The sequence below is a fragment of the Streptomyces sp. NPDC014861 genome, from assembly GCF_043081625.1.
Lineage (GTDB): Bacteria > Actinomycetota > Actinomycetes > Streptomycetales > Streptomycetaceae > Streptomyces.
This window is the reverse complement of sequence record NZ_JBIBWV010000021.1, coordinates 1-56,112: the sequence shown is the minus strand read 5'-3', so window position 1 is coordinate 56,112 and position 56,112 is coordinate 1. Positions and strand designations below refer to the sequence as shown.

Below are 56,112 nucleotides of genomic sequence, written 5' to 3'. Positions count from 1 at the left end.
CACCTCTTTCGGGTCGGTGATCAGGCGGCCGTTCTGCTGTCCCTCGGAGTATCCGAGCCGTCGTCCGTCCGGGGTTTCGATCAGCTGCACCGATCCGTCCAGACAGCCGTGGAACTCCGCCTCCAGCGGCACCACTTGCAGCGTCACATTGCGCGCGTTGCTCAGTTCCAGGACCAGGTCCAGCATGCTCCGCTGCACCTCGGCCCCGCCCAGCCCGCGCCGGAAGACGTGTTCCTCCACGATGAAGCCGAACGGCACGGTCGGGCGCTCCCACAGCATCCTCTGACGCTTCAGCCGTGCCGCGAGCTGAGTGTCCAACTGCCCTTCCGTCAGCAGCGGGACGCTGTTGTCGAACACCGCTCTCGCATACGCCTCCGACTGCAACAGCCCAGGCACCAGGCGGCACTCGTACGTGCACAGGCTCACCGCCACCTTCTCCAGCCGCGCCCAGCGCCGGAACCACACGGCGAGTCCCGCCTCGGAGCGGGAGAGGAAGCGCGCGGACCTCCGCAGCGCCCCGGTGTTCCCCAGCACCGCGTCGCCCCGGTCGACGAACGCCTCGTCCGGCATCCTCCGGCCCAACTCCACCGACTCCACCGTGTGTCGGGAGAAGCGGACCAGCTCCGCGAACTCGGCCCGGCTGAGTCCGGCGTGCTCGCGCAAGGCCTGGACGACGGCACCGAAGGTCCGCAGACTGTCCGAAGGGTCGGGCTCCCGCTCGTCGTCCTCGGTCTCCCACTCGTCGTCGCCCTCGGCCTCGACGATGCTCATACGCCGCCACCTCCACGTGCACCCGCGGCAGCTCCCGCGGTCGGCCTACTCAGCGTGACGGCTCACGGCTCGTACTGTCCACCGTGGGTGCCCGTACGCTGACTCCGCGTACGGGGTGCGGCGCTCGCGAGGCGTGGCCCGCCGCCGCCACTGTGGCCCCATGAACCAGACCTCACCTCAACCGACTTCCCCCGTACGTGTGTTCAGCCAGCTGATCTCGTCGACGCGGAGCGGTGCGCGCCTGGCCAGACTCCTCACCTTGACGGAACTTCATTTCTGGGGCGCGCCGCAGGACCTCACGGAGCGTGCCGAGCAGGTCGTGGCCGAGCTCGCCGCGAACGCCGTGCTCCATGGCGGGCTGCGGGGCCGTGACTTCCGGCTCGGGCTGGCGCTGGACACGACGGCAGGCGTCCTCCGCGTCGAGGTCACCGACGCGCGCGGCGACAGGTGGCCCGCCGTGCCCGCCCAGGTGGGCGCGGGAGAATGCCGGCGCGACACGGGCAGGGGTCTGTCGCTGGTCGACGCGCTCGCCGACGGCTGGGGAGTCGTCCCGTACCACCCCGGAGGCAAGACCGTCTGGGCGGTTCTCGGTGTCGGACCCCGGGTGTAGCTCAGCCCGTCGACGGCCAGGCGTTCCGGTGCGCGAGGTCCAGGATCAGTGCGGCGATGTTCCAGGCGTCGTCCTCGCCGCTGTGGTGGCGGCCCTCCAGGGGGAGGCCGGCGTGGACGAGGGCCTGGGCCATGCCGGGGCGGCGGGGGAGGGCGTGCGCCTCGGTGAAGACCGCTTTCGCGTTGGTGTGGCGGCGGCCGAAGGGGTACGGGGCGCGGGCCGCCTCGCACTGGCGGGTGAACTGCTTGCGGTCGTAGTCGCCCCAGCTGGCCCAGGGGCGTACGCCGGCGGCGTGGTCCCGGGCGAGGACCCGGCAGGCGGACGCGAAGTCGAGGCCGGTGTCCACCTCCGCCTGGGTGAGGCCGGTCAGTCCGGTGCAGAAGGCGCTGACGCGGGAGCGGGCGGGCCGGACCAGGATCCGGTGGCGGCCGACCCGTTCGCCCGCGGCCAGGTCCACCACGGTCAGCCCGATCTCGATGATCTCGTTGACCTGCCCGGGCGGTGGGGCCGTGTCCCAGCAGGTGGCCTCGACGTCGACGACGTTGAGGAGGTGGCGGGGGTCGCGGGATTCCATGCGGGGAGCGTAGGAGGCGGGCCGGGGGCGCGGCACCTGGATTTCGGGAGGGGCGCCTCAGTCCTCTTCCTCGGCCGTCTCCGGGGCCAGCACCTCGCGCAGGGCCGCGACCGCGTGGGCGCGGTGGTCGTCGAGCCAGCGGACGGCGGCGTCCTTGTCGCACTCGCGGAGGGCGGAGAGGACCGCGCGGTGCTCGTGGACGGCCTGGGCGCGGTGGGCGGGGTCGGTGTAGTAGAGGGAGCGGTAGGCGTCCGTGGAGTCCCACAGGGTGGTGATCATGCGGACGAGGCGGGGCATGCCGCAGGCGTCGATCAGGGTGAAGTGGAAGCGGCGGTTGGCCTCGGCCATGGCTGTCACGTCGCCGGCCCGGGCGGCGCGCTCGACCTCGCGGTGGATGGCCGCCAGGGTGTCCGTCAGCCCCTCCGGACCGACGTCCATGGCGCGCAGGACGGCCTCGGTCTCCAGGAGGGCGCGGATGCGGTAGATCTCCTCCAGGTCGGCGAGGGACAGCTCGGCGACGAAGTAGCCGCGGTGGACGTGGTGGACGACGAGGCCCTCGGCCTCCAGCGCCTTGAGGGCCTCCCGGAGCGGGACCCGGCTCACCTCCAGGCGGGCGGCGAGCGCGTCCTGCCGGATCGGCGCGCCCGGCCGGAGCTCGCCGCCGGTGATGGCGCTCCGCAGCTCCTCCAGGACGAACTGCTGGGCCGTCTGGGGACGTCGCCTCTCCGCCGTGCCGCTCATGATCCGGTCTTCCCTCCGTGTCGCCTGCGCACCGGCGGTCCTCGTTGCCGTCGGTGACCGTCATCTTCCTACGGATCAGAGGTCCGCAACCGAGTTGTCCACAGGTGGGATTTCGGCCAGTACCTCGTCGGTGTGCTCGCCGAGCCGCGGGGGAGCGGAGCGGTAGGCGGGCGGGGTGGCGCCGAAGCGGACCGGGTGCGCGACCTGGCCGGGACCGGCGGCCCCGTCCGGGAGCCGGACGCCGAGCCCCAGCCGGTCGGCCAGCGCGAAGGCGCCCGCGAGGTCGTTGATCGGGCCGCAGGGCACGCCGGCGGCGGTCAGCTCCTCGAACCAGGCGTCGGCCGTGCGCGAGGCGAGCGGTCCGGCGAGCGCCTTCGTCAGCTCCTCGCGGTGGGCGACGCGGGCCGTGTTGGTGGCGAACCGCTCGTCCTCGGCCAGTGCGGGCCTGCCGATCCGCTCGCACAGGGCTCCGAACTGCCGGTCGTTGCCGACCGCGAGGACCAGGGGGCGGTCCCGGGCCTCGAAGACCTCGTACGGGGTGATGCTGGGGTGACGGTTGCCCATGGCGCGCGGGACGACTCCGGCGCCGAGGTGGGCGGCGGCCTGGTTGGTGAGGGCGGAGAGCAGCGAACCCAGGAGCGAGACCTCGACGCGCTGGCCCTCGCCGGTCCGCTCCCGGTGCCGGAGGGCCGCGAGGACCCCGAGGCCGGCGTGCAGGCCGGTGATGACGTCGACGAGCGCGACGCCCGCCTTCGTCCCCTGTCCGTCCGGCTCGCCGGTGACGCTCATCAGCCCGCCCATGGCCTGGACGAGCAGGTCGTAGCCGGGCAGCGCGGCGCCGCCGTCCGTGCCGAACCCCGTCACCGAGCAGTAGACGAGTCCCGGGTTGGTGCGGCGGACCTCCTCGAACCCGAGGCCCAGCTTCTCCATCGTTCCGGGACGGAAGTTCTCCACCAGGACGTCCGCCCGTTCGACGATCGCCCGTGCCGCGGCCAGTCCCTCCGGATCGGTGAGGTCGAGGGCCACGGACCGCTTGTTCCGGTTGACCCCGAGGAAGTACGTCGCCTGCCCCTCCGCGAACGGCGGGCCCCACGCGCGGGTGTCGTCACCGCCGTCCGGCCGCTCGATCTTGATCACGTCGGCGCCGAGGTCGGCCAGGAGCATCGTCATGTACGGGCCGGCGAGGACACGGCCGAAGTCGGCGACGACGATGCCGGACAGGGCGCCGGGGCCGGCCTCGTGGGGGTGGTCCGAGTGCATTCCGCGCTCCCTGGGTGGGTGGGCCGTCGGATGGTGGATCGCGCGCGTCGCATGGTGGATCCGATACGGCGGATCGTGGATCCAGTACATCGGATCGTGGATCCAGAGCATCGGATCTTGGATCTTGGATCCAACGGATTGGAGATTGGATCCAATCGGACCGTAGGGGGCGCGGAGGGGATTTTCAATACTGGATCCAAAATCCAATCTGCGGCTACGCTCGGCACGCCACGCCGAGCACGCACCCTCGTCACAGCCGCCCAGGAGGCCGCCCGTGAAGTCCTCGCCGTCCACCCCCGCGTCCGCCGCCGTCCACCCCCTCGCCCTCCTCGCCGTCGACGGCCTGCTCAGCGACGAGGAGCGGGAGATCCGCGCCACCGTCCGGGCCGTCGCGGACCGCGAACTGCGCCCGCACGTCGCCGGATGGTTCGAGAAGGGGGAGGTCCCGGCACGCGAACTCGCCCGTACGCTCGGCGAACTGGGTGTGCTCGGCATGCACCTGGACGGCTACGGCTGCGCGGGGACCAGCGCGGTGGCGTACGGCCTGGCCTGCATGGAACTGGAGGCGGTCGACTCGGGTCTGCGCTCCCTCGTCTCCGTGCAGGGCTCGCTCGCGATGTACGCGATCTGGAAGCACGGCTCGGAGGAACAGAAGCAGCGGTGGCTGCCGAAGATGGCGGCGGGCGAGTACATCGGCTGCTTCGGCCTGACGGAGCCCGACGCAGGCTCCGACCCGGGCGCGATGCGGACGAACGCCAAGCGGGACGGGTCGGACTGGATCCTCAACGGCACCAAGATGTGGATCACCAACGGCTCCGTCGCCGACGTCGCCGTGGTGTGGGCCCGCACCGAGGAGGGCGTCCGCGGCTTCCTCGTCCCGGCCGGCACCCCCGGCTTCAGCGCCCCTGAGATCAAGATGAAGCTGTCGCTGCGGGCGAGCGTCACCGCCGAACTGGTCCTGGACGACGTCCGGCTGCCCGCCGACGCGATGCTGCCGGGAGCCCGCGGCCTCTCAGGACCGCTCGGCTGTCTCAACGAGGCCCGCTTCGGCATCGTGTTCGGGGCCCTCGGCGCCGCCCGCGACTGCCTGGAGACCGCGATCTCCTACGCGAAGGACCGCACCGTCTTCGACCGCTCCCTCGCCTCGTACCAGCTCACCCAGCAGAAGCTCGCGGACATGGCCGTCGAACTCGGCAAGGGCATGCTGCTCGCCCTCCACCTCGGCCGCCTCAAGGACGCCGGCGAGATCACGCCCGAGCAGATCAGCGTCGGCAAGCTCAACAACGTCCGCGAGGCCATCGCCATCGCCCGCGAGTGCCGGACCATCCTCGGAGCCAACGGCATCACCCTGGAGTACCCGGTGCTCCGGCACGCCAACAACCTGGAGTCCGTCCTCACCTACGAGGGCACCAGCGAGGTGCACTCCCTCGTCATCGGCAAGGCGCTCACCGGCGAGCAGGCCTTCCGCTGACCCTCCCGAGGTGCCCGCGAGGGGCGGCCCGACAGGGCCGCCCCGGGCCTCAGCCCGCGGTCACACGCGCGAGGAACCCGTCCAGGTTCTCCATGGCGCGTGCCACCCGCTCCGGCACCGAGAGCGTCTCCTCGTGGCGCAGGCCGCGCAGCTTGGGGACGCGCTTGCCGCGCACGTAGAGGGAGCACGCCAGGTCGGCGCAGACGTACACGCCGACCGTGTTCCCCTCCCGGCCGCGCGGCCCCGCCAGCGGGGCCGCGAGCAGCGTCACACCCGAGGAGGCGTGCGGGGTCAGGCAGATCTGGCACATGCTCGTCTTCACGGCGCTGGTCCTGCCCGCGGCCGGCACCCGCAGGGACACGCCCAGCGGACCGTCCTCCCGGCGGACCACCAGATGGGCGCGCAGCGGCGCCCCCGGATCCACCCACCCCAGGAAGTCCAGGTCCTCCCACGGCGTCTCGGCGAAGTCCAGCGGCAGCTTCAGCCGCGCGGCGTCGCCCTTCGTCGCGTTCACGAACGACGAACGGATCTCTTTCTCAGTCAACGGTTCCACTCGTTGGACCGTACAGGTATGTCCGCCGCCCCGGCATCCGGATATTCCGCGCCCACGCACGGCGCCTCTCAAACCCCCGCCCACGCACAACACCCTCAAACCCCGTCCACGCGCGCGCCGCCCCTCAGGCCACCCACTCCGGCAGCGCCGGATCCGAGAAACGCCCCGGTGCCCCCTCCAGGGCCGCCGCCAGCCGCTCCGCCGCCTTCTCGTACACCTCCTCCGGCAGCGTGTACGGGATCCGCAGCCGGTGCTCGTGCGTGCCGGGATCCACCCCGAACCGCGCACCGCCCTCCACCCGCACCCCGTGCCGCAGCGCCCGCGCCGCCAACTGCGTCGCCACCGGCCGGCCCAGGTCGATCCACAGGCACATCCCGCCCGGCGGCACCGACCACCGCCACTCCGGCAGGTGCCGGGCCAGTGCCAGGCCCAGGGCCTCACGCCGCCGCCGCAGCTCCTCCACGCGCGCGTGGAGGATCGGCTCCAGCCTCCGCATCAGCGCCACCGCCACCAGCTGGTCGAGCACCGATCCCGACAGATCGGCCGTGACCCGGGTCCGGGTCAGCTCCGTGACCACCCGCGCCGACGCCCGCACCCAGCCGACCCGCAGGCCGCCCCAGCAGCTCTTGCTCAGCGAACCCACCGACACGATCTGCTCCCCGGCGCCCGCCCCGGCCGCCGCCGCGAACGGCGCGGGCGGCGGCACGTCGAGGGCCATCTCGGTGAGCGTCTCGTCGACCACCAGCCAGGTCCCCGTCGCCCGTGCCGCCCGCGCCAGCTCCCGGCCCTGCTCGCGCGGCATCAGCCGCCCCGTCGGGTTGTGGAAGTCCGGGATGAGGTACGCCAGCCGCGGCGCGGTCTGCCGCAGCGCCGCGTCCACGAGCCCGGTGTCCCAGCCGCTCTCGGTGACCGGCACCGGCGTCACCCGCATCCCCCGGCCCCGCATCGCGTCGAGGGCGTTGGTGTACGAGGGGTTCTCGGCGAGCACCCGGTCGCCCGGCCGGCCGAACTGCGCGAGGACCAGTGACAGCGCCTGCTGGGCCCCCGTCGTCACCAGGATCTGCTCCGGCCGGGTCGGCAGCCCCCGGGCGGTGTAACGCTCCGCCACCGCGGCCCGCAGCTCCGGCAGTCCGTACGGGTGGTAGCCCGGCGCGCCCGCGAAGCGCGGCAGCTCCGCCGCGGCCTCCGCCAGCGCCTCGGCCAGTTCGCGGGGCGCCTGCGGCGAGGCCAGCGCCAGATCGATCACCTCGTCCGTCGCCTCCGGGTAGAGGCCCAGCGCGGTCGGCGCCTGCCCGTCCGGCAGCGCCGTCCACGTGCCCGCGCCGCGCCGGCTGTGCGCGTACCCGCTCTCCCGCAGCAGGTCGTACGCCCCCGTCACCGTCGTCCGGCTGACCTCTAGGACCTGTGCGAGCTCCCGCTCGGCGGGCAGCCGCAGCCGGAGCGCGACCCGCCCGTCGAGCAGCGCCTCCCGTACCGCGCGCGCCAGCTCGCGGTAGCCGAACCGCCCCTCGGGCGGCGGGGTGAGCAGCGAGGCGAGCTGGCGGCCCGACAAGGTCCTGTCCGCGGTGTGGACCACACGACCCTCTGCCATGCCAATCACTCCTTATTGGCTCTGCTGTCCAGGCCAATAAGGCTACAGACTCCGGTCAGTGGCCTGGTGCGCTTCTCCGGAAGCGCTCCACGGCCCTCTTTCCGACGGTGGACCGAGAGGGGTACGAGGATGAGCACGCACACGCACTTCACCGACCGCGACGAGCGGCTGTGGCAGCGGAACGCCGAGGAGGCGGCCGCGCGGCCGCTGCCGGTGGGGACCTGGCTGCGTACGCTGCGCGCCACGCTCAGGACCCACCGGCCCGCCGCCCGGACGACGGAGGACACCGGTCTGCTCCTCCGTGCCCGGCGGGGGAGTCAGGCCACGGGCTGACGCCCGGGTCCGGGCCCCATGTCCGTCGCGTCCGTCGTGCCGGCCGTGCCGTCGCCCGTGCCGCCGGTCGTCGTGTCCGCCGGGGTGTCCGTCGCGCCGCCGGTGGTGGTCCCGGGGCTGTCCGGCGGCGGGTCGGACGGCGAGTCCGACGGCGAGTCGGACGGCGGTTCCGGCGGGGTCTCGCCGGAGGGCGACGAGGTGTCCGTCGGAGGGTTCGACGGGGTCGACGGGGTCGGTGTGGGCGTCGTCGCCGTCGGCGACAGCGTGGACGGGCACGGCGACGGCGTCACGCCGTCACGCGGAGCCGGGGTCTCGTCGCCGGTCACCGTCACGCACGGCGCCGGCGAGGTCGTGCTCGGGGTGACCGAAGGCGAGGTCGACGAGGTCGAAGGCGACGCGGACGTGGTGGTCGGCGTCGGCCGGGGCGGCGGCGGGGTCGGCTTGTCCTGCCGCCCCGTGTCGCCGTGCTTCCGCGCGAACCAGGCGTCGTCCTCGGGGTCGTACACGACGAACACGTTCACCACCGTCACGGACGGGGCCACCACGACGACCTGCGAGGCGTTGTAACCCGGCCACGGGGTGCCGGTCGTACGCGGCTCCTGCTGGGCGACCGGCTCGGTCAGCGGGTTGCCGCAGGCGCACCGCACCCGGGGCACGCCCCGGCCGTCGACGAGGACCGCGGTCCCCGCCTGGAGCACCGCCTGGTACGAGGTGGCGGCGCCGTCCTTGTAGCCGTGGTTCGTCACCCGGGTGTCCACGCGGAGCTGGAGCGGCGTCAGGGAGCGGAGGTAGCCGGGGACGGCGTTCGGCTCCAGGTCGAGCACCCCGGCGAAGGCGGCGTTCTTGGCGGGCTCGGCGGACAGGTGGCGGACCTGCTGCTCGACGTCGCAGCTCGCCGTCGCGCGGGTGCCGCCGTACAGGCCCGGGGTGGAGCCGGAGACCCGTGGTGTCGCCGTCTCCGCCGCGCCGGTCCGCGGCGGCAGCGACGCCGTCCCGGAGGCGTTGTCGGTGCGGGCCGTGGAGGCGGTGAAGGGGTCGGGGCCGGAGGCGGAGGTGTTCTGCAGGAAGACCTCCCCGCTGCCGCCGGTCCCGGCGGTGTCGCCCTTGTCGTCCGACCGGCTGACGAGCACCACGGTGAGCGCGACCGCCGCGACGACGACGGCGGCGAGCGACGCCACCTTCGGTACGGAGCGCCACCAGGGCGCCCCGCCGCCGGGACCCCCTCCGGACCCGCCGCCCTGACCGCCGCCGCCCCCTCCGCCCGAACCGTCCCCGCCCCCTCCGCCCCCGCCTCCGCTCCCGCCGGCGCCGTCGTGCGGTGGCGCGGAAGGGGGACCGGAGACCCCGGGGCGCGTGGCCGCGCCGGACAGCGGACCCGAGGGGGGACCGGTCGGCGGGCCGGTGGGAGGGACTGACGGAGGGCCGGACGGCGGTGGTGAGGACGTCACGTTTTTCCCTTTCTTCCGTTCGGCGTCATTCTGGGCGCCGAACGGAAGGCCCGCACCTCGTCCGTCTCGTGGAGCGCGGTCCGCGAGACCGCCGGGACGGGGGCGGCGCCGTCACCTGATCGATCGGAGGAACGTCCGCGTCCGCTCGTGCTCGGGAGCGTCGAGGAGTTCCGCCGGCGGGCCGGTCTCCAGGACGCGGCCCTCGTCGAACATCAGGATCCGGTCGGAGACGTCCCGGGCGAAGCCCATCTCGTGGGTGACGCAGAGCATCGTGATGTCGGTGCCCGCGGCGACGTCCCGGAGCACGTCCAGGACCTCCGCGACCAGTTCGGGGTCGAGCGCCGAGGTCACCTCGTCGAGGAGGAGCAGGTCCGGCCGCATGGCCAGGGCCCGCGCGATGGCGACGCGCTGCTGCTGGCCGCCGGAGAGCCGCGTGGGGTGGGCGTCCTCCATCCCGTCGAGGCCGACCATGCCGAGGAGTTCCCGGGCGCGGGCGGTGGCCTCGTCGGCGTCGAGGCCCAGGACGTGGCGGGGGGCCTCCGTGACGTTGGCGAGGACGCTCATGTGGGGGAACAGGTTGAACTGCTGGAACACCATGCCGATGCGACGCCGCCGCGGGGCCAGATAGCGCTCGTCCGCCGGGACGAGCGCGCCCTTCGGCCCGGACGGCATGTGCGAGAACGGCTCCCCGTCCAGGTGCACGACGCCGTCCGTGACCCGCTCCAGGGTCATCAGGAGCCGCAGGATGGTGGTCTTGCCGGAACCGCTCGGGCCGATCAAAGTGACGCGCTCGCCCGGTGCGACCGCGAGGTCGAGGCCGTCGAGGACGGTGTGGTCCCCGAACCGTTTCGTCACCCCGGCGAACCGGACCTTCTCCGGTGTCCGCGCCTGCCCGGCGTCGGGGATGGTCTCAGTGGGCAAGGCGGGCCTCCAGTCGGCGGACGAGCAGGGACGTGGGCCAGCTCGCGAGCAGGAAGACGGCGGCGGCCAGGGTGAAGCTCTCCAGATAGGCGAAGTGGGTGGAACCGAAGGTGCTCGCCTCGCGGACCATCTCGTCCACGGTGATCACCGAGAGGAACGGCGTCTCCTTGAACATGGAGATGGCGTAGTTGCCGAGGGACGGCAGCACCTTCCGCACGGCCTGCGGCAGGATCACCGCCCGCCACACCCGCCGCCGGGGCAGGGACAGCGCGGTGCACGCCTCCCACTGCCCCTTCGGCACGGCGTCGATGCCGGCGCGGTACACCTCGGACAGGTACGTGGCGTAGTGCAGGCCGAGCACCAGAACGCCGAGGGTGAGCGCGTTCAGGCCCGGCACCAGCACCCAGGCGGCGAACAGCTGCACCATGACCGGGGTCGAGCGGACGAACGAGGCGGCCGCGCCGACCGGCAGGGCGATCCACCGCACGCCCGAGCGCTGGAGCAGGGCGAGGCCGAGGCCGGCGACCGCCGCGACCGCGAAGCCGAGCACGGTGGCGAGCAGGGTCACGCCGAAGCCGGACAGCACGACGGGCAGCGCTTCACGCGCCGCGTCCATGTCCCACATCAGGCACCCCCTCCCGCCACGCCGAGGCGCGCCTTGGCCCGTCGCTCCAGTGCGTTCATCCCGGCGCCCAGGAGCGCGGCGACGCCGAAGTACAGCAGGAGCAGCAGCAGGTAGGCCGCCGCCGTGCCGCCCGTCGCCGAGCGCAACTGGTCGATCCTGAAGGTGAGATCGGCGACCGTCACCAGGGACAGCAGCGGCGTCGCCTTCAGAAGCTGGATGAGCAGGTTCTTGAACGGCGGGATCATCAGGGCGTACGCCTGCGGCAGCAGGATCCGCCGCAGGCGCAGCCCCGGCCCCATGCCCAGGGCGATCGCGGCCTCCGTCTGGGCGGCGGGCACGGCGGCGAGCGAGCCCCGGACCACCTCCGCGCCGTACGCGCCGTAGTTGAGGCCGAAGGCGAGCACGCCGCAGGCCATCGGCTCCAGCCGGAAGCCGAGCATCGGCAGCGCGAAGAAGAGCCAGAACAGCTGCACGTACAGCGAGGTGCCGCGCAGGAACTCCACGACGAACCGGGCCCCGCCGCGCACCACGACGGCGCGCGAGCGGGAGGCCAGGCCGAGGGCGAAGGCGACGAGCAGCGCGAGGGCCGCGCCGAGCAGGGTGGCCTCCAGGGTCACCAGGAGCCCTTCGCCGATCGACGGGAGCGCCCGGCCCAGCTCGGAGAGGAACATGGCCGTACCGTCCTCCGTCATGCCGCGCACAGACTGGCGGTGCGCAGGGTGCGCGGCGGCACCTCGCGCTCGGTGAAGCCGTACTTCCCGATCAGGCGTACGTACCGGGCCGGGTCGCCGGTGATCCGCGCGAGCTGGTCGTCGAAGGCCTTCCGCAGGGAGTCGGCGCCCTTGCGGAAGACGGCGCCACCGGGGCTGTACTGGCTCACGCCGTCGATCACCGGCACGAACGGGTCCAGCACCTGCACGGCCGCGTCCCCGTTGGTGCGGGCGAGCCAGCGCAGCGAGATGCCGGTGAGGGCGAAGGCGTCGATCCGCCCGGCGAGGAGGGCGTCGAGGCCGTCCTGCTGCTTGCCCACCTGGAGCACGGAGCCGTCCGGGACGCCCGCCTCCTTGGCGTACGAGGCCTCGACGGCGGCCGTCAGGACGCCGACGCGCACCCGCTTCTCCGCGCACGAGGCCAGGTCGCTCAGACCCTTCGGGTTCCCCTTGCGGACCATGAGCGCGGTCGGGGAGACGAACTCCGGCTCGGAGAAGGCGACTTTGTCGCAGCGCTCGGGCGTGATGGCCATGCCGGCGCTCACCACGTCGAACCGCCCGGCGAGCAGTCCGGGGATCAGGGCGCCGAACTCGGTGAGCGTGGGCTTGAGTTCGGGGATGCCGAGGGCGGTGAAGATCTCGCGGTGCAGGGTGGGCGCCTCGCCGGCGAGCTCGTCCCCGTCCTGGAAGCCGTACGGGGCCTCGCCGGCGAAGCCCACCCGGACGTGGCCCTGCTTCCGCAGCTTCTCCAGCAGGTCGGCGTCGCCGGCGGGGGCGCCGGTGCCCACCTCGGTCCGGCTGCACGCGCCGAGGAATCCCGGAGCGGCGATCAGGGTGCCGATGCCCAGCGAGCGGGTCAGGAAGCGGCGGCGGTCCAGTGACAGGGATCGGTTCATGGCGTCCTTTCCTCCTTGCGGGGAGGTCTCGGGCGGAAGGGGTGGTCAGCCGGTCGGGGTGGTCAGCCGATCGGGGTGGTGTCCCGGGAGGCGACGAAGGAGGGGCGGCGGACGGGTGCGGCGAAGGGCAGCTCGGGGGCGTTCTCCACGCTGTTGAAGACGAGGAAGACGTTGCTGCGCGGGAAGGGGGTGATGTTGTCGCCGGAGCCGTGCAGCGCGTTGCAGTCGAACCAGACGGCGGACCCGGCCTCGCCGGTGAAGTGCTCGATGCCGCACGCCTCGGCGAAGGTGGTGAGCGCCTTGTGCGAGGGGGTGCCGGCGTCCTGCATCCGCAGCGACTGCTTGTAGTTGTCCTTCGGGGTCTCGCCGGCGCAGCCGAGGAAGGTGCGGTGCGAGCCCGGCATGATCATGAGGCTGCCGTTGGTGGTGAAGTTCGGGGTCAGCGCGATCGACACCGACACGGCCCGCATCAGGGGCAGTCCGTCCTCGGCGTGCCAGGTCTCGAAGTCGGAGTGCCAGTAGAAGCCGCTGGCGCCGAAGCCGGGCTTGACGTTGATCCGCGACTGGTGGACGTAGACGTCGGAGCCGAGGATCTGCCGGGCGCGGTCGACGAGCCGCGGGTCGGCGGCGAGCTTGGCGAACACCTCGCTGATCCGGTGCACCTCGAAGACGGAGCGGATCTCCTGGGAGCGGGGTTCGACGATCGACCGCTCGTCCTCCCGGATCCGGGGGTCGGTGACGAGCCGGTCGAGCTCCGCCTGGAGTTCGGCGACCTCGTCGGGGGTGACCAGGGCCTTGTCCGCGAAGAAGCCGTTGCGGTCGTACTCCTCCAGCTCGCGCGGCCAGAAGGGACCGGGCGTGCCGGGCTCGGACCAGACGACGGGCTCCTTCCGGAAGACGAGGGCCTCCTCGGCGCCGCGGGTGGGGTACGGGTCGACGGGGCGGGCGGGAGCGGTGGTCATCGTGATGCCGTCCTTTCGCGTGGGTACGGGGGTGTCGGTCGTCGGGGGTCAGGCGGGGTCCGGCTCGGTGAGCAGCGGGTAGACGCCGTTCGCGTCGTGGTCCTCGCGGCCGGTGACCGGCGGGTTGAAGACGCACAGGCAGCGGAAGTCCTCCTTGACCCGGAGGGTGTGCCGCTCGTGGCCGTCGAGGAGGTACATGGTCCCGGGGACGATCGTGTGCGTCGCCCCGGTCTCGTGGTCGGTGAGTTCGGCCTCGCCGGCGGTGCAGACGACGGCCTCGACGTGGTTCGCGTACCACATGGAGGTCTCGGTCCCGGCGTACAGGACGGTCTCGTGGAGGGAGAAGCCGACCCGCTCGCGGGCGAGGACGATGCGCTTGCTCTCCCAGGTGCCCGAGGCGGCCCTGACGTGCCGCTCGGTGTTCTCCAGCTCGTCGAAGCTGCGGACGATCATGTGGTGGCCTTTCTGCGGGGGAGGGTGTCGAGGGGTTCCGGGGAGTGCCTCAGGCGGTGTGGCGGACGGCGCGCGCGAGGATGCCGAGACCCTCGTCCAGCTCGTCGTCGGTGACGGTCAGCGGGGGCAGCAGCTTCACCACCTCGTCGCCGGGGCCGGACGTCTCGACGAGGAGGCCGAGTTCGAAGGCGCGCCGGCAGACGGCCCGGGCCCGCTCCCCGTCCGGGAACTCCAGCCCCCACACCAGTCCGCGCCCCCGCGGCGCGGTCCCGGCGCCGAGCTCGCCCAGGGCGGCCTCGACGGTGGCGGCCCGCCTCAGGGTGCGGTCGCGGAGCGTGTTGTCGCGCCAGTACGTGTCGAGGGCGGCGGTCGCCGTGACGAAGGCGGGGTTGTTGCCGCGGAAGGTGCCGTTGTGCTCGCCGGGCTCCCACACGTCGAGCTCGTCGCGGAACAGGCAGAGCGACATGGGCAGTCCGTAGCCGCTGATGGACTTGGACAGGGTGACGATGTCGGGGGTGATGCCGGCCTCCTCGAAGGAGAAGAACTCGCCGGTGCGGCCGCAGCCCATCTGGATGTCGTCGACGATCAAAAGCATGTCCCGGCGGCGGCACAGGTCGGCGAGGCCGCGCAGCCACTCGGCGCGGGCGGCGTTGATGCCACCCTCGCCCTGGATCGTCTCGACGATCACGGCCGCCGGGTGGTCGAGGCCGGAACCGGTGTCCTCCAGGAGCCGCTCGAACCAGAGGAAGTCCGGCACCTGGCCGCCGAGGTAGTTGTCGAACGGCATCTGCGCCGTGTGGTTCAGCGGCACGCCCGCCCCCGCGCGCTTGCCGGCGTTGCCGGTGAGGGCGAGGGAGCCCAGGGACATGCCGTGGAAGGCGTTGGTGAAGGAGACGACGGTCGTCCGGCCGGTGACCTTGCGCGCCAGCTTCAGGGCGGCCTCGACCGCGTTGGTGCCCGTCGGGCCCGGGAACATCACCTTGTAGGGGAGGCCGCGGGGGGCGAGGACGGTCTCGCGGAAGGTTTCCAGGAAGTCCCGTTTGGCCGTCGTCGACATGTCGAGGCCGTGGGTGATGCCGTCGCTGCCCAGGTAGTCGAGGAGGGGGCGCTTGAGCGCGGGGTTGTTGTGGCCGTAGTTGAGCGAGCCGGCGCCGGCGAAGAAGTCGAGGAAGGGGCGCCCGTGCTCGTCGAACAGGCGGCTGCCCGAGGCGCGTTCGAAGACGGTGGGCCAGGCGCGGCAGTAGCTGCGCACCTCCGACTCGACGGTCTCGAAGACGGTCGGGGCGGTTCCTGCGATGAGCGTCATGCGGACTCCTGTACGTGGGGAGTGGCGTGGAGGACGGGGGACCTGCGGGCGCGGTGGGGCGCCGGGGCGGGTCTCAGAAGGCCAGGGGCGCGATGCGGTGCAGCACCTCGGCCTCGTGACCGGGTGCGGGGAACGCGGCGGACGGGAAGAGGACCGTCCGGCGGACGCGGGCACCGTGCCTGCGCGCGTAGGAGCTGAAAAGGCGCTCGGAGGCCTGGTTGTCCGGGGTGATGGTCGTCTCGACGGCGTCCAGCGGGTGGGCGTGGGCGACCCGCTCCGAGAGGTGGTCGAGGAGGGCCCCGGCGACGCCGAGGCCCCGGTAGGAGGCGTCGACGGCGACCTGCCAGACCAGGAGGGTCCTGGGGGCGTCGGGGCGGAGGTAGCCCGTGACGAAGGCGAAGGGCCGCCCGGCCGCGTCGCGTGCGACGGCGGAGGTGTCGGCGAAGTCGCGGCACCACAGGAGGTAGCTGTAGGACGAGTTGACGTCCAGTTCGCCGGACTCCTGCGCGAGCCGCCAGAGTTGGGCGCCGTCGCCGACCCGCGGCCGTCCGATGGTCCATCCCCGGGCAGAGACCGGCGCTTCGTCCCGGACGTGTTCCGGTGTTGTGTGAGCTGTGGTCATGGGCGCCGAAGTTACCCAGAGCAGCCAAGAACTTCTTGGTCCTGAGGGGTTACGTGTGAGCTGCTTCCATGGTATGGCGAACTGGCGACGTCTCAGTGTTTGGACGATCCTCCGAGGGATTGCGGGGGTGTGTAGCGGCAGAAATGCGGACAAAACTTCTGTTTATAACGACGACGTAACGACTTCACCTCTCGCCAGAGCGTGATCAGAGCGTTACCAGAAAGCTGATCCGAAGCCCGTTTGCCGACGCCGGAAGCGGTTAGGTGTCCCTCGTACCACGTCATCCTCACGGAGGGTCACCGATGTCGTGGGCGTCGTCGCCCGACGGACCGCATCCGCAGGCGGAGCCGCCCGCGCCGGACTAGCGTGGGCAGGGTGAGCAGTCGGCTCCCGAGCACCCCGCCCCCCGCCACCGGCCCCGGCGCACCCGGCACTTCCGGCGGCGCCCCCGCCCGGGCGGGGCTCCGCATCGTCGTCCAGGCCCTCGCCGCGGTCGTCGCCGGCTACGTCGCCATGGGCGTCACCGCCGGCCTCGGCCTCTGGGCCGCCGGAGCGGCTGACCTCCCCGGAGGCTTCGCCGCCGTCCTCGCCGCCGTCGTGGTGATGGCCGCCGGCGGGCAGGTCGAGGTCGCCGGCTCGGCCGGCTCCTTCGCCGGCACCCAGGGCGAGATCACGGCGATGCCCCTCACCGTCACCCTGGTCGGCGCCCTCGTCACGGGGGCGGTCTTCCTCCTCCCGCTCCGCCACCACGCCGCGGCCAGATCCGGAGAACTCGCCGCGCGGGCCACGGCCGTCGTCGTGCTCTGGCTCGCCGGGCTCGCCGCACTCTGCGCCGTCGCCCGCCACGACTTCCCCCTCACCCTCGGCGTCGGCGATCCGCAGGAACCCCTCGCCGACCTCTTCGGCGAACTCCTCGACGCGGCCGAGCCCACCGTCGGTTTCCGTACCGTCGTCGGAGCCACCCTCGGCTACGGCCTCCTGTGGATCCTCGGCGTCCTCCTGGTCGCCCTCCTCGTCTCCCGCCGCAGCGCACTCCCCGCGCGCGTGCTCCGCCACCAGGAGGCCGTGCGCCCCGCCGCCTCCGCAATGCTCCTGCTGCTCCTCGCCTACGTGGCCGTCGGACTCGTCATCGGCCTCGTCGTCGCCGCCACCAAGGGGCACGCCGCCGAGACCCTCGCCGTCGTCCTCCTCGGCCTGCCCAACGTCAGCTGGCTCGCCCTCGGCGTCGGCATCGGAGGCTCCTGGGAAGGCAGGGCCGACGGCCCCTTCGGCCTCCCCATGCCGCAGATCCTGGACGCCGTCCTGCGCGGCGGCGGCGAGACCGACCTCTCCACGGTGGACCTGTCCTCGCTCGCCGCCCAGGACGCGCGCGCGTGGTGGCTGCTGCCCGTCGCGGCCGTCCTCGTCCTCGCCGCCGCCTTCATCGGCGCCGTACGCTCCCCGGCCCGGGTACGGCCCTGGCGGCACGCCCTGCACGTCGGCGTCGCCTTCGCCCTGACGATGCTCGCCGTCACCCCCCTCACCCTCGTCGAGGCGCGCTTCGGCCTCTCGATCCTCGGCATCGGCGACCTCTCGGCCCTCGGCGGCGAGGTCGTCCTCCGCCCCCAGGTGTGGCGCACGGCCGGCCTCGCCCTCCTCTGGGGCCTCGTCGCCGGCTTCCTGGGCGGCCTCCTCGCCACGCGGGTCCGCCACCCCGGACAGGTGTCTCCGGGGACGGACGACCGCCCGCCCTCCAAGAGCTGACGCCCACCCTCTTGGGGCCCGACCTCCTTGGCGCCCGACCTCCTGGACGCCCGACCTCCGGGGCGCCCGACCTCCTGACCGACCGCGTCGGCCGCTGCCGGTGGGTGGTCCGCGCGTCGGGCTAGAGGTCCGTGCCGAGCCGCCGGAACACCGGTCGGGCCCACCCCGGGGGCTCCGGCGGCGGGCCCGGGGCGCGGCGACCCGTACCGGTCGCCACCGCACCGCCCGGCACGCGCGCGAGGGCCGCCCGCAGCTCGGCGACGAACTCCAGGCACGTCCCGTACCGCTCCTCCGGCGTCTTCGCCAGCGCCCGCGCGAACACCGCGTCCGCCTCCTCGGGCAGCCCCGGCCGGTGCTCGGCCAGCGGCGGCGGAGGGTCGTACTGCTGCGCCCACAGCACCGCCCAGTCGGTGTCCCGGCGGAACGGCGGCGCCCCGCACAGCGTCTCGAAGACCACGCACGCCAGGCCGTACACGTCGCAGCGGCCGTCCACCGGCTTCCCCGAGATCTGCTCGGGTGCCACGTAGTCCAGCGTGCCCACGAACTCGCCCACCGTCGTGAACCCGGTCAGCGACAACGACTTCTTCGTCAGTCCGAAGTCCGTGAGGTACACGTGCTCCGGATGCTCCCGGTCGGTGCCCTCCGCGACCAGGATGTTCCCGGGCTTCACGTCCCGGTGCACCAGGTCGTGCGCGTGCGCCGCGTCGAGCGCCGACGCCACCTGCGCCGCGACACGGCCCGCCGTGGCGGGCGGCAGCGGCCCCTCGCGGGCCAGCAGCGCCACCAGATCCTGGCCCGCCACGTACCGCATCGCGATGTACAGGACCCCCTCCGCCTCGCCCGCCTCGAAGATCGGCACGATGTGCGGGTGGTCGATCGACGCCGCCACCCGCGACTCGTGCGCGAACCGCTTCCGGAAGGTGTCGTTGCGGGCCAGCTCCGGCGCCAGCAGCTTCAGCGCCACCGTCCGGTCCAGCCGCAGGTCCCGGGCCCGGTACACGACAGCCATCCCGCCGCGCCCGATCTCGGCCTCCACCCGGTAGCCGGCGATCTCCTTGCCGGCCAGCCCGGACGGCCGCCCCGCCGGGAGTCCGGTGTCCCCGGTCCCGCCCGCGCCCGCCATCAGGACTCGTCCTCCGCCTCGGGCGGCCGACTCACGACCTGCGTGGGCGGCGGCCCGGCGACCGCCGCCGGATCGATGAGCGGCACCACCTGCGTCGGCTCGTACGCGACCGGCGCCGGGCGCGCCCCGGGCTCGGCGCCAGGAGCGGGCGCGGGTTCGCTGTCAGGCGCCGGCTCGATCGGGGACGCCGGCTCCGCTCCGGTGCCGGGAGCGGGCTCGGCCCCCGCTTCCGCCCCCGCCTCGGCACCGGACCCCGATCCCGCTCCCGCGTTGGTCTTCGCCTCGGCATCGGCATCGGCCTCGGCCTCGGCATCGGCCTCGGCCTCGGCATCGGCCTCGGCCTCGGCATCGGCCTCGGCCTCGGCTTCGGCCTCGGCATCGGCCTCCGCGTTCGCCTTCGCGTTCGCCTTCGTCCCGGCTCTCGGTACGGGCTCCGCCGGTGCGGTGCGCGGTGGCGCCGCACTCGCCGATCCGTCCGTACCGGCCCCCCGGGACGGCCCCGACGCGGCGGCGTACGTCGTCAGGCCCACGCCGTCGCAGTACACCCACCGCTCGTGCTCCGCGTCGTAGAGCCACACCGACTCGCCGTCGACGACCATCCCCACCCGCAGCCCGCGCGTACGCCGCCGGAAGGTCTCGCCGTCGACCCGGCCGGCCGCCAGCTCCTCCGCCGCTCGCCGGTACCGGCCCAGGGCGTCCTCGGCGCGAGTGATGAGGGGCCGGGGGTCGGCCGTGCGGGTCAGCGCCGAACCCGCCGCCGGAGGGTCGTCCGGGACCGTGACGAGGAGCCGCGCGTCGACCCACGCCTCCCAGCCGTTGGAACACAGCACCCGTCCCCAGTCCCCGGTCCGTTCGACGAGCCGCACCGGGAGGAAAGCGTCCAGCGGGACCGTGGGGCGGCCGGGATCGGGCGCCTGCCAGGTGGACAGACCGCCGCGCGGCACGACGTGGGTGGGCCGGAAGTCGGAGGCGTGGACGGAATCGGATCCAATATCCGCTGCGCCTCGCACATTGGATCCAAAATACTGTCCTTCGGATCCAGCATCCTGTGCCCTGGATCCGATGTCCGATACGGGGTCGGGAACGCTCACGGCCCCACCTCCTGATCGCGGTCAGCGGCGCATGACGACGGGTTCGTGACGACGCAGCAGCCGGGCCACGGCGAACCCGAGCGCCAGACAGAGCACGACCAGCATGCCCATGTCGAAGAGCCAGGCCCCCGCCGTGTGCTCCATGAGCGGATCGGCCGTCTTCTCGCTCGGCGCCACCGCTCCGATGTCGATCGTCGCCCCCATCGCCGCGAACGCCCACCGCGAGGGCACCAGCCAGGCCAGCTGCTCCAGGACCGGGGTGCCGCTCACGTTCAGCAGCGCCCCGCAGAACACCACCTGGACGATGGCGAGGAGGACGAGCAGCGGCATCGTCACCTCCTCCTTGCGGACCAGCGCCGACACGAGCAGGCCGAGCATCATCGCGGTGAAGGCGAGGAGGGCGACGGCGAGGGTGATCTCGACGAGCGGGGGCATCAGCACGCCCTTGCCGTCGGGCACGTTCAGCGGGACGCCGATCAGGGCGACCAGGGTCAGCACCACGGCCTGCACGACGGTGATCGTGCCGAGGACGACGACCTTGGAGGCCAGATAGGCGGACCGGGACAGGCCGACGGCTCTCTCCCTGCGGTAGATGGACCGCTCCTTGACCAGTTCGCGGACCGCGTTGGCCGCGCCGGTCAGGACGCCGCCGACGCAGAGGATCAGCAGCACGTTCAGCGTGGACTCGGGGTTGAGGCTGCCCTCGGAGAGGGCGCGCGCCATGGCGCCCATGACGAACGGCAGGGCGACCATGATGGCGAGGAAGGTGCGGTCGGCGGCGAGCGCGGCGGCGTAGCGCCGCACCAGGGTGCGCAGCTGCCCGCCCCAGCTCTGCGGCTTCGGAGGCGGCGCGTGCGCGGGCGCGCCGGCGGGCGGGACGGACGCGGGGCCGCCGAGGGCGTCCCCGGCGCCCCTGTCGCCGGGCACGGGCGCGTACGGCCGGACCGTCGCGTCCTCGATGTACCGCCGGTGGAAGCGCGAGTCCCGGTACTGACCCGCCCAGTCCCGGTCCCGTTCGTTCTCGAACGCCTCGAAGGCCTCCGGCCACTGGGAGAAGCCGAAGAAAGGCAGGGTGTCGTCGGGCGGCCCGTAGTAGGCGACCCGGCCGCCGGGGGCGAGCACCAGGAGGCGGTCGCAGACGTCCAGACTGAGCACGCTGTGGGTGACCACGACGACCGTGCGGCCGTCGTCGGCGAGCCCGCGCAGCATGTGCATCACCGAGCGGTCCATGCCCGGGTCGAGGCCGGAGGTCGGCTCGTCGAGGAAGAGCAGGGACGGCTTCGTGAGCAGTTCCAGGGCGACGCTGACGCGTTTGCGCTGCCCGCCGGAGAGGCTGTGGATCGGCTGGTCGGCGCGTTCGGAGAGGCCCAGTTCGCCGATCACCTCCGCCACGCGCGCGTGGCGCTCGGCGGGCGCGGTGTCACCGGGGAAGCGCAGCTCGGCGGCGTAGGCGAGGGCGCGCCGGACGGTCAGCTGGAGGTGCAGGATGTCGTCCTGGGGCACGAGTCCGATGCGCTGCCGCAGCTCGGCGTAGTCCCGGTAGAGGTCGCGGCCGTCGTAGAGGACGGTGCCCCGGTTCGCGGGCCGCTGCCCGGTGAGCGCTCCGAGCAGGGTGGACTTGCCGGCCCCGGACGGGCCGACGACCGCGAGCAGCGACTTCTCGCCGACCGGGAAGGACACGCCGTCGAGGAGGGTCTTGCGGCCGCGGTCGACGGTGACGGCCAGTTCCTGCACGTCGAGCGATATCTCGCCGGTGTCGGTGAACTCGACGAGCTGCCCGCCCGCCAGGCAGAACGCGCTGCGGCCGATGCCGACGATGTCGTCCGCCGTGACCCGTACCGGCTCGTCCACGGGACGTCCGTTGAGGTAGGTGCCGTTGTGGCTGCCGAGGTCGTGGATCCAGTAGGTGCCGTCGGGCCGGGCGAGGAGTTCCGCGTGGTGCCGGGAGACCACCAGGTCGGCGACGACGACGTCGTTGTCCGGCGCCCGCCCGATCCGCACGGTGTGCTCGGGCAGCGGCCGCACCGCCGTGGGCCGCCGGAACGTCCCGGTCGCCCCGGGGCGCGACACCCCCGCGGGTCGGGGCACGTCCGCACCACCACCGCCGTGCTCCTGTTCCCGGTGTACGGGCTCCGCGGACGGAGGCGCCGGGGACGAGGAGGGTGGGGGCGAGGGGTGAGGTTCGGGCGCGGGACCGACCGCGGGCCCGGGGGTGGGGGCGGGGCGTCCGGGCGCGGGACGTGCGGGGGCGGGAGCTTCGGGCGCGGCGGTCGCGGGCTCGGACGGCTCGGGCGGGGGCGGGGGAGCCCCGGGCGCCGAGGGGCCGGAGACCGGGACCGGGGACGCGGGGGCGGGAGATCCGGGCGCCGGGGGAGCGGTGCCCGGGACGGTCGTGAGGACCGCGCGTGGCCCGTCCAGCGGGTGCCCGAAGCGGACCTCCGTACCCGGGCCGACGACCCGGGGGATCAGGACCCGCACGCCGTCGGCGTAGGTGCCGTTGGTGCTGTCCTCGTCGGCGAGCGTCCACTGGCCGCCGGCGGCGCGGAGCACCGCGTGGTGCCAGGACGCCCGGGCGTCCGAGAGCACGATGTCGCTGGTGGGGTCACGCCCGACGCGGTAGACGCGGCCCGGGTCCATGCGCGTGGAGATCCCGTCGACGAGCAGGACCAGGCCGGGTGCGGCGGGCGCGATCGGCCGCTCTCCCATGCGTGAATCCTATCCGCCGGTGCCTCCGCCCGCCCGGCGCCGGGGCCTGGGGCGGGGTCCGGGGCGCGGGTAGGCTGGGCGCCGGGCGCCGCGGGGAGCGGCGTCGGACGGACGGGAGGACGCGGAGTGCCGAAGGGCGTCACGAGACGGCGGCCGCGGACGCGGGCGGCGCTCCTGAAGGCCGCGCTGGAGGCCTTCGCCGAGCACGGGTTCCACGCGACCACGATCGAGCAGATCTGTGCGCGCGCCGGCTTCACGCGGGGCGCGTACTACTCCAACTTCGCCGGCAAGGAAGAGCTCTTCCTCGCGCTCTTCGACGAGCACAGCGAGCGGACCGTACGGCGGCTCGCCGCGTCCATCGACGCGCTCACCGCCGAGGAGTACACCCTGACGCGGCTCGCGGAGCTGGCCGCGACCATCGAACCGGACGAGCGCGACTGGTACCTGGTCACCACCGAGTTCACGCTGCACGCCATCCGCGACCCGCAGGCGGCCTGGGTGCTCGCCCGCCACGACGAGCGGCTGCGGGCGGAGATCGCCCGCGGACTCACGCTCGTCCTGCGCCGGGCGGGCCGGGAGCTGACCGTGGACGCCGACCGGTTCGCCCGGCTGCTGATCGCCCTGCGCGAGGGCGGTCTCGCGCAGAGCTATGTGGAGCCGGAGGCGCTGCCGCCGGGGGATCTGGAGCGCCAGTTCCTGCCCGCGCTCCTGGAGGTCTCGACCCGCCCGGCGGACGTGCCTCAGTCGAACAGGTCGGGGTCGGACGCCTCGATCTGATCCCACAGCGGCCGCGCCTGGAACCAGCCGGCCAGGTGGCCGCCGATCTGCCCCCGGGTGAGCAGCGCCGTCTCCCGGTCGATCAGCTGCGGGGTCCCGGCGGCCATGGCGAGGAGCTGCGCCTGGCAGGACCGCTCCATGGTGACGAACCACCACACCGCCTCCGCGACGGAGTGGCCCACCGTCAGCAGCCCGTGGTTCTGCAGGATCACCGCCTTGTACGCGCCGAGGGCCTCGGCGACGCGCTCGCCCTCCTCGGTCTCGTTGACCACGCCCCGGTAGTCGTCGTAGACGCCGTGGTCCTCGAAGAACGCGCAGGCGTCCTGGGTGATCGGGTCCAGGGGGATGCCCAGGCTGGAGAACGCCTTCCCGTGCAGCGAGTGCGAGTGCGCCGCCGCGACCGCGTCGGGCCGGGCCGCGTGCACGCGCGAGTGGATCACGAAAGCGGCCCTGTTGACCGGCCGGCGCCCCTCCAGGACCCGTCCTTCCCGGTCGACGAGGATGAGGTCGGACGCCTTGATCTGGCTGAAGCTCATGCCGAACGGATTGACCCAGAACGCGTCCGGATCCCCGGGGTCGCGCACCGTGATGTGCCCGGCGACCCCCTCCGAGAACCCGAACCGCCCGAAGATCCTGAACCCGGCGGCCAACTGCTCCTTCCGGTACCGCCGCTCCTCCTCCACGCTCCCGAACGAGGGCGGCAGCGGCATGTCCACCCCTTCGGGCAGAGGCCCGACGACGGCGGCGAGGGCGGGCGGCACGGTACTCACGGCGACTCCCGGGGGTGCGGAGGAAGGAAGAGGTGCGCGGCGAGCCGAAAAGATACAGTCGCGTATCCGATCCATCAATGCATCACGCGCGTCCAGGGGCCGTCGGACGGGCGGCGCGCCGAAGCGGGCAAGGTGGCGCCAGACCCGTGCCCGGCGTCTTGCGGCATGGGGTTCTCCCTGGTTACGGTCTCGGCGAAGGAGCGCGGAAAGCGCTTTCTGCGCGCCTCGCCCACCGTCCTCGTCACCCCTCGCCCCCGCCGCCCGCCCCCGCCCAGGAGGCCCCGCTTGCCCGCCCCCGACGTCCTCGTCTACACCCGCACCGCCGGGTACCGGCACGCGTCCATCCCCGACGCCGCCGACGCCCTCGCCGGTCTCGCCGCCCGGCGGGGGCTCGCGGCCGAGGCCACCGAGGACCCCGCCGCCTTCACCGCCGCCGGCCTCGCCGGCCGCGCCCTCGTCGTCCTGGCCTCCACCACCGGCACCGTCCTCACCCCCGAGGGGCGTACCGCGCTGGAGGCGTACCTCAGGGGCGGCGGAGCCCTGCTCGCCGTCCACGCCGCCGCCAACGCCGAACCCGACTGGCCCTTCTACGGCGACCTCCTCGGCACCCGCTTCGCCGGCCACCCCCCGTTCCAGCCCGGCGCCGTCCTCGTCGAGGACGCCCGGCACCCCGCCGCCGCGCCGCTGCCGCCCCGCTGGGAGTGGACGGACGAGTGGTACGAGTACACCTCCCACCCCCGCACCCCGGACGCCCACGTCCTGCTGTGCGCCGACGAGACCGCGTACGAGGGCGGCACGCTCGGCGACGACCACCCGATCGCCTGGTGCCGGACCGTCGACCGGGGCCGCTTCCTCTTCACCGCGCTCGGCCACGCGCCGGAGGCGTACCGCGACCCGTACTTCCTCGCCCACCTCGACGGGGCCCTGGCCTGGCTCCTCGGCTGACGCACGCGCGCGTGCTTCACCCCACCGCACCCGCCCCCCTTGCGCCGAGGCGCCGGAAGCGGGAGGTTTCCGGTGGGGGCCGACGCAGGAGGAGAAGGCCATGGCCATCGCCACCGTGAACCCCGCCACCGGCGAGACGCTCCGCGTCTACGACGCGCACCCGCCGGACGAGGTGGAGCGGCGGATCGCCGCCGCCCACGACGCGTTCCGCCACTGGCGCACCACGCCCTTCGCCGAGCGGGCCCGCCTGCTCCGGGCCGCCGCCACCCTCCTCGACGAGGACACCGAGGACATCGCCCGCACCATGACCCTGGAGATGGGCAAGCCCCTCACCGCCTCCAGGGCCGAGGCGGGCAAGTGCGCCAAGACCATGCGCTGGTACGCCCGGCACGCCGAGGAACTCCTCGCCGACGAGCACCCGGCCGAGAGCGACGTCCAGGACTCCGGGGCCGACCGGGCCCGCGTCCACTACCGGCCGCTCGGCCCGGTCCTCGCCGTCATGCCGTGGAACTTCCCGCTCTGGCAGGTGATCCGCTTCGCCGCGCCGGCCCTCATGGCCGGCAACACCGGCCTCCTCAAGCACGCGTCCAACGTGCCCAGGACCGCGCTCTACCTCGGCGACCTCTTCCGCCGCGCCGGCTACCCCGACGGCTGCTTCCAGACCCTCCTCATCGGCTCCGGCGAGGTCGAGGCGGTCCTCCGCGACCCCCGGGTGGCCGCCGCCACCCTCACCGGCAGCGAGCCGGCCGGCCGGGCCGTCGCCGCCGTCGCCGGCGACGTCGTCAAGAAGACCGTGCTGGAGCTGGGCGGCAGCGACCCGTTCATCGTGATGCCCTCCGCCGACATCGTCCGCGCGGTCAAGACCGCCGTCACCGCGCGCGTGCAGAACAACGGCCAGTCCTGCATCGCCGCCAAGCGGTTCATCGTCCACGAGGACGTCTACGAGGACTTCACCGAGCGCTTCACCGCCGCCATGAACGCCCTGACCGTCGGCGACCCGCTCCACGAGTCCACCGACGTCGGACCGCTCGCCACCGAGAAGGGCCGCGCCGACCTGGAGGAGCTCGTCGACGACGCCGTACGCCACGGCGCCACCGCGCTCTGCGGCGGCCACCGTCCCGAGGAGCCGGAGCTCGCCCGCGGCTGGTACTACCGCCCCACCGTCCTCACCGGCATCACCCCCGCCATGCGGATCCACCAGGAGGAGACCTTCGGACCCGTCGCCACCGTCCACCCGGTCCGGGACGCGGAGGAGGCGGTGGTGATCGCCAACGACTCGCCGTTCGGGCTGAGTTCCAACGTGTGGACCCGCCGGGACGAGGACGTCGACCTCTTCGTCCGGGACCTCCAGGCCGGCGGCGTCTTCGTCAACGGCATGACCGCCTCCCACCCGGCGCTCCCCTTCGGCGGCGTCAAGCGCTCCGGCTACGGCCGCGAGCTGTCCGGCCACGGCATCAAGGAGTTCTGCAACGTGACGACGGTCTGGCAGCGCGCCTGACCCCCGCCCCGCGGGCCGCCCGAGCTCCCGCGCCCCACCGGGAGCCCGGGAGGCCCGGCAGTCCACGCGCCCGGTCGTCCTCGCGCCTCGCGGCCGACGTCCGTCTCCACGAGGTGCGCCCCGGCGTCCACGCGCCCCTGACCTCAGGCCCGCGTCCAGCCCGACAACCGGTGTACCTCAGGCCCGCGTCCAGCCCGACAACCGGTGTACCTCAGGCCCGCGTCCAGGCCCTCAACCGGTCCGCCTCCCACGTGTTGATCACCCGCTCCGCCGGTACGCCGCATTCCTCGGCCCGGGCACAGCCGAGGATCTGCCAGGCCAGCTGCCCCGGCGCGTGCGCGTCCGTGTCGATCGCCAGGTAGGCGCCCGCCTCCACCGCGAGCCGCAGCAGCCGACGGGGCGGGTCGAGACGTTCCGGGCGGCTGTTGATCTCCACCGCCGTCCCCGCCTCCGCGCACGCCGCGAAGACCCGCTCCGCGTCGAAGTCGGACTCGGGCCGCAGCCGTCCGCCGGCGACCAGCCGGCCCGTGCAGTGCCCGAGCACGTCCATCAGCGGGTCGCGCACCGCGCGCTCCATCCGGCGGGTCATCGCCCGCGCGTCCATCCGCAGCTTGGAGTGGACCGACCCCACCACCAGGTCGAGCCGGTCGAGGAGTTCGGGCTCCTGGTCGAGGGAGCCGTCGTCGAGGATGTCGCACTCGATGCCGGTGAGGAGCCGGAAGGGCGCCCACCGCTCGTTCAGCTCCGCCACCACGTCCAACTGTTGCCGCAGCCGCTCCGGCGACAGTCCGCGCGCCACCGTCAGCCGGGGCGAATGGTCCGTCAGCACCGCCCACTCGTGGCCGAGTTCGATCGCCGCCCGCCCCATGGCCTCGATCGACGCGCCGCCGTCCGACCAGTCCGAGTGGAGATGGCAGTCGCCGCGCAGGGCCGCCCGCAGCTCCCGCCCGCCTGCCGGCTCCGTCGGTTCCACCTCCAGCGAGTCCTCCAACTCCCGCTCCAGGTCGTCCAGATACTCCGGCACCCGGCCGTCCAAGGCCTCCCGCACCACCGCGGCCGTCTTCGGCCCCACCCCCTTCAGCGCCTCCAGCGTGCCCGCCGCGGCCCTCCGCTCCGCCTCGCCCTCCGGCAGCGCCTCCACCGCCGCCGCGGCCGTGCGGAAGGCCCGCGCCCGGTACGCCGGAGCGCCACCGCGCTCCAGCAGGAACGCGATCCGGTTCAACGCCGCCACAGGGTCCATGACCGGCCCTCCTCAGCCACCGGGGCCCGCGACCCCCGCGCCCACCGGCGCCGGGCCGATCTCGCACCACACCGCCTTGCCCTCGCCGCGCGGCTCCACGCCCCAGCGCGAGGCCAGCGCGTCCAGCAGGAGCAGCCCGCGGCCCGAGGTCGCCGCCTCGCCCGGGGTGCGCCGGCGGGGCCAGGCGCTCGACCTGTCCTGGACCGAGAGCCGTACCCGCCGCACCGGCTCCGGCAGGACCTCCAGGGTGAGCACCGCGCCGCCCTCGGTGTGCAGCAGCACGTTCACCAGCAGCTCACCGGTCAACAGCTCGGCGTCGTCGGCGAGTTCGGACATCCCCCAGTCGCGCAGCGCCTGCCCCACGGCCGCCCGGGCGTCGGAGAGGCCCTGCGGATCGGCCTGGTGGATGTACTGGTGGATGCGCGGCGCCCGCTGCGTACCGGGGTCCGGGCTCCGGCGCAGCACCAGCAGGGCCACGTCGTCGCCCGAGCCCCACCGCTCCCACAGCGTCTCCGACAGGTGGTCGGCCAGCGCCTCCGCCTGCGGCGGCCCGCTGCTCACCGCCTCCGACAGGGCCGCGAGTCCCGCCGCGATGTCGGTGCCCGGCTGTTCCACGAGACCGTCCGTGCACAGCACCAGCGTCTCGCCCGGCACCAGGTCGAGCCGGGTCTCCGGGAACTCCTCCTCGCCGAAGACCGTGGCCAGCCCGAGCGGCAGACCGCCGCGCAGCTTCGGCTGCCCGACCCGTCCGTCGGTGTGCCGGATCAGCGGACCCAGGTGCCCGGCCCGGACCGCCCGGACCGTGCCGCTCGACAGGTCCACCTGCGCGTAGGTGCAGGTCGCGAAGCGGTTGGTGTCCAGCTCCGCGAGGAAGCGGGAGGCCCGCGCCAGCACCGTGGACGGGGCGTGGCCCTCACCGGCGTACGCCCGCAGCGCGATCCGCAGCTGGCCCATGATGGCCGCCGCGTGGGTGTCGTGCCCCTGGACGTCGCCGACGACGATCCCGACCCGGCCGCGCGGCAGGGCGATCACGTCGTACCAGTCGCCGCCGACCTGCCGACCGCTCCAGGCCGCGTGGTAGCGGACCGCGATCTCCCCGCCGGTGATCTCCGGGATCCGGCGCGGCAGCATGGTCTCCTGGAGCCCGGTGGCGAGCTCCCGCTCCTCGTCGAAGAGGATCGCGCGCTGGAGCGACTGGGCCACGATCGCCGCGAGGCCGAGGGCCAGGTTCCGCTCGTCGGCCGTGAAGGCGGTCCGGCCCCGGTAGAACAGCGCCATCCCGCCCAGCGAGCGGGCCTGCGCGATCAGCGGCAGATAGCAGGCGGCCCGGAACCGCAGGCGGTCCAGGTACGGCGCCAGCTCCGGGAAGTCCCGCCCCAGCGAGGCGAACGAGGAGACGAACCGCGGCCGGCCGCTCAGCACCGCCTCCGCCAGGGGCAGCCCCCGGTCGAGCCGACGCATCCGCAGCCCGTCGAGCACGTCGAGGGAGTCCCCGCTGAGCGCGATCACGTTGAGCGAGCCGTTCTCGACGAGCCCGAGCGCGAGCCCGTCCGCGCCCAGCCGGGCCAGCCCGCCCGGCCCGGTCAGCGCGGCCGTGACGTCGTCCACGGTCACCGCCCGCGACAGCGCGTGCGTGGTGCGCTCGACGATGCTCGTCTGCATCTCTCGACGCTTCTCCAACTGCTGCACGAAGGCCGCGTGCGAGACCTCGGCGGTCGTGTCCCGCACCGCCCCCACGATCCGGTGCGCCCGCCCGTCCCCGTCCCGCAGGATCCGCGCCAGCACGTGCGTCCAATGGGGTGTGCCGTCGTCCTGCGGGATCGGGAAGTGGGTGCTGTACGAGGTGTCGCCGCCGGTCACCGCGGCCCGTACCACCCGGTCCAGGCGCATCCGCTCCGCCGGTTCGAGCCGCTCCACCAGCGTCGTCGGCCGGCCGTCGAAGCCGTCGGGGGACACGCCGAAGACCAGCAGCCCGGACAGGTCGACATCGATGGTGCCCGTGTCGAGGTCCCAGTCGAAGCTGCCGGTCCGGTTCATGGCGAGCCACTCGGCGGGCCCGATCCCGCCACGGTGCGCGCGCGCATCGTCATCGGTCATCCCCCCCATTGTCGAACCCGCACCCCGCCGACGCCATGCCTGCGACACGGCGTGGCGCGGCCTTCCCGCCGTGCGGCGCGGGCGGGGGCGGTCGCCCGGATGCGGGGCGGGGGAGCGGACACGAGAATGGCGAGTGCCGGGACCCACTCGCAGAGCATGGAGGAGACGGCATGAACGCTGAGTCCGACGAGATGTCCCGGGGGGACGTACCGACGCCCGACCGGCTGCTGCACTCCGGGTCGGAGGGCGAGTTCACGGCGGAGGACGTGGTGCTCGCCTCCGGCCGCGACGTGACGCCGGAGACCCTGGCCTGGGCCGAGCGCCGGATGGCGGAGAAGGGCCGCGCCTCCCTCGACGAACTCCTTCCGTAGCCGGACGGACCACACGGTCCGGCACTCCGGCACCCCGTACGAGCCCGTACGAGCGGGAGCCCGGGAGCGGCGCGGCAGGCGGCGCCGTCCCGGGCCTTCCACATTTGTGAAACACGTTCTACCGTGACGGCCGTCGTGCCGAGGGACGACGACGCCGCCACGGGAGGCCCGGATGCACCTGCAGTACACGCCGGAACAGAACCGCCTGCGCTCCGAGCTGCGGGCCTACTTCGCCGAACTCGTCCCCGAGGACGTCCACAGCCGGTACGGGGACCCGGCCGCCCAGAAGCGCTTCTACCGCGAGACGATCCGCCGCCTCGGCGCCGACGGCCGGCTCGGCGTCGGCTGGCCCGCCGAGTACGGCGGGGGCGGGCTCACGCCGATGGAGCAGTTCATCTTCTTCGACGAGGCCGCCCAGGCGGGCGTACCGCTGCCGCTCATGGCGCTGAACACCGTCGGCCCGACGATCATGCAGTTCGGCACCGACGAGCAGAAGGCGTACTTCCTGCCCCGCATCCTGTCCGGCGAGATCGACTTCGCCATCGGCTACAGCGAACCCGACGCCGGCACCGACCTCGCCGCCCTGAAGACCCGCGCGGTGCGCGACGGGGACACGTACGTCGTCAACGGGCAGAAGATCTGGACGACCAACGGCGACACCGCCGACTGGGTCTGGCTCGCGGTCCGCACCGACCCCGACGCGCCCCCGCACAAGGGCATCACCATGCTCCTGGTGCCGACCGGCGACCCCGGCTACTCGTGCACGCTGATCAACACCCTCGCCTCGCACGACACCACGGCCAGCTACTACGACGACGTCCGCGTCCCCGTCTCGCGCCGCGTCGGCGAGGAGAACAAGGGCTGGCGCCTCATCACCAACCAGCTCAACCACGAGCGCGTCACCCTCGCCGCCCACGGCACCATGGCGATCCGCGCCCTCCACGACGTCCGCCGCTGGGCCGCCGACACCCGGCTCTCCGACGGCCGCCGGGTCATCGACCTGCCCTGGATACGCCGCAGCCTGGCCCGCACCCACACCCGGCTCGACGCGATGAAGCTCCTCAACTGGCAGATGGTGAACGCCGTCCACCACGGCACCCTCACCCCCCAGGACGCCTCCGCCGTCAAGGTCTACGGCTCCGAGGCCCGCCGCGACGCCTACGCCGCCCTCATGGAGGTCGTCGGCGCCGCCGGCGCCCTCAAGGAAGGCTCCCCCGGCGCCGTCCTCCACGGCGAACTCGAACGCGGCTACCGCTCCGCCGTCATCTTCACCTTCGGCGGCGGCAACAACGAGATCCAGCGCGAGATCATCTCCTGGATCGGCCTGGGCATGCCCCGCGTCCGCCGCTGAGGGCACCGCGCGGACGGGGTCAGCGGTACTCGCAGAGGTACGCCGTCTCCACCGCGACCCGCAGCTGGAACGAGCTGTCGCCGGGGACCTCGAAGCGCTCACCGGCGGCGAAGGTGTGCCAGTCGTCGGAGCCCGGCAGCAGGACCGTCAGGGCGCCGCTGACCACGTGCATCGTCTCGGGGGCGGCGGTGCCGAACTCGTACGTGCCCGGGGCCATGACGCCGATGGTCGCCCGGCCTTCCTCCTGGGCGAAGGCGATCGACTTGACGGTGCCGTCGAAGTACTCGTTGACCGTGAACATGCGCATCCTCGCGGGGGATCGGAACGAAAGGGGGCCGGCCGCTCGGGTACCGGCGGCGGGCGGTGGTCACCCTAGCCGCGCCGACGGGGCGGCGGACGGCCCTCTCACTGGGCGGACTCCCCACCCACGGCAGGGTCGGCCGGAGCCTGCCACCAGGGTCGGCCTCAAGCCGCGACCAGGGTCGGCCTGAGCCTGCGACCAGGGTCGGTCCGAGCCTGAGACTGAGCCCGCGACCAGGATCGGTCGGTGCCCGCGACCAGGGTCGGCCAGAGCCTGCCACCAGGGTCGGCCGGTGCCCGCCCCCAGGGTCGGCCTGAGGCCGTCACCAGGGTCAGCCGGAGCTCTCCGTCAGGGTCAGCTGGAGGAGGAGCGTGTCCACCCAGCGCCCGTGCTTGTGTCCCACGGAGGCCAGCCGCCCGGCCTCGGCGAAACCGAGCCGCCGGTGGAGGGCGACGGATGCGGCGGCCGCGTCGGAGTCCGCGACGACGGCGATCACCTGCCGGACGCCCGCCCGGGAGCACCCGGCCACGAGGGCCACCATGAGCGCCGCGCCCAGACCCCGGCCCGTGTGCTCCGGGTCGAGGTAGACGGAGTTCTCCACGGAGTGGCGGTAGGCCGGTTTGGGGCGCCAGGGAGAGGCGTACGCGTACCCGGCGACCCGGCCCGCCCGCTCCGCCACGAGGAAGGGCAGACCGCGCGCCGCCAGGTCGTCCAGCCGGGACCGCCAGAAGGAGAGCGGCGGCGGCGTCTCGTCGAAGGTGACCACGGTGTGGTCCACGCAGTGGGCGTAGATCGCGGCGACCGCGCCGAGGTCGGCCTCGGTGGCGGGCCGGATCAGCGGGGCGGCGGTGTCCTGGGAGGTCATTCCGCAGAGCGTAGGCGCGCGGGGGCCGACCGCGGCGGGTCGGGTCCGGCGGACCCGACAGGTGGGGCGGGGTGTCGCGGAGACCGGGTGGGGAGGCCCGCACGGGGCGGGGCCGCGGACCCGGGCGCGGGCCCCGGACCGGCCCCCGGCGGGGCCCGTGCCCCGGGTCGCGCCAGCGGTCGTGCCGTGCGGCCTCCCGTGCGAAGCTCGACGCATGAATCCCGCGCATACGACCGGGGCCCACGGCGCCGCCGTGTACTACGGGGACCCCGACGCCCCGCACGTCCTCCGGGTCTTCCTGGAGCTGCGCGACCCGGGCAGTCGCCGGATGGCCGAAGGCCTGCTCAGCACCTTCCGCGCCGGCGCGGACGAGGGGCGTTTCGTGGTCCGGTTCCACTTCGCGGCCTCCCTCGACGACACCCTCGGCGGCAGCGGCTCGCGGCGCGCGGTGGCCGCGCTGGGCGCCGCCAGCGACGCCGGACAGGGCCCCTTCGCCGCGTACCTCGCCGCGCTCTACGCGGCGCAGCCGTTCCCGCCCGGCGCGGACGACCGGTTCGCCGACCCGGCCGCGCTGCTCGACATCGCGGGAGGCGTGCCGGGGCTGCGTTCCCCCGACTTCGACCGGAAGGTCACCGAGGGCACGTACCTGTCGTGGGCCGGCCAGGTCGTCGCGAACTTCGCCGCGTTCGGCATCCTCGGCACGCCCGCCGTCCGCTACGACGAGGAGGACCTCGCCGTCGGCGGCCCCGACGACACCCCGGTCATCGCCCCGGCCGACTTCCTGCGCCGCATCGCCGCCTGAGCGGGCGCCGACCTGAGCGGGCACGGACCTGAGGGGACGCCGACAGGGCCCCGATCCGGAGACCGGCACCGGCCCGATCCGGGGACCGGCACACCGGCCCGGTGCCGGACTCCGGAACGGGCGCTGTCACCGGCACCGGCACCGGCACCGGCGCGGACGCCGCTCCTCACCCACGGTGACGGGCGCCGGCTCCGTTTGCGGAGGCGCGGAGCCCGGGTTTGAGTGTGGGTGCCCCCCCACGCCCTCCAGGAGCACTGACATGTCGATGGCGTTTGGTTCCTCCTTCGGCCCCTCCGACCCGTTCGGCGACCTGCTGAACCGATTCTTCGGAATGTCGCCGGCCTCGTCGCCGCCGGCCGTCCAGCGGGTCCCCATCGGCCGCCTGCTCACCGAGTCCTCCCACGAACTCCTCAACACGGCCACCCGCAAGGCCGTCGAGGACGGCACCACCGACCTCGACACCGAGCACCTGCTCTGGGCCGCCACCCAGGTCGAACCCACCCGCAGGCTGCTCGCCCGGGCCGGCGTCGACCCCGGCGCGCTCGCCGACCAGATCGCCAAGGTGCTGCCCCACGAGGCCGCGGAGCCCTCCGCGGAGCCCGGCCTCACGCCCGCCGCCAAGCGGACCCTCGCGCTCGCCCACGCCACCTCGCAGGCCGCCGGCGTCTCGTACATCGGCCCGGAGCACATCCTCGGCGCGCTCCTGGGCGACGCCGACTCCGGTGCCTCCAGGTTCCTGCGCGCCGAGGACCTCGACGTGTCCAAGCTGCGCGGTGTGACCGACCAGGCCGCGCGCGGCGGCGACACCACGGCACCGGCCGCCCCCAAGCAGCCCGCCACCACCCTCGACGAGTTCGGCCGCGACCTCACCGACGAGGCGAAGGCCGGCAAGCTCGACCCGGTCGTCGGCCGCGCCGAGGAGATCGAGCAGACCATCGAGATCCTCTCCCGCCGCTCCAAGAACAACCCCGTCCTGATCGGCGAGCCCGGCGTCGGCAAGACCGCCATCGTCGAGGGGCTGGCCCAGCGGATCGTCGCCGGAGAGGTCCCCGACACCCTCAAGGACAAGCGGGTCGTCTCCCTCGACCTCTCCGGCATGGTCGCCGGGGCGCAGTACCGGGGGCAGTTCGAGGAACGCCTCAAGAAGGTCATCGAGGACGTCCAGAAGTCCGAGGGCGCGATCATCCTCTTCATCGACGAACTGCACACCGTCGTGGGCGCCGGCGCCGGCGGCGAGAGCTCCATGGACGCCGGCAACATGCTGAAGCCCGCGCTCGCCCGCGGCGAGCTGCACGTGGTCGGCGCGACCACCATCGACGAGTACCGCAAGTACATCGAGAAGGACGCGGCCCTCGAACGCCGCTTCCAGCCCGTCCTCATCCCCGAACCCACCGTCGAGGAGACCGTCCAGATCCTCGAAGGGCTCCGGGACGCGTACGAGGCCCACCACCAGGTCCGGTTCGCCGACGGCGCGCTCGCCGCCGCCGCCGAACTCTCCGACCGCTACATCAGCGACCGCTTCCTCCCGGACAAGGCCATCGACCTGATGGACCAGGCGGGCGCCCGGGTGCGGCTCCGCGGCGCGGGCCGCTCCACCGAGGTGGTCGGCCGCGAGGACCGGCTCGCCAAGCTGCGCCGCGAGAAGGACCAGGCCGTCGCCGCCGAGGAGTTCGAGAAGGCGAAGGAGCTCAAGGAGGAGATCGCCGAGGTCGAGGGCGAGCTCGCCGGCATCGAGGAGCGCCGCGAGGGAGTCGTCTCCGTCACCGCCTCCGACATCGCCGACATCGTCTCCCGCCGCACCGGCATCCCCGTCGCCCAGCTCACCACCAGCGAGAGGGAGCGCCTGCTCAAGCTGGAGGAGGAGATGCACGCCCGGATCGTCGGCCAGGACGAGGCCGTCACCGCCGTCTCCGAGGCCGTCCGCCGCAACCGCGCCGGCATGGGCGACCCCGACCGGCCGGTCGGCTCCTTCCTCTTCCTCGGCCCGACCGGCGTCGGCAAGACGGAACTCGCCAAGACCCTCGCCGAGCTCCTCTTCGGCGACGAGGACCGGATGATCCGCTTCGACATGAGCGAGTTCCAGGAGAAGCACACCGTCGCCAGGCTCGTCGGCGCCCCTCCCGGGTACGTCGGCTACGAGGAGGCCGGCCAGCTCACCGAGAAGGTCCGCCGCCAGCCGTACAGCGTGGTCCTCTTCGACGAGGTCGAGAAGGCCCACCAGGACGTGTTCAGCACCCTGCTCCAGGTCCTCGACGACGGCCGCCTCACGGACGGGCAGGGGCGCACGGTCGACTTCCGCCACTGCGTCGTCATCATGACGTCCAACATCGGCGCCCACCGGATCATCGCGCACGAGGGCGACGCGGCCGAGCTGAAGGACGAGCTGATGGAGGACCTGCGGGGCCGGTTCCTGCCCGAGTTCCTCAACCGCATCGACGACATCATCGTCTTCCACAGCCTCACCGAGCGGGACCTCACCGAGATCGTCGAGCACCTCCTCGACCGCAGCAAGCACCGCGTCCACGCCCAGGGCATGACCCTGGAGGTCACGGAGGCGGCGACCAGGCTCCTCGTCGCCCACGGTTACCAGCCGGAGTTCGGCGCCCGTCCGCTGCGCCGCACCATCCAGACGGAGCTCGACAACCGCGTCGCCTCACTCCTCCTCGGCGGCGAGGCGGGCCCCGGCGACACCATCGTCGCCGATGTCATCGACGACTCCCTCCACTGCACCGTCCGCAAGGGCGAACCCGCCGCCGAGGGGACGGACTCCGCGGCGGCCGCGTAGGACGTCCGTGCCGGCGGCCGGAGAGGAACTCCCTTCCGGCCGCCGGGCAGGACCTCGGGGCGGAGCCCGTTCCGGCGGTCGCGCGGACCGCGGACCGTGGGCCCGCCGGCACCGACCCGGCGGGGACCGTCACCCCGACGGCTCGATCACGACCTTGAGGTGCTTCATGATCGGCTGGTCGCTCTGGGTGCTGTGGTCGCCGAGCGCGCACAGGACGTTCATCTCCGGCATGTACCCCGCCGCGCAGCCGCGCGGGATGTCGTAGGGAACCGCCAGATAGCCGTGCAGGGAGCGCCGGCTGCCGTCCCGGGCGATCGCCGTGATGTCGACGGGGGCGAGTTCGGTGATGCCCCGCTCGCGCATGTCCGCGCGGTTCATGAAGACCAGCGTGCGCAGCTTCCTGACGCCCCGGTAGCGGTCGTCGTCGGAGTAGATCGTGGTGTTCCACTGGTCGTGCGAGCGCATCGTCCCCAGGGCGAGCGTGCCGGGCTCCGGGACGACGTCGGGCAGCGGCGCGGCCGAGAACTCGGCCTTCCCGGAGGGCGTGAGGAAGACCAGCTCGCGGGCGGGCTGCTTGATGCGGAAGCCGAGCGGAAGCCGCACGCGCCGGTTGAAGTCCTCGAAGCCGTCGAGCACGCGGGCCATGGTGTCCCGGATCCGGTCGTAGTCCTCCACGTACCACGCCCACGGCGTCGCGCTCTCCGGCAGCGCCGCCTGGGCGATGCCCGCGACGATCGCCGGCTCGGAGAGCAGGTACGGCGAGGCCGGCCGCTTCATGCCGCGCGACAGATGGACCATGCTCATCGAGTCCTCGACCGACGTCGCCTGGTCGCCCCTGCGCTGCTCGTCCTTCTCGGTGCGGCCCAGGCACGGCAGGATCAGCGCCGCCCGGCCGTGCACCACGTGGCTGCGGTTGAGCTTGGTGCTCACCTGGACGGTCAGCTCGCAGTTCCGCAGCGCCTCGTACGTGACGGGGGTGTCGGGCGCGGCCAGCGCGAAGTTGCCGCCCATGCCGACGAACACCTTCACGTCACCGCGGCCCATCGCCTCGATGGTGCGCACGGTGTCGAGGCCGTGGGCGCGGGGCGGGTCGATCGCGCAGACCTCGCCGAGCCGGTCGAGGAACGCCTCGGCGGGGCGGTGGTCGATGCCGCAGGTGCGGTTGCCCTGGACGTTGCTGTGACCGCGTACGGGGGAGGGGCCGGCGCCCTCCCGGCCGAGGTTCCCGCGCAGCAGCAGGAGGTTGACGATCTCCCGTACGGTGTCGACGCCGTGCTCGTGCTGGGTGACGCCGAGGCACCAGCTGACGATCGAGCGGTCCGCCTCCCGGTACACCCGGGCGGCTGCGAGGACGTCGTCGCGGCCGAGCCCGGACTGGAGCTCGATCTCCTCCCAGGGCGTCTCCTCGCAGACCGCCCGGTAGGCGTCGAATCCGGCCGTGTGCCGTGCGATGAACTCCCGGTCGAGCGCCTTCGGATCGGACGCGGCCTGTTCGAGGACCGCCTTGGCCATCCCGCGCAGGAGCGCCATGTCGCCGCCGATCCGCGGCTGGAGGTTGAGCGTCGACGTCCTCGTGGCGTGGAAGGTCGCCATGTCCTTGAAGTCGTGGGGGATGATCGCGCGGGTCGCGGCGGCCTCGACCAGCGGGTTGACGTGCACGATCCGGGCGCCACGGTCGTACGCCTCGGCGAGCGCGGTGAGCATCCGCGGCGCGTTCGACGCCGCGTTCACCCCGAGGATGAAGAGCGCGTCGGCGGTCTCCCAGTCGGCGAGGTCGACCGTCCCCTTGCCGGTGCCGAGCGAGGCCTGGAGGGCCCGGCCGCTCGCCTCGTGGCACATGTTGGAGCAGTCGGGGAGGTTGTTGGTGCCGAGTTCGCGGGCGAGCAGCTGGTAGAGGAACGTGGCCTCGTTGCCGAGCCGGCCCGAGGTGTAGAAGGACGCCTGGTTCGGGTCGTCCAGCTCGCGCAGGGTGCGGCCGACGAGCGCGAAGGCGTCCTTCCAGCTGATCGGCACGTAGTGGTCGGTGCCGGGGTCGTACACCATGGGCTCGGTGAGCCGGCCCTCGTCCTCCAGCGCGTGGTCCGTCCATCCGGCCAGTTCGGTCACCGAGTGCGCGGCGAAGAAGTCGCGGCCGACCCGCTTGCGGGTCATCTCCCAGGTGACGTGCTTGATGCCGTTCTCGCAGATGTCGAGATGGAGGCCCTTGGTGTCGTCGGGCCACGCGCAGCCGGGACAGTCGAACCCGGTCCGCTCGTGGTTCATCTTCATGATCGCCCGGGGGCCGTCCACGGGCAGCGCGCCCTCCCGGGCCATGAACCGCGTCACGCTCTTCGCGGCGCCCCAGCCGGCGGCGGGGTGGTGGTACGGGCGGACCTCGGGCTCGCCGTCGGGGACGGGACCGACGCGCGGCTCCACGCCGTCCTGCTGCTTGGCTCGGTCGAGGCTCATGGGCCCGCCACCCTTCCGGCGCACCGCGCGCGGGGCACGGGGCGACGCGTATCGGCCCCCTTCCGGCAGGCTATGCCGGGCCCTGGGCCGTCGCCATTCGGTCGCGCGGAGGCCGGTGAGTGGCTGCGTGGCGGGCCTCCCGTGGATAGTCTGGCGGCGATTTGCCCGAAAAGTAGATCTTTACATAGATAGTGCCGCTATCTACCCACTGCCTCTATTCCTTCAGTGCCTCCATCCCCACCGATGCCGCTCTGTCGACGGGAGTCGCATGGCCGTCCCCCAGTCCGTTCCCCAACTCGTCCTCGGACCTCCCACCAGGGCCGCCGTCTTCCTCACCCTCACCGTCGCGCCCGGCAGGGAGGCCGAGGTGCGCGAAGGGCTCCAGGAACTGTCCGGACTGAGCCGATCCGTCGCCTTCCGCGCGCGCGACGACGCCCTCGCCTGCGTCGCCGGGCTCGCCTCCGACGCCTGGGACCGGCTCGTCGGCGGACCCCGCCCCCGCGAACTGCACCCCTTCACGCCCCTCCAGGGCCCCCGGCACCGAGCCCCCGCCACCCCCGGCGACCTGCTGCTCCACCTGCGGGCCCGGCGCGCCGACCTCTGCTTCGAACTGGCCAGGATCGTCCTGGACCGGTTCGGGGACGCCGTCACCGTCGTCGACGAGGTGCACGGCTTCACCTACTTCGACGACCGCGACCTCCTCGGCTTCGTCGACGGCAGCGAGAACCCCACCGGACCGGCCGCCGCCGACGCCGTCCTCGTCTCCGACGAGGACCCGGCCTTCCGCGGCGGCAGCTACGTCGTCGTGCAGAAGTACCTCCACGACCTCACCGCCTGGAACGCGCTGAGCACCGAGGAGCAGGAGCGCGTCATCGGCCGCGCCAAGGCCGACAACGTCGAGCTGCCCGACGACGCCAAGCCGGCGGACTCCCACGTCGCCCTCAACACCGTCGAGGACGAGGACGGTGAGGAACAGCGCATCGTCCGCCAGAACATGCCCTTCGGACGGCTCGGCACCGGCGAGTTCGGCACCTACTTCATCGGGTACGCCCGCACCCCCGCCGTCACCGAGCGGATGCTCCGCAACATGTTCCTGGGCGACCCACCGGGCAACACCGACCGCATCCTCGACTTCTCCACGGCGGTCACCGGCGGCCTCTTCTTCGTCCCGAGCGCCACCCTCCTCGACGACCTGCCCGCCCCGGGAGCCCCGCAGCTCGCCGAGATCGAACCCGCCGATCCCGCCGATCCCGCCGTCGCGGACCACGCGGCGACCGGCCCCTCCGGCGTCCCCGGCCCGGAGACCGTGCCCGCCGACGCCGTACGCCCCGGGGCCTCCCTCGGCATCGGCAGCCTGAAAGGAGCACCGGCACCATGACCACCGTCCCCGGCACGCCCCCGACCACCGGCAACCTCCACCGCGAACTGGCCCCGATCACCCCCGCGGCCTGGGCCGAGATCGAGGAGGAGGCCCGCCGCACCTTCCGCCGCAACGTCGCCGGCCGCCGCATCGTGGACATGCCCGACCCCGCCGGCGCCGGACTCGCCGCCGTCGGCACCGGCCACCTCACCGACCTCGACCCGCCCGTCCCCGGCGTCCTCGCCCGGCTGCGCGAGGTCCGCCCGCTGGTCGAGCTCCGGGTCCCCTTCACCGTCGACCGCTCCGCCGTCGACGACGTCGAACGCGGCGCGAAGGACTCCGACTGGCAGCCCGTCAAGGACGCCGCACGCGCCCTCGCCCTCGCCGAGGACCGCACCGTCTTCGACGGCCACGCCGCCGCCGGCGTCCGCGGGATGCGCGCCGCCTCCTCCAACCCGGCCGTCGCGCTCCCCGTCGAGGCCGCCGACTACCCCGACGCCGTCAGCCGCGCCCTCACCGCCCTGCGCCTGGCCGGAGTGGACGGCCCGTACGCGCTCCTCCTCGGCGCCGACGAGTACCGGGCCGTCAGCGAGACCTCCGACCACGGCTACCCCATCGCCGCCCACCTCGGCCGCATGCTCGACGGCCCGCCGATCTGGGCGCCCGCCCTGAAGGGCGGCCTCGTGCTCTCCACCCGCGGCGGCGACTTCGAACTGCGCCTCGGCCAGGACGTGTCCATCGGCTACACCCGGCACGACGCCGACACCGTCGAGCTGTACCTGCACGAGACCCTGACCTTCTTCGCGTACACGGACGAAGCCGTGGTCGTCCTGGGGCCGTGACGCCGTGGCCGGCTGGTCCTGGCGGTACGCGGCCCCGCGCCTCGGCGGCGCCGGGGTGCTCGGCGCCGCCGTCGGCGCCGTCACCGGCGTGCTCGCCGACACGGCCCTCGGCGTCCTCTCCGGCATCGCCGTCGCCGAGACCGTCTTCGTCGTCACCGGCTGGATCGTGCTGTGGCCGATGGACGCCGCCACCACCCACCGCAACCTGCGGCGCGAGGAGTTCCGCCCGGTCGTGGAGGAGCTGGCGGTGGTCGGGGCCGCCCTGTGCGGCCTCGTCGCCATCGTCGCCCTGCTCCTCGTCGACTCCGGCTACAGCCGGGCCGCCGCCGCGACCGCCCTGTGGGGCGTCTTCATGGCCTGGGCGGCGCTCCACCTCATGTACGCCACGCGGTACGCCTACCTGTACTACCGCCCGCCCGAGGGCGGCATCGACTTCAACTCCGACGCCCGCCCCCGCTACGTCGACTTCCTCTACTTCTCCTACAACCTCGGCATGACCTACCAGGTCTCGGACACCAACGTCTCCGACTCGGAGTTCCGCGCGGTCGTCCTCCGCCACTGCCTGCTGTCGTACGTCTTCGGCGCCAGCATCCTCGCCACCGCGATCAATCTGGTGGCCGGCATCGTCACCGGCTGACGGCGCCGCGGCAAGACCGGTGGCACGCGCGCGCGTGCCACCGGGCCGATCCACGCGGGGCCCGGGGTGCATGCCACCGCGCTGATCGCGCACGAGGACCTGGTGAGCATGCCGCCGTGCCCCCGTGCCCCCGTGCGCGGAGCCCCGGAGTCCCTCCGCCCGGACGCCCCCCCCGCCCGGGGACCCGGTGTGCGGGCGCGGGCCCGCTCCCGGCAGACTCGCCCCCATGAGCAGCACGCGCCCGCGCCCCACCCGCCCCGCCGGGACCACCCCCACCGCCGTCGTGGTCGGCGCGGGCCCCAACGGGCTCGCGGCCGGCGCCCTGCTCGCCGAGGCCGGCGTCGAGGTCACCGTCCTGGAGGCCGCCGACGCGATCGGCGGCGGCACCCGCACCGACGAGGCGATCCTCCCCGGGCTGCTCCACGACCACTGCTCGGCCGTCCACCCCCTCGCCGTCGCCTCGCCCGCCCTCCGACACCTCCGGCTCGACCGGTACGGGCTGAACTGGCGGCTCCCCGAGATCGACTGCGCCCACCCCCTCGACGACGGCACGGCCGCCGTCCTCCACCGCTCGGTCACCGAGACCGCCGCCGGTCTCGGCGCCGACGCCGCCCGCTACCGGGCGCTCCTCGGCCCGTCGGTACGCCGCTGGGAGGCGCTCTCCGGGGACGTGATGGGACCGCTGCTGCGCGTGCCCGACCACCCGCTGCTGCTCGCCCGCTTCGGTCTGCCCACGGTCCTGCCCGCCGCCGCGCTCGCCCGCCTCTTCCGCACCCCGGGCGCCCGCGCGCTGTGGGCGGGCGTCGCCGCCCACGCGTACCGCCCGCTGACCGACCCGTTCAGCTCGGCCATCGGGCTCGGCATCCTGACCGCGGGGCACGCCGCCGGCTGGGCCGTCGCGGAAGGCGGCTCGCGGGCCATCACCGACGCCCTGGCCGCCGCGCTCCGCGCCCACGGCGGCCGCATCGAGACGGGCGTGCGGATCACCGACCGCAAGCAGCTCCCGCCCGCCGACCTCACGCTCCTCGACCTCGACCCCGCGCAGGTCGCCGGCGTGTACGGCGACGAGCTGCCGGCCCGGACGGCGGCCGCGTACCGCCGCTTCCGGCGCGGCCCGGGCGCCTTCAAGGTCGACCTCGCCGTCGAGGGCGGCGTGCCCTGGCGCGCGGAGCCGGCCCGCCGCGCCGGCACCGTCCACCTGGGCGGCCCGCTCGCCGAGGTCGTCCGCGCCGAACGGGAGGTCACGGACGGCCGGATGCCGGAGCGCCCCTTCGTCCTGGTCGGCCAGCAGTACCTCGCCGACCCCTCCCGCTCCGTCGGCGACGTCCACCCCGTCTGGACGTACGCGCACGTGCCCCACGGCTACGGGGGCGACGCGACCGACGCGATCCTGGCCCGGCTCGACCAGTTCGCGCCCGGCGTCCGCGAGCGGATCGTCGGCATGCGCGTGACCCGCCCCGCCGACTTCGCCGCCGCCAACCCGAACTTCGCCGGCGGCGACATCCTCACCGGCGCCAAGACCGTCCCCCAGCTCGTCCTCGGCGCCCGCCCCGCCCTCGACCCCTACGCCACGGGCCTCCCCGGCGTCTACCTTTGCTCCGCCGCGACCCCGCCCGGCCCCGGCGCCCACGGCATGTCCGGCGCGGGCGCGGCGACGGCGGCCCTGCGTCACCTGGGCATCCGCCCGCCCTGGCGCTGAGGGGGGGGGGGGGGGGGGGCTGCCTGCCTGTCCTGCGCCCGGCCTGCCGCCGCTCGCCGGTCCGAGATCTTCCGTCACGGCGTGCCGTCGGCCCCGAAGCACCGGCGCGCGTGGGTCAGGAAAGCGCGGACGGACGGTGGCTGGACGGGCTTCCAGACCAGGGCGAGGAGGGCCGGCACGTCGGCGTCGGTGAGCGGGAGGACGGTCATGCGGTCGGTGTGGGACTCGGCCATCGACGCGCTGAGGACGGCGACGCCGAGGCCCCGCGAGGCGAGGTCCGCGAGGGCGTCGGAGGCGCCGGCCTCCAAGGCGATCGAGGGGCGGAGGCCCCGCGCGGCGCACGCCTGGTCGAGGACCGCGCGCAGTCCCGTGCCGGGCGGCATGCAGACGAGCGGGTGGGCCGTCAGTTCGTCGAGGGAGATCTGTCCCCGTCCGGCCAGCGGGTGACCGGACGGGACGGCCGCGACGAGCCCCTCGGTGATGATCGTCAGCGCGTCGAGCCCGTCCGGGGTGGCTGCGGCGGTGCCGATGAGCGCCAGGTCGAGGGTCCCGCCGCGCACGCCGTCGACGAGCCGGTCGGAGTTGTCCTCCCGGAGCAGGATCTCCACCCCGGGGTGTGCCGTGTGGAAGGCGGCCAGCGCGTCGAAGAGCGGCGTGACGGTGCAGCCGACGACCATGCCGACGGTCAGCCGGCCGCGTACCAGGCCCGTCACCTCGTCCACCGCACGGCCGACCGCCCCCGCCGAGGCGAGCGCCGCGCGGGCGTGCGGGAGTGCCGCCTCCCCGACGGCGGTGAGCGTGACCGTCCGGGCCGACCGGTCGAACAGCTCGGCCCCCAGCTCGTGCTCCAGCCGCCTGATCTGCGCGCTGACGCCCGACTGGCTGATGTGCACCCGCTCGGCCGCCCGCGTGAAGTTCCGCTCCTCGGCGACCGCGACGAAGTACTCCAGCTGCCTCAAATCCATGACCGCTGATTCTAGTAGGCAGCAGAACCATCTGTTGGACTTCTGATTGTGGGGCCGCGAGGCTGGAGGCACGGAAACCACGAGGGAGGAACCCGATGCCGGAGTACGAGAAGGCCATGCGTCCCGAGGACATCACCCGACTCTTCGTCGAGCGGTCCAACGCGGGCGACGCGGCCGGCGTCGCCGCGCTCTACGCCGAGGACGCCGTCCTCGCCTACCCGCCGGGCGAACTCACGGTCGGGCGGGAGGCGATCCGCGCCCTCTGGGAGCGGGTGCTGGCCGGACGCCCCCGCTTCGAGCAGGAGCAGCCGCTGCCCACGCTGGTGAACGGCGACATCGCCCTCACCTCGACCCCGCCGAAGGACGGCGCCGGCGCCCGCGCGCAGGTGGTCAGGCGCCAGGCCGACGGCAGCTGGCTCCGGGTGCTCGACCAGCCCGAGTTCGCCCCGCCGACCCGGTGACACGTCTCCACCGGGGTGCTGACACGTCCCACCGGACCGAGGACGTGATTCCACGGGACCGAGGAGGCGTTCCCCCGGGACCGTACGAGGCGCGGTGCGCGCCGGGCACGCGCGCGTGGGCGGCTAGGACCGCCACCAGGGCTCGCGTACGTAACGGCTCCCCGTGCCGGTGCACCCCAGGCCGTCGGAGATCTCCTCCGCGTCCAGGTTCCAGCCGACCACGCCGTTCCCCTTGCGGCTCAGCTCGATCAGCCGCGCGTCCGAGGTGCGGGTCCCGTCCGTCACCCGGCACGCCACGATCGAGGTCCACGCCTGTCCGTCGAGCGCCGAGGCGAAGAACAGGACCGGCAGCACGGCGACGGTGAGGAGCAGGGCCACGAGCTGCTCCCCGGCCGCCGCGCGGCGCAGCCACGGCGGCGGGTCGTAGCGCGGATCGTGCGAGGCGGCGTGCGCGCGGTCGCCGTGCGAGCGGTGCGGGCGGCGTCGCCCGGTGCGGTACTCCACGACCACGCCCCTGCGGAGCGCGAACGCGGCGAGCGCCGTGCCGAGGCCCCACCAGGGGCCGAAGAGGCACGTGTCGATCACGCCGAACGCGAGCGGGTTCAGGAGGGTGATCCCGAGCCGGCGCAGCCGGGCCGCCCGTCCCCGGCCCGCGGGGACGGCTCCGCGTGACGCGAGGACGGCGAAGACGACCCGGGACACCACCACGGCGAGCACCGAGCCGAGCAGCGGATCGGTGATCACCATGCCGAGCAGCACGTCCGGCCAGTTCGCCGGCTCCATGCCGACGAACACGTCCCGCACGGCGTCCCCGCCGCCCACCGTGTACGCGACCTTGGCCACGGGCACGGCGAGCGCCAGCGCCAGGAGCACGCCGTGCCCCGGGCCGCCCTTCCGGTCGGTCCGGCGCTCCTCCTCCAGATCCCGGTCGGCGACGGTGTCGGCGGGGCCGGTCAGGAGCCGCCGCCCCGCGCGCCCACCGAGAGGACGACGGCGGTCGTCCGGCCCAGCGGCGTCGCGTACGTCACGCTGTCCCCGGCCACGTGCCCCAGCAGCGCCCGGCCGAGCGGGCTCGCCGCCGTCACCAGGGCCGGATCGTCGGCGTCCGCCAGCTCGCCGATGTGCACGGTCGACTCCGTGCCGTCGCCGAACCGCACGCCCACCGTGCTGCCCACACCGACCTCGCCGCTCGACGGCGGCCCGGCGGCCGACCCCTCGCGCAGCCGGCCCTCGATCTCCTCGATCCGCGCGTCCAGCCGGTCCGCCTCCGTGGCCCGCTGCAACTCGTCGGCCTGATCGGCCCGGTCGCCCGGCTCGTCGGCGTCGCCGAGCGTGGAGGCGACATTCGCCCGCTCGGTGCGCAGCTCGGACAGTTCGCGGTCGAGCGCCGCGCGCGCGGCTTCGCTGAGGGGCTCGGGTCCAGAGGTCATGACTGCTCCCGTCGTGCGGTGGCGGGGACGAAGACGACGCCTCCATTCCCACATCTCCATGAAAGTCCGTCAAATCGCACGAATTCGACCATATGGTCGATGCCCCTCACGGAGCAGGCCTGGCGTACCCCCGGGAGCCGGGACGCCGGCGCGGCCGCGATGATCGACGACTCCTCATGTCGAGGGGGGTCTCGCCGCACACGGGGGGCCTGACGGGGGCGTCCGTGCGGGAGGGTGCCCGCCTTTCCCGCAGGCGGCGCGTGCCCGCCGACGACGAGGCCCGAGGGCCGTGCGCGCCCGAACCACCCGGGGGGCGGCGGAGATCGAGGTGGATGCATGATCCTGGATCCAACATCCAACCCGATCTCCCCGACGCGCAGGGTCTGTTCAGCCCCACCCCGCGTAGCCTGAACCCATGAGGCAGGACGCCGATCCCGGGCTCTTCGGCCCCCGCTCCGTGACCTGGCAGCTGCACGGCGACCCGGTCATGTGGATCGCCGGGGTGCGGGCGCTGTACCTCCAGGCCCTGCACCCCGTCGCCGTCCGGGGAGTCATGATCAACAGCAGCTTCCGGGAGGACCCCTGGGGGCGGCTCATGCGGACGGCGAGCTTTGTCGGGACGCTCAGCTACGGGACCACGGAGGCCGCGGAGGCGGCCGGCGCGCGCGTGCGGCGGATCCACCGGCTGCTCGGGGTGGACGACCCGGAGCTGCTCCGCTGGGTGCACTGCGCGGAGATCGACTCGTACGTCTCCGTCGCCCGCCGCTCCGGGCTGCCGCTGACCGGGGAACCGGCCGACCGCTACGTGGACGAGCAGCGCACCTCCGCGCGGCTCGTCGGGCTCGACCCCGGGACCGTACCGGCCACTCGGGCGGGGCTCGCCGCGTACTTCGCCTCCGTGCGGAGCGACCTCACCGCCGGCGAGGACGCGCTCGCCGTGCTCGACTTCCTGCGCAGGCCGCCCGTACCGCCCGCGCTGGTCCCGGGGCGGGCCCTGGTGTGGCGGCGGATCAGCTCACTGGCGTACGGCACCCTGCCGGACTGGGCCCACGAGCTCTACGGCCGCCCCGTACCGCCCGCCGAGACCGTCACGCGCCGTCTCACGTCCACCGCCCGCCTGTTGCGCCGTGTCCCTGCGAAGGTGCGGTGGCGGCTCCCGCCCCGGCACATCCTGCGCGCCATGGACCGGCTCGGGCCCGACACCCGACCCGACCCGTACACACTGTCCGAGGCTGCGGCCATACTGGACGGGCCGGACAGCGTGCACGGAAACGACGGGGGCGGCGGCACACGATGGGGGACATCCGACTGATCCAGGGGCGCTACCGCCTGCACGAGGTGATCGGCCGCGGCGGCATGGGCGAGGTGTGGCGCTCCACGGACGAGGCACTGGGCCGCGGGGTCGCGGTCAAGTGCCTCAAACCGCTGGGCCCGCACCAGGACGCGGGCGTGCAGACCGTGGTGCGCGAGCGCTTCCGCCGCGAGGCGCGGGTCGCCGCGGCGCTCCAGCACCGGGGCATCACCGTCGTCCACGACTTCGGCGAGTACGAGGGCGTGCTCTTCCTCGTCATGGAGCTGCTGGAGGGCCAGAACCTCAGCCAGCTCCTCACCGCCAACGCCCGGGACCCCCTGCCCGTCGACGAGGTCGTCGACATCGCCGACCAGGTCGCCGACGCCCTCGACTACACCCACCGCATGGGGATCGTGCACCGCGACCTCAAGCCCGCCAACATCATGCGGCTGCGCGACGGCACGGTGAAGATCTGCGACTTCGGCATAGCGCGCCTAGGCGCCGACATGGGGTTCACCTCGCGCCTCACCGGCACCGGCATCGCCATGGGCACCCCGCACTACATGTCGCCGGAGCAGATCGGCGGAGGCGACATCGACCACCGCAGCGACCTGTACTCGCTCGGCTGCGTGCTGTACGAACTCGCCACCGGGGCACCGCCGTTCGACCTCGACGACTCCTGGGCCGTGCTCGTCGGGCACCGGGACACCGTGCCGAGCCCGCCACGCACCCACCGCTCCGAGCTGCCCGACTACTTCGACCGGCTCGTCGTCGACCTGCTCGCCAAGATCCCCGACCAGCGCCCGCGCGACGCCTCCGACCTGCGCCGCCGGATCGTGACCGGCCGCACGATCGGCGGCGGGGGCCACCACCCGCCGAGGGTCCCCGACGACCCGCCCCGGGCCACCGACGGGGCCGGTGCGGTCCAGGTCGTCGAAGCCGGCGCCACGCCCGCGTGGGCCCGGGCCGTCACCGGCGGGCCCCGCCCGGCCCCGCCCGGCGCGCCCCGGCCCACCGGCCACGACCCGGCCGCCGCCGTCCTCACCACCGAGTGGACCACCGCCCGTCCCGGCGCGGACGGTGCCGGCGGCCTCGCCCGTCCCACCACGGACGCCACGCCCGAACTGCTCGCCGTGCTCGCCGCCCGCCACCGGGCGGGCCTCGGCCTCGGCCGGCTCGGCCGCTGGCCCGAGGCGGAGCAGCTGCACCGCTCCGTCGCCGGGGACCGCACACGGGTGCTCGGCCCCGACCACCCCGACACCCTGACCAGCGCCTACGAGCTCGCCTTCGCGCTGGGCCGGCTCGGCCGCACGGCCGACGCCCTGGACGCCTTCGAGCGCGTCGCCGACGCACGCGCCCGCGTGCTGGGCCCCGACCACCCCGACACGCTGGCCGCCCGCCAGGAGCGCGCCTACAGCCTCGGCCGGCTCGGCCGGCACGCGGAGGCGCACGCGCTGTACGCCGACGTCCTTGCGGTCCGCGAGCGCACCGCGGGCGCCGACCACCCCGACACCCTGCGCTGCCGCCACAACCTCGCGTACACCCTCGCCCGGCTCGGGCGCCTGGAGGAGTCGTACCGCGCGGGCCTGGCGGTCGCCGACACCCGCACCCGGCTCCTCGGCGCGGACCACCCCGACACCCTGGTCACCCGTCACGAACTCGCCCACACCCTGGGCCGCCTCGGCCGCGCCGAGGAGGCCCTGGACCAGTACCGCGCGGTCGCCGAGGGCCGCGCCGCCTCCCTCGGCCCGGACCACCCGGACACGCTCACCGCCCGCTACGAGACCAGCGCCTGCCTGGGCCGGCTCGGCCGGGACGCCGACGCCCTCGCCGTCTGCCGTGACCTCGTCGCCGTCCGCACCCGGACGCAGGGCGCCGACGCCCCGGAGACCCTGCGCGTCCGGCACGCCCTCTCCGTCCACCTCGCCCGGCTCGGCCGCTGGCAGGAGGCTCTCGACACGGCCCAGGCGGTGCACGCGGCCCGCCGCCGGGTCCTCGGCGCGGACCACCCCGACACCCTGCGCAGCCGCCGCGAGGCCGCCGTGTTCCTCGGCCGCCTCGGGCGCTGGGACGAGGCGCTGCCCCCGCTCCGGTCCCTCGCCGAGGCTCGCGGCCGGACGCTCGGGCCGCTGCACCCGGACACCCTCTCCTCCCTCGCCGACCTCACCCACTGCCTCGACCGGCTCGGCCGCCACACCGAGGCGGACGCGGTCCGCCGCGGCACCGGGGCGACGCCCGACGGCCACGGGCCGCCGGGACCGACCGTCCCCGGCGCACCCTGAACCGGCCCCGGCACGCTGATTTAATGACCGGTGTGATCATCGACCGCCTCGGCGACCCCGCCCCCGAGCCCCGCACGCCCTCCGACGGCGAGGACGCCGGCCCCGCCCGGACCGACGTCGACCTGTGGCAGCTCCGGGTGGACCACGTCACCGAGGACGAGCTCGACCCCTCCGAGCTCGACGCCGAGGAGCGGGTCAAGCTCGCCGGCCCCCTGCGCGTGGCGGACCGCCTCCGGTACGGCATCGGGCACGTCGCCCTGCGCCGGCTCCTGGCCCCCCGCCTGGGAATCGCGCCCGCCGAGGTCGCGTTCCGCAGGGAGCCCTGCCCCGGCTGCGGCGCCCTCCACGGCCGTCCGGCCGTGGACGGGCCGCCCGGCGCCCCCCACTTCTCCCTCTCGCACAGCGGGGACGTCGTCCTCATCGGCATCGCCGCCCGTCCGGTCGGCGTGGACGTCGAGAGCCTTCCCAAGGCCGCCACCGTCCGCGACGTGAGCTCCGCCCTCCACCCGCTGGAACGGGCCGAGATCGCCGACGCGGCGGACGCGGCGGAGGCGTTCGCCCGCATCTGGTGCCGCAAGGAGGCCTACCTCAAGGGCATCGGCATCGGCGTGGCCCGCTCCCTCGACAAGGACTACCTCGGCGAGCGCGACCCCTCCGCCCTCCCCGCGGGCTGGGGCGTCCAGGGCGTGCCCACCGCCGACGGACACGCGGCGGCCGTCGCCGTCGAGGGTTCCATGGGACGCGTCCGTACGAGTTGGCTTCCGCCGGCCTTCGTCACCGCCGCGAACGTCGGCGGACCCGCCTGAACAGCGACGACGCCTCGGCGTGAAGCTGAACTGCGGGCGCGCTTAAGAAAACCTCGATGGACCGCGAGGCCTCCGGTACGGAAGATTCGACCCCGAGGATCTTGGGCACGCGCGCGTGCCCTGACCCGTACATCACAGGACACGCACGTCGGGAGCCGTGGCATTGAAGGCGTTGGTCAAGCTGAAGGCGGAGCCGGGACTCTGGCTCACGGACGTGCCCGAGCCGGAGACCGGTCCGGGGGACGTACTGATCAAGGTCAAGCGGACCGGGATCTGCGGCACCGACCTGCACATCCGCTCCTGGGACGGCTGGGCGCAGAAGACCATCTCGACGCCGATGACCATCGGCCATGAGTTCGTCGGCGAGGTCGTCTCGGTCGGTCGTGACGTCTCCGACATCGCCGTCGGCGACCTGGTCAGCGGCGAGGGCCACCTCGTCTGCGGCAAGTGCCGCAACTGCCTCGCCGGCCGCCGCCACCTCTGCCGGGCCACCGTCGGCCTGGGCGTCGGCCGCGACGGAGCCTTCGCCGAGTACGTGGCGCTGCCCGCCTCCAACGTGTGGGTGCACCGCGTCCCCGTCGACCTCGACGTCGCCGCGATCTTCGACCCGTTCGGCAACGCCGTCCACACCGCGCTCTCCTTCCCGCTCGTCGGCGAGGACGTCCTCGTCACCGGCGCCGGCCCGATCGGCATCATGGCCGCCGCCGTCGCCAGGCACGCCGGCGCCCGCAACGTCGTCATCACCGACGTCAGCGAGGAGCGCCTCGACCTGGCCCGCAAGACCGGCGTCTCCCTCGCGCTCAACGTGGCCGAGAAGACCATCGCCGACAGCCAGCGCACCCTCGGCCTCAAGGAGGGCTTCGACGTCGGCCTGGAGATGTCCGGCAACCCGCACGCCATGCGCGACATGATCGCCAACATGACCCACGGCGGAAAGATCGCCATGCTCGGCCTGCCGAGCGAGGACTTCGCCGTCGACTGGGCGAAGATCGTCACCTCGATGATCACCGTCAAGGGCATCTACGGCCGAGAGATGTTCGAGACCTGGTACGCGATGTCCGTCCTCCTGGAGAGCGGGCTCGACCTCTCGCCGGTCATCACCGGCCGGTACGACTTCACCGACTACGAGGCCGCCTTCGACGACGCGGCCTCCGGCAAGAGCGGCAAGATCATCCTCGACTGGACTGCGGGAGCCTGACCCATGTTCGATTCCGTACGCGACGACGTCCGCGCCACCCTCGAAGAGATCCGGGCGGCCGGCCTCCACAAGCCCGAGCGCGTCATCGGCACCCCCCAGTCCGCGACCGTCGAGGTCACCGCCGGCGGCCGCCCTGGCGAGGTGCTGAACTTCTGCGCCAACAACTACCTCGGCCTCGCCGACCACCCCGAGGTCGTCGCCGCCGCCCACGAGGCCCTCGACCGCTGGGGCTACGGCATGGCCTCGGTCCGCTTCATCTGCGGCACGCAGGAGGTGCACAAGGAGCTGGAGGCCCGCCTCTCGGCCTTCCTCGGCCAGGAGGACACGATCCTCTACTCCTCCTGCTTCGACGCCAACGGCGGCGTCTTCGAGACCCTCCTCGGCGCCGAGGACGCGGTCATCTCCGATGCCCTCAACCACGCCTCCATCATCGACGGCATCCGCCTCTCCAAGGCCCGCCGCTTCCGCTACGCCAACCGCGACATGGCCGACCTGGAGCAGCAGCTCAAGGAGGCCACCGAGGGCGGCGCCCGGCGCAAGCTGATCGTCACCGACGGCGTCTTCTCCATGGACGGTTACGTCGCCCCGCTCGCCGACATCTGCGACCTGGCCGAGCGCTACGACGCCATGGTCATGGTCGACGACTCGCACGCCGTCGGCTTCGTCGGCGCCGGCGGCCGGGGCACCCCCGAGCTGCACGGCGTCATGGACCGCGTCGACATCATCACCGGCACCCTCGGCAAGGCCCTCGGCGGCGCCTCCGGCGGCTACGTCGCCGCCCGCGCCGAGATCGTCGCCCTGCTGCGCCAGCGCTCCCGCCCGTACCTCTTCTCCAACACCCTCGCCCCGGTCATCGCCGCCGCCTCCCTGAAGGTCCTCGACCTCCTGGAGTCCGCCGGCGACCTGCGCGACAAGCTCAACGCCAACACCGCGCTCTTCCGCCGCCGCATGACCGACGAGGGCTTCGACATCCTCCCCGGCGACCACGCCATCGCCCCCGTGATGATCGGCGACGCGGCGGAGGCCGGGAAGATGGCCGAACTCCTCCTGGAGCGCGGCGTGTACGTGATCGGCTTCTCGTACCCGGTCGTCCCGCAGGGCGCGGCCCGCATCCGCGTCCAGCTCTCGGCGGCCCACTCCACGGAGGACGTGAACCGCGCGGTGGACGCGTTCGTGGCGGCCCGCGCGGAACTGCGGGGCTGATCTCCGGGGCGGGATCGTGGATCGCGGATCCAATATCCGTGATCCAACGTCCCGGACTCAGCACCCTGGATCCAAGATTCTGGATCCAAGTCCAAAATCCCGGATCCAAAATCCGGGATCCAGGGTCCCTGATGTTGGATCCAATCTCCCCGGCCGTGGGCGCGAGCCCGCCCCACGGCCTGGGAGACTGGGCGCATGATCGAAGCACGGCGGTTGCACATCCTCCGCGCGGTGGCCGACCACCGTACGGTCACGGCGGCGGCCGCCGCGCTGTACCTCACCCCCTCCGCCGTCTCCCAGCAGCTCGCGGCGCTGGAACAGGAGACGGGCCACCGCCTGGTCGAGCGCAGCGCCCGCGGGGCGCGGCTGACACCAGCGGGAGAGATCCTGCTGAGCCACGCCAACGCCGTCCTCGCCCAGCTGGAACGGGCGGAGGCGGCGCTCGCCGCCTACGGCTCCGGGGAGGCGGGGACGGTGACCGTCGCCGCGTTCGCGACCGGTATCGGCCTGGTGGTCGCCCCGGCCATCGCGGATCTCGCAGTCGCGGCACCGGGCATCCGGGTGAGGGTGAGGGACGCCGAGGGCGACGAGAGCCTGCTGATGGTGCTGGACCGGCAGGTGGACGTGGCGGTGGCCGTCGAGTACCGGGGCGCGCCCGGCGAGGACGACGACCGGCTCACCAGGGTCCCGCTCTACGCCGAGCCCTTCGACGTGGTGCTCCCGCCCGGCCACCCGCTCGGATCCACCGACCGCGTCGCGCTCGGCGACCTGGCCAAGGACGCCTGGATCGGACAGTCAGCGGGGAACCCGTGCCAGGACGTGACCGTGCTGGCCTGCGAGTACGCCGGGTTCGCACCCCGCTTCGAGCACGTCTCGGACGACTTCCGGGCCGTCGTCGCGCTGGCCGGCGCCGCTGCCGGTGCGGCGCTCGTGCCCCGTTCGGCCCTGCGCGGCATGGACCTCACGGACGTCGTGGTCCGCCCCGTCGACGGCGTCGCGCCCACCCGCCGCGTCTTCGCGGCCGTACGCAGGGGCGCCGAGGACCACCCCCTCATCGCCCCCGTGCTCACCGCCCTGCGCACGGCCGCCGTCCCCGGACCGGGAGAACTCTGAGAGCCTTCCCGGTGCTCCCGGTGCTCCCGGTGCTCCCGTGGTGGCCGACGGCCCCTCAGTCCGGGGCCGACGGCCCCTCAGTCCGCCGAGCGGTGCCAGCCGGCTGCTTCGACGCGGGTCCCGTCCGTCGGCCGGGCCTCGTCGAAGAGGGTCCGGCCCGAGCGGTCCAGGAGCCGCAGCCCGGTCACGTACACCCCGCGTCCGACGGCGGCGGAGGAGGTGGCGTAGCGGAAGCGGAGGCGGGTTCCGGGTGCGGCCGGCAGAGTCGCGGTGAGGCGGTGCCAGCGGCGGCCGGACCAGCCGTGGGCCGTGCCGTCCGGGTGCGGGAGCGGTGCCGCCGTCCCGTCCACGGGCGAGGTCTCGAAGGGGACGGGGCGCCACCGCGCGGTGGCGCCGGCCGTCGTCTCCAGGACCAGCCGGTCGGTGTCAGGCGTGGTGTCCCACCAGAGGAGAGCGGTGAGCCGGGCCACGCCCGGGTCCGTCGCCGGAAGGGTCAGGGTGACGCCGCCGGGCGCGGTCATCCCCGAGAACCAGGCCGTGGGGCCGCTGCCGTCCGGCGGTCGGACCGGGAGCGCGCGGGCGAGCCGGTCGGCGGCGGCCACGCGCGGGGCCGAGCCGGCGCGCCAGGTGCGGACGGGGTGGACCGCGTTGGCGAGGAGGATCAGGAACGCGTCGGAGTCCGGGGCGAGGACCAGGCTGGTCCCGGTGAAGCCGGTGTGCCCCGCGGTACGCGGGCCGGAGAGGGCGCCCATGTACCAGCGCTGGTCCAGCTCGAAGCCGAGACCGTGCGCGTGGCCGGGGAAGTCCTGGTTGACGTCGGTGAGCAGGAGGTCCACGGAGGCGGGGGAGAGGACGCGGACGGAGCCGTAGACGCCGCCGTTGAGCAGCGTACGGGCGAGGACGGCGAGGTCGCGGGCGTCGGAGAAGACGCCGGCGTGGCCGGCGACGCCGCCCATCGCGTACGCGTTCTCGTCGTGCACCTGGCCCCGCACCATGCCCCGGTCGAGCCTCGCCCACGGACGCCGGGCGTCCTCGGTGGCGGCGATCCCGGGCCGCCACGAGAGCGGGGGGACGAAACGAGTGCGGTGCATCCCGAGCGGAGCGGTGATCTCGTCGTGGAGCAGTTCCTCCAGAGGGAGACCGGTGATCCGTTCCAGGAGCAGGTGCAGCGCGATCAGGTTGAGGTCCGAGTAGCGGTAGGCCGTGCCCGGTGGGTCCAGCGGCGCCTCCTCCCACAGCATCCGCAGCCGCCCCTCCGGCTCCGGCGCCTCGTACAGCGGAAGTTCCGCCCGCAGTCCCGAGGTGTGGCCGAGCAGGTGCCGCACGGTGATGCCGGCCTTCCCCGCCCGCCCGAACTCGGGCAGGTACGCCGCGACCCGCTCCCCGAGTTCCAGCGTGCCCCGCTCGACCTGCCGCACGGCCAGGAGGGACGTGAAGAGCTTGGTGAGCGAGGCGAGGTCGAAGACCGTGTCCGGGGTCATCGGCACGCGCAGCTCCGGGGCGAGTTCGACCGCCGTGTCGCTCTCCTCGTCGTACGCGGCCCACCGGGTCGCCCAGCCGACCGCCCGGTGCAGCGCCACCGTCCCGCCCCGCCCGGCGAGCAGTACGGCCCCCGCGCACCACGGCCGTACCGGGGAAGGACCGAGGAAGCCGCGCAGATCCTCGACCATCCCCTCCAGCTCCCGCCCGAGCAGGCCGGCCTCGGCCGCCGTCCCCCACCGCAACGTCGTACCCCGAGACGGCACCCCACCCCGTCCCCGCTCCGCCGCGCGCCCTTCGGGCCCTCCGCGCCCCGCCTCACCCATCCGTCCGCCTCCGTCCTCGCGCTTCCCGGCGCTTTCCCGTGCTTCCCGTGGGTCCCTGCTCCTCCCCGCGATTCCACAGGATTCCTCGCGGTTCCCCGTGTCGCCCCGCGCTTCCCCGTGCCCCCTCGCGCCTCTGTCGCTCCCAGGCTCCCGGCGGCTAGCTAGCCTAGTAGTGCTTTGTTAGGTGGTCTTGTCACGGCTTGTGTTCGGTAGTTCGCTGGCCGTATGAGGGCTGGGGAACTTGCTGGGGTGCGGGTCCG

General features: G+C 73.9%; 50 protein-coding genes (1 of these 50 only partly in view). 22 read left to right on the top strand and 28 right to left on the bottom strand.

All coding sequences use genetic code 11. From position 1 onward, the window contains the following. Positions 1-771: the 5' portion of a helix-turn-helix domain-containing protein gene (locus ACF1BN_RS29700; protein ID WP_392334680.1), read on the bottom strand. It extends 96 nt beyond the left edge of the window; 771 of the gene's 867 nt are visible here — the first part of the coding sequence; the start codon lies at positions 769-771; its stop codon lies off the left edge, out of view. A 259-nt stretch (positions 772-1,030) separates the two neighbouring features. Here ACF1BN_RS29700 and ACF1BN_RS29695 point away from each other — a divergent pair, with 259 nt between their 5' ends. After that, the gene (locus ACF1BN_RS29695) at positions 1,031-1,381 is read left to right on the top strand and encodes an ATP-binding protein (RefSeq protein WP_392334679.1); all 351 of its coding nucleotides are present in this window, start codon (positions 1,031-1,033) and stop codon (positions 1,379-1,381) included. A 1-nt stretch (position 1,382) separates the two neighbouring features. Here the strand turns inward: ACF1BN_RS29695 and ACF1BN_RS29690 are convergent, their stop codons facing one another. From ACF1BN_RS29690 to ACF1BN_RS29680, 3 genes are all read right to left on the bottom strand, one after another. Beyond that, on the bottom strand, positions 1,383-1,955 hold the full coding sequence (locus ACF1BN_RS29690; RefSeq protein WP_392334678.1) for an exonuclease domain-containing protein: 573 nt from the start codon (positions 1,953-1,955) through the stop codon (positions 1,383-1,385). A 57-nt stretch (positions 1,956-2,012) separates the two neighbouring features. Next, positions 2,013-2,696 carry a GntR family transcriptional regulator gene (locus ACF1BN_RS29685; RefSeq protein ID WP_392334677.1) on the bottom strand — a complete coding sequence of 228 codons (684 nt, stop codon included), beginning with the start codon at positions 2,694-2,696 and terminating at the stop codon, positions 2,013-2,015. A gap of 75 nt (positions 2,697-2,771) precedes the next feature. Beyond that, positions 2,772-3,956, bottom strand: a complete 1,185-nt coding sequence (locus ACF1BN_RS29680) for a CaiB/BaiF CoA transferase family protein (protein ID WP_392334676.1) — start codon at positions 3,954-3,956, stop codon at positions 2,772-2,774. A gap of 274 nt (positions 3,957-4,230) precedes the next feature. Here ACF1BN_RS29680 and ACF1BN_RS29675 point away from each other — a divergent pair, with 274 nt between their 5' ends. Continuing rightward, positions 4,231-5,427, top strand: coding sequence for an acyl-CoA dehydrogenase family protein (locus ACF1BN_RS29675; protein WP_392334675.1), 1,197 nt, complete (start codon positions 4,231-4,233; stop codon positions 5,425-5,427). Positions 5,428-5,476: 49 nt separating this feature from the next. On the opposite strand, the gene ACF1BN_RS29670 is transcribed toward ACF1BN_RS29675, so the two are convergent. Both ACF1BN_RS29670 and ACF1BN_RS29665 read right to left on the bottom strand, forming a co-directional pair. Further along, positions 5,477-5,980: an FBP domain-containing protein gene (locus ACF1BN_RS29670; protein WP_392334674.1), complete on the bottom strand. Its 504-nt coding sequence runs from the start codon at positions 5,978-5,980 to the stop codon at positions 5,477-5,479. Positions 5,981-6,104: 124 nt separating this feature from the next. Beyond that, entirely contained in the window at positions 6,105-7,571 is a 1,467-nt protein-coding gene (locus ACF1BN_RS29665) for a PLP-dependent aminotransferase family protein (RefSeq protein WP_392334673.1), read from the bottom strand. A 129-nt stretch (positions 7,572-7,700) separates the two neighbouring features. Between ACF1BN_RS29665 and ACF1BN_RS29660 the strand changes: the two genes are divergently transcribed. Continuing rightward, positions 7,701-7,904, top strand: coding sequence for a hypothetical protein (locus tag ACF1BN_RS29660; RefSeq protein WP_392334672.1), 204 nt, complete (start codon positions 7,701-7,703; stop codon positions 7,902-7,904). Here the strand turns inward: ACF1BN_RS29660 and ACF1BN_RS29655 are convergent. From ACF1BN_RS29655 to ectA, 9 genes are all read right to left on the bottom strand, one after another. After that, the gene (locus tag ACF1BN_RS29655) at positions 7,889-9,352 is read right to left on the bottom strand and encodes a DUF6777 domain-containing protein (RefSeq protein ID WP_392334671.1); all 1,464 of its coding nucleotides are present in this window, start codon (positions 9,350-9,352) and stop codon (positions 7,889-7,891) included. The two genes, ACF1BN_RS29660 and ACF1BN_RS29655, sit on opposite strands and share 16 nt — an antisense overlap. A gap of 111 nt (positions 9,353-9,463) precedes the next feature. Beyond that, positions 9,464-10,273: an ectoine/hydroxyectoine ABC transporter ATP-binding protein EhuA gene (ehuA, locus tag ACF1BN_RS29650; protein WP_392334670.1), complete on the bottom strand. Its 810-nt coding sequence runs from the start codon at positions 10,271-10,273 to the stop codon at positions 9,464-9,466. Continuing rightward, on the bottom strand, positions 10,263-10,898 hold the full coding sequence (ehuD, locus tag ACF1BN_RS29645; RefSeq protein WP_392334669.1) for an ectoine/hydroxyectoine ABC transporter permease subunit EhuD: 636 nt from the start codon (positions 10,896-10,898) through the stop codon (positions 10,263-10,265). The genes ehuA and ehuD overlap by 11 nt, the downstream gene beginning before the upstream one ends. Beyond that, positions 10,898-11,590: an ectoine/hydroxyectoine ABC transporter permease subunit EhuC gene (gene ehuC / locus ACF1BN_RS29640; RefSeq protein WP_392334668.1), complete on the bottom strand. Its 693-nt coding sequence runs from the start codon at positions 11,588-11,590 to the stop codon at positions 10,898-10,900. Before ehuC ends, ehuD begins: the two co-directional genes overlap by 1 nt. Next, positions 11,587-12,504, bottom strand: coding sequence for an ectoine/hydroxyectoine ABC transporter substrate-binding protein EhuB (gene ehuB / locus ACF1BN_RS29635; protein ID WP_392334667.1), 918 nt, complete (start codon positions 12,502-12,504; stop codon positions 11,587-11,589). The genes ehuC and ehuB overlap by 4 nt, the downstream gene beginning before the upstream one ends. 62 nt (positions 12,505-12,566) lie before the next feature. After that, positions 12,567-13,466 carry an ectoine hydroxylase gene (gene thpD / locus ACF1BN_RS29630; protein ID WP_392334666.1) on the bottom strand — a complete coding sequence of 300 codons (900 nt, stop codon included), beginning with the start codon at positions 13,464-13,466 and terminating at the stop codon, positions 12,567-12,569. 48 nt (positions 13,467-13,514) lie between these two features. Next, on the bottom strand, positions 13,515-13,919 hold the full coding sequence (locus tag ACF1BN_RS29625) for an ectoine synthase (protein WP_392334665.1): 405 nt from the start codon (positions 13,917-13,919) through the stop codon (positions 13,515-13,517). A 49-nt stretch (positions 13,920-13,968) separates the two neighbouring features. Continuing rightward, positions 13,969-15,225, bottom strand: coding sequence for a diaminobutyrate--2-oxoglutarate transaminase (ectB, locus tag ACF1BN_RS29620; RefSeq protein ID WP_392334664.1), 1,257 nt, complete (start codon positions 15,223-15,225; stop codon positions 13,969-13,971). 73 nt (positions 15,226-15,298) lie between these two features. Continuing rightward, positions 15,299-15,847, bottom strand: a complete 549-nt coding sequence (gene ectA, locus ACF1BN_RS29615) for a diaminobutyrate acetyltransferase (protein WP_392334663.1) — start codon at positions 15,845-15,847, stop codon at positions 15,299-15,301. Positions 15,848-16,213: 366 nt separating this feature from the next. Between ectA and ACF1BN_RS29610 the strand changes: the two genes are divergently transcribed. Beyond that, a complete protein-coding gene (locus ACF1BN_RS29610) occupies positions 16,214-17,590 on the top strand; it encodes a streptophobe family protein (RefSeq protein WP_392334662.1) in 1,377 nt (458 codons plus the stop codon). 121 nt (positions 17,591-17,711) lie between these two features. On the opposite strand, the gene ACF1BN_RS29605 is transcribed toward ACF1BN_RS29610, so the two are convergent. Genes ACF1BN_RS29605 through ACF1BN_RS29595 form a run of 3 tightly spaced genes read right to left on the bottom strand, consistent with a single transcriptional unit; the run spans position 17,712 to position 22,510 of the window. Beyond that, the gene (locus ACF1BN_RS29605; protein WP_392334661.1) at positions 17,712-18,713 is read right to left on the bottom strand and encodes a serine/threonine-protein kinase; all 1,002 of its coding nucleotides are present in this window, start codon (positions 18,711-18,713) and stop codon (positions 17,712-17,714) included. Next, positions 18,713-19,804: a hypothetical protein gene (locus ACF1BN_RS29600; protein ID WP_392334660.1), complete on the bottom strand. Its 1,092-nt coding sequence runs from the start codon at positions 19,802-19,804 to the stop codon at positions 18,713-18,715. The genes ACF1BN_RS29605 and ACF1BN_RS29600 overlap by 1 nt, the downstream gene beginning before the upstream one ends. Positions 19,805-19,825: 21 nt before the next feature. Then, the gene (locus ACF1BN_RS29595; RefSeq protein ID WP_392334659.1) at positions 19,826-22,510 is read right to left on the bottom strand and encodes an FHA domain-containing protein; all 2,685 of its coding nucleotides are present in this window, start codon (positions 22,508-22,510) and stop codon (positions 19,826-19,828) included. Between the two features lie 126 nt (positions 22,511-22,636). On the opposite strand from ACF1BN_RS29595, the gene ACF1BN_RS29590 reads away from it, so the two are divergent. Then, the gene (locus tag ACF1BN_RS29590; protein ID WP_392334658.1) at positions 22,637-23,287 is read left to right on the top strand and encodes a TetR/AcrR family transcriptional regulator; all 651 of its coding nucleotides are present in this window, start codon (positions 22,637-22,639) and stop codon (positions 23,285-23,287) included. On the opposite strand, the gene ACF1BN_RS29585 is transcribed toward ACF1BN_RS29590, so the two are convergent. Next, entirely contained in the window at positions 23,251-24,057 is an 807-nt protein-coding gene (locus tag ACF1BN_RS29585; protein WP_392334657.1) for a class II aldolase/adducin family protein, read from the bottom strand. The two genes, ACF1BN_RS29590 and ACF1BN_RS29585, sit on opposite strands and share 37 nt — an antisense overlap. 285 nt (positions 24,058-24,342) lie before the next feature. Between ACF1BN_RS29585 and ACF1BN_RS29580 the strand changes: the two genes are divergently transcribed. Further along, on the top strand, positions 24,343-25,002 hold the full coding sequence (locus ACF1BN_RS29580) for a ThuA domain-containing protein (protein WP_392334656.1): 660 nt from the start codon (positions 24,343-24,345) through the stop codon (positions 25,000-25,002). A 100-nt stretch (positions 25,003-25,102) separates the two neighbouring features. After that, positions 25,103-26,500, top strand: coding sequence for an NADP-dependent succinic semialdehyde dehydrogenase (locus ACF1BN_RS29575; RefSeq protein WP_392334655.1), 1,398 nt, complete (start codon positions 25,103-25,105; stop codon positions 26,498-26,500). A gap of 211 nt (positions 26,501-26,711) precedes the next feature. On the opposite strand, the gene ACF1BN_RS29570 is transcribed toward ACF1BN_RS29575, so the two are convergent. Both ACF1BN_RS29570 and ACF1BN_RS29565 read right to left on the bottom strand, forming a co-directional pair. Beyond that, on the bottom strand, positions 26,712-27,740 hold the full coding sequence (locus ACF1BN_RS29570) for a PHP domain-containing protein (protein ID WP_392334654.1): 1,029 nt from the start codon (positions 27,738-27,740) through the stop codon (positions 26,712-26,714). Between the two features lie 12 nt (positions 27,741-27,752). Beyond that, on the bottom strand, positions 27,753-29,837 hold the full coding sequence (locus tag ACF1BN_RS29565; protein ID WP_392334653.1) for a SpoIIE family protein phosphatase: 2,085 nt from the start codon (positions 29,835-29,837) through the stop codon (positions 27,753-27,755). Positions 29,838-30,007: 170 nt separating this feature from the next. Here ACF1BN_RS29565 and ACF1BN_RS29560 point away from each other — a divergent pair, with 170 nt between their 5' ends. Both ACF1BN_RS29560 and ACF1BN_RS29555 read left to right on the top strand, forming a co-directional pair. Beyond that, a complete protein-coding gene (locus ACF1BN_RS29560; RefSeq protein WP_376595518.1) occupies positions 30,008-30,208 on the top strand; it encodes a hypothetical protein in 201 nt (66 codons plus the stop codon). 172 nt (positions 30,209-30,380) lie between these two features. Next, a complete protein-coding gene (locus ACF1BN_RS29555) occupies positions 30,381-31,559 on the top strand; it encodes an acyl-CoA dehydrogenase family protein (RefSeq protein ID WP_392334652.1) in 1,179 nt (392 codons plus the stop codon). Positions 31,560-31,578: 19 nt separating this feature from the next. Here ACF1BN_RS29555 and ACF1BN_RS29550 read toward each other — a convergent pair whose 3' ends face one another. Next, positions 31,579-31,860, bottom strand: coding sequence for a pyrimidine/purine nucleoside phosphorylase (locus ACF1BN_RS29550; protein ID WP_392334651.1), 282 nt, complete (start codon positions 31,858-31,860; stop codon positions 31,579-31,581). Between the two features lie 331 nt (positions 31,861-32,191). Then, positions 32,192-32,725, bottom strand: a complete 534-nt coding sequence (locus ACF1BN_RS29545; protein ID WP_392334650.1) for a GNAT family N-acetyltransferase — start codon at positions 32,723-32,725, stop codon at positions 32,192-32,194. Between the two features lie 214 nt (positions 32,726-32,939). Between ACF1BN_RS29545 and ACF1BN_RS29540 the strand changes: the two genes are divergently transcribed. Beyond that, entirely contained in the window at positions 32,940-33,527 is a 588-nt protein-coding gene (locus ACF1BN_RS29540; protein ID WP_392334649.1) for a thioredoxin domain-containing protein, read from the top strand. A 259-nt stretch (positions 33,528-33,786) separates the two neighbouring features. Beyond that, entirely contained in the window at positions 33,787-36,312 is a 2,526-nt protein-coding gene (locus ACF1BN_RS29535; RefSeq protein ID WP_392334648.1) for an ATP-dependent Clp protease ATP-binding subunit, read from the top strand. Between the two features lie 129 nt (positions 36,313-36,441). On the opposite strand, the gene ACF1BN_RS29530 is transcribed toward ACF1BN_RS29535, so the two are convergent. Beyond that, complete coding sequence (locus ACF1BN_RS29530) at positions 36,442-38,760, bottom strand: FdhF/YdeP family oxidoreductase (protein WP_392334647.1); 2,319 nt, start codon at positions 38,758-38,760, stop codon at positions 36,442-36,444. Positions 38,761-39,028: 268 nt separating this feature from the next. On the opposite strand from ACF1BN_RS29530, the gene ACF1BN_RS29525 reads away from it, so the two are divergent. The 4 genes from ACF1BN_RS29525 to ACF1BN_RS29510 all read left to right on the top strand — a co-directional run bounded on the left by ACF1BN_RS29525 (position 39,029) and on the right by ACF1BN_RS29510 (position 43,298). Continuing rightward, positions 39,029-40,138 carry a Dyp-type peroxidase gene (locus tag ACF1BN_RS29525; protein WP_392334646.1) on the top strand — a complete coding sequence of 370 codons (1,110 nt, stop codon included), beginning with the start codon at positions 39,029-39,031 and terminating at the stop codon, positions 40,136-40,138. Continuing rightward, the gene (locus ACF1BN_RS29520) at positions 40,135-40,962 is read left to right on the top strand and encodes a family 1 encapsulin nanocompartment shell protein (protein WP_392334645.1); all 828 of its coding nucleotides are present in this window, start codon (positions 40,135-40,137) and stop codon (positions 40,960-40,962) included. Before ACF1BN_RS29525 ends, ACF1BN_RS29520 begins: the two co-directional genes overlap by 4 nt. 4 nt (positions 40,963-40,966) lie before the next feature. Further along, positions 40,967-41,599 (top strand): DUF1345 domain-containing protein, encoded by a 633-nt coding sequence (locus ACF1BN_RS29515; RefSeq protein ID WP_392334644.1) that lies wholly within the window; start codon positions 40,967-40,969, stop codon positions 41,597-41,599. Positions 41,600-41,825: 226 nt separating this feature from the next. Further along, positions 41,826-43,298 (top strand): phytoene desaturase family protein, encoded by a 1,473-nt coding sequence (locus ACF1BN_RS29510; RefSeq protein WP_392334643.1) that lies wholly within the window; start codon positions 41,826-41,828, stop codon positions 43,296-43,298. Positions 43,299-43,372: 74 nt separating this feature from the next. Here ACF1BN_RS29510 and ACF1BN_RS29505 read toward each other — a convergent pair whose 3' ends face one another. Beyond that, positions 43,373-44,263, bottom strand: coding sequence for a LysR family transcriptional regulator (locus ACF1BN_RS29505; protein ID WP_392334642.1), 891 nt, complete (start codon positions 44,261-44,263; stop codon positions 43,373-43,375). A 95-nt stretch (positions 44,264-44,358) separates the two neighbouring features. Between ACF1BN_RS29505 and ACF1BN_RS29500 the strand changes: the two genes are divergently transcribed. Continuing rightward, the gene (locus tag ACF1BN_RS29500) at positions 44,359-44,724 is read left to right on the top strand and encodes a YybH family protein (RefSeq protein WP_392334641.1); all 366 of its coding nucleotides are present in this window, start codon (positions 44,359-44,361) and stop codon (positions 44,722-44,724) included. Between the two features lie 123 nt (positions 44,725-44,847). On the opposite strand, the gene ACF1BN_RS29495 is transcribed toward ACF1BN_RS29500, so the two are convergent. Next, on the bottom strand, positions 44,848-45,681 hold the full coding sequence (locus ACF1BN_RS29495; RefSeq protein ID WP_392334745.1) for a hypothetical protein: 834 nt from the start codon (positions 45,679-45,681) through the stop codon (positions 44,848-44,850). After that, positions 45,678-46,154 (bottom strand): GreA/GreB family elongation factor, encoded by a 477-nt coding sequence (locus ACF1BN_RS29490; RefSeq protein ID WP_392334640.1) that lies wholly within the window; start codon positions 46,152-46,154, stop codon positions 45,678-45,680. Before ACF1BN_RS29490 ends, ACF1BN_RS29495 begins: the two co-directional genes overlap by 4 nt. Before the next feature lie 415 nt (positions 46,155-46,569). Here ACF1BN_RS29490 and ACF1BN_RS29485 point away from each other — a divergent pair, with 415 nt between their 5' ends. The 6 genes from ACF1BN_RS29485 to ACF1BN_RS29460 all read left to right on the top strand — a co-directional run bounded on the left by ACF1BN_RS29485 (position 46,570) and on the right by ACF1BN_RS29460 (position 54,047). Continuing rightward, a complete protein-coding gene (locus tag ACF1BN_RS29485) occupies positions 46,570-47,466 on the top strand; it encodes an oxygenase MpaB family protein (RefSeq protein WP_392334639.1) in 897 nt (298 codons plus the stop codon). Continuing rightward, positions 47,448-49,727, top strand: a complete 2,280-nt coding sequence (locus tag ACF1BN_RS29480; RefSeq protein ID WP_392334638.1) for a tetratricopeptide repeat protein — start codon at positions 47,448-47,450, stop codon at positions 49,725-49,727. Before ACF1BN_RS29485 ends, ACF1BN_RS29480 begins: the two co-directional genes overlap by 19 nt. Positions 49,728-49,750: 23 nt before the next feature. After that, positions 49,751-50,533, top strand: a complete 783-nt coding sequence (locus ACF1BN_RS29475; protein WP_392334637.1) for a 4'-phosphopantetheinyl transferase family protein — start codon at positions 49,751-49,753, stop codon at positions 50,531-50,533. Between the two features lie 163 nt (positions 50,534-50,696). Continuing rightward, positions 50,697-51,731: an L-threonine 3-dehydrogenase gene (gene tdh / locus ACF1BN_RS29470; RefSeq protein ID WP_392334636.1), complete on the top strand. Its 1,035-nt coding sequence runs from the start codon at positions 50,697-50,699 to the stop codon at positions 51,729-51,731. 3 nt (positions 51,732-51,734) lie between these two features. After that, positions 51,735-52,934: a glycine C-acetyltransferase gene (locus ACF1BN_RS29465; RefSeq protein ID WP_392334635.1), complete on the top strand. Its 1,200-nt coding sequence runs from the start codon at positions 51,735-51,737 to the stop codon at positions 52,932-52,934. A gap of 195 nt (positions 52,935-53,129) precedes the next feature. After that, positions 53,130-54,047, top strand: a complete 918-nt coding sequence (locus tag ACF1BN_RS29460; RefSeq protein WP_392334634.1) for a LysR family transcriptional regulator — start codon at positions 53,130-53,132, stop codon at positions 54,045-54,047. A 77-nt stretch (positions 54,048-54,124) separates the two neighbouring features. Here the strand turns inward: ACF1BN_RS29460 and ACF1BN_RS29455 are convergent, their stop codons facing one another. Continuing rightward, positions 54,125-55,852: a serine hydrolase gene (locus ACF1BN_RS29455; protein ID WP_392334633.1), complete on the bottom strand. Its 1,728-nt coding sequence runs from the start codon at positions 55,850-55,852 to the stop codon at positions 54,125-54,127. Positions 55,853-56,112 lie beyond the last annotated feature (260 nt).

Coding starts and splice junctions, on each gene's coding strand:
- ACF1BN_RS29690 (WP_392334678.1), bottom strand. CDS start 1,955: ATGGAATCCCGCGACCCCCGCCACCTCCTCAACGTCGTCGACGTCGAG.
- ACF1BN_RS29685 (WP_392334677.1), bottom strand. CDS start 2,696: ATGAGCGGCACGGCGGAGAGGCGACGTCCCCAGACGGCCCAGCAGTTC.
- ACF1BN_RS29680 (WP_392334676.1), bottom strand. CDS start 3,956: ATGCACTCGGACCACCCCCACGAGGCCGGCCCCGGCGCCCTGTCCGGC.
- ACF1BN_RS29665 (WP_392334673.1), bottom strand. CDS start 7,571: ATGGCAGAGGGTCGTGTGGTCCACACCGCGGACAGGACCTTGTCGGGC.
- ACF1BN_RS29660 (WP_392334672.1), top strand. CDS start 7,701: ATGAGCACGCACACGCACTTCACCGACCGCGACGAGCGGCTGTGGCAG.
- ehuD (WP_392334669.1), bottom strand. CDS start 10,898: ATGTGGGACATGGACGCGGCGCGTGAAGCGCTGCCCGTCGTGCTGTCC.
- ehuC (WP_392334668.1), bottom strand. CDS start 11,590: ATGACGGAGGACGGTACGGCCATGTTCCTCTCCGAGCTGGGCCGGGCG.
- ehuB (WP_392334667.1), bottom strand. CDS start 12,504: ATGAACCGATCCCTGTCACTGGACCGCCGCCGCTTCCTGACCCGCTCG.
- thpD (WP_392334666.1), bottom strand. CDS start 13,466: ATGACCACCGCTCCCGCCCGCCCCGTCGACCCGTACCCCACCCGCGGC.
- ACF1BN_RS29625 (WP_392334665.1), bottom strand. CDS start 13,919: ATGATCGTCCGCAGCTTCGACGAGCTGGAGAACACCGAGCGGCACGTC.
- ectB (WP_392334664.1), bottom strand. CDS start 15,225: ATGACGCTCATCGCAGGAACCGCCCCGACCGTCTTCGAGACCGTCGAG.
- ectA (WP_392334663.1), bottom strand. CDS start 15,847: ATGACCACAGCTCACACAACACCGGAACACGTCCGGGACGAAGCGCCG.
- ACF1BN_RS29605 (WP_392334661.1), bottom strand. CDS start 18,713: ATGGCGGGCGCGGGCGGGACCGGGGACACCGGACTCCCGGCGGGGCGG.
- ACF1BN_RS29595 (WP_392334659.1), bottom strand. CDS start 22,510: ATGGGAGAGCGGCCGATCGCGCCCGCCGCACCCGGCCTGGTCCTGCTC.
- ACF1BN_RS29575 (WP_392334655.1), top strand. CDS start 25,103: ATGGCCATCGCCACCGTGAACCCCGCCACCGGCGAGACGCTCCGCGTC.
- ACF1BN_RS29570 (WP_392334654.1), bottom strand. CDS start 27,740: ATGGACCCTGTGGCGGCGTTGAACCGGATCGCGTTCCTGCTGGAGCGC.
- ACF1BN_RS29565 (WP_392334653.1), bottom strand. CDS start 29,837: ATGACCGATGACGATGCGCGCGCGCACCGTGGCGGGATCGGGCCCGCC.
- ACF1BN_RS29560 (WP_376595518.1), top strand. CDS start 30,008: ATGAACGCTGAGTCCGACGAGATGTCCCGGGGGGACGTACCGACGCCC.
- ACF1BN_RS29555 (WP_392334652.1), top strand. CDS start 30,381: ATGCACCTGCAGTACACGCCGGAACAGAACCGCCTGCGCTCCGAGCTG.
- ACF1BN_RS29550 (WP_392334651.1), bottom strand. CDS start 31,860: ATGTTCACGGTCAACGAGTACTTCGACGGCACCGTCAAGTCGATCGCC.
- ACF1BN_RS29545 (WP_392334650.1), bottom strand. CDS start 32,725: ATGACCTCCCAGGACACCGCCGCCCCGCTGATCCGGCCCGCCACCGAG.
- ACF1BN_RS29540 (WP_392334649.1), top strand. CDS start 32,940: ATGAATCCCGCGCATACGACCGGGGCCCACGGCGCCGCCGTGTACTAC.
- ACF1BN_RS29535 (WP_392334648.1), top strand. CDS start 33,787: ATGTCGATGGCGTTTGGTTCCTCCTTCGGCCCCTCCGACCCGTTCGGC.
- ACF1BN_RS29530 (WP_392334647.1), bottom strand. CDS start 38,760: ATGAGCCTCGACCGAGCCAAGCAGCAGGACGGCGTGGAGCCGCGCGTC.
- ACF1BN_RS29525 (WP_392334646.1), top strand. CDS start 39,029: ATGGCCGTCCCCCAGTCCGTTCCCCAACTCGTCCTCGGACCTCCCACC.
- ACF1BN_RS29520 (WP_392334645.1), top strand. CDS start 40,135: ATGACCACCGTCCCCGGCACGCCCCCGACCACCGGCAACCTCCACCGC.
- ACF1BN_RS29510 (WP_392334643.1), top strand. CDS start 41,826: ATGAGCAGCACGCGCCCGCGCCCCACCCGCCCCGCCGGGACCACCCCC.
- ACF1BN_RS29505 (WP_392334642.1), bottom strand. CDS start 44,263: ATGGATTTGAGGCAGCTGGAGTACTTCGTCGCGGTCGCCGAGGAGCGG.
- ACF1BN_RS29500 (WP_392334641.1), top strand. CDS start 44,359: ATGCCGGAGTACGAGAAGGCCATGCGTCCCGAGGACATCACCCGACTC.
- ACF1BN_RS29490 (WP_392334640.1), bottom strand. CDS start 46,154: ATGACCTCTGGACCCGAGCCCCTCAGCGAAGCCGCGCGCGCGGCGCTC.
- ACF1BN_RS29485 (WP_392334639.1), top strand. CDS start 46,570: ATGAGGCAGGACGCCGATCCCGGGCTCTTCGGCCCCCGCTCCGTGACC.
- ACF1BN_RS29480 (WP_392334638.1), top strand. CDS start 47,448: ATGGGGGACATCCGACTGATCCAGGGGCGCTACCGCCTGCACGAGGTG.
- ACF1BN_RS29475 (WP_392334637.1), top strand. CDS start 49,751: ATGACCGGTGTGATCATCGACCGCCTCGGCGACCCCGCCCCCGAGCCC.
- ACF1BN_RS29465 (WP_392334635.1), top strand. CDS start 51,735: ATGTTCGATTCCGTACGCGACGACGTCCGCGCCACCCTCGAAGAGATC.
- ACF1BN_RS29460 (WP_392334634.1), top strand. CDS start 53,130: ATGATCGAAGCACGGCGGTTGCACATCCTCCGCGCGGTGGCCGACCAC.
- ACF1BN_RS29455 (WP_392334633.1), bottom strand. CDS start 55,852: ATGGGTGAGGCGGGGCGCGGAGGGCCCGAAGGGCGCGCGGCGGAGCGG.